Source organism: Streptomyces sp. NPDC001380 (assembly GCF_042895785.1).
GTDB lineage: Bacteria > Actinomycetota > Actinomycetes > Streptomycetales > Streptomycetaceae > Peterkaempfera.
The window spans coordinates 29,026-86,696 of sequence record NZ_JBIAWP010000014.1 but is presented as its reverse complement, the minus strand read 5'-3'; the positions used below and the strand labels follow the sequence as shown (position 1 = coordinate 86,696).

The following is a 57,671-nucleotide window of genomic DNA, read 5'->3' as shown; positions in this document are numbered from 1 at the left end:
GGGCGGTGCGCGGACGGGTCCCCGGCGTCGGCGGGGTTCTCGGCGTCCCAGCGCTCGTAGGCGTCCACGATGCGGCTCACCAGCTTGTGGCGGACCACGTCGGTGCTGGTGAGGAGGGAGAAGTGGATGTCGGGGACGTCGGAGAGGATCTCCTGGACGACCTTCAGCCCGCTCCTCGTGCCGCCGGGGAGGTCGACCTGGGTGACGTCACCGGTGATGACGATCTTGGAGTTGAACCCGAGCCGGGTGAGGAACATCTTCATCTGCTCGGGGTTCGTGTTCTGCGCCTCGTCGAGGATGATGAACGCGTCGTTGAGGGTGCGGCCGCGCATGTACGCGAGCGGCGCCACCTCGATCGTCCCGGCGGCCATGAGGCGCGGGATGGAGTCGGGGTCCATCATGTCGTGCAGCGCGTCGTAGAGCGGGCGCAGGTACGGGTCGATCTTCTCGTACAGGGTGCCGGGCAGGAAGCCGAGCCGCTCGCCGGCCTCGACGGCGGGGCGGGTCAGGATGATCCGGTTGACCTCCTTGGCCTGGAGGGCCTGGACGGCCTTGGCCATGGCCAGGTAGGTCTTGCCCGTGCCGGCGGGTCCGATGCCGAAGACCACGGTGTGCCGGTCGATGGCCTCGACGTAGCGCATCTGGTTGAGGGTCTTGGGGCGGATGGTGCGGCCGCGGCTGGAGAGGATGTTGGCCGTCAGCACCTGGGAGGGGTTGTCCGACGCCTCGGGGTGGGAGGGGTCGGCCGCCGCGCTCCGGAGCATGGCGATGGAGCGCTCCACGGAGTCCTCCGTCAGGGGCTGGCCGGTGCGCAGCACCAGCATCATCTCGTTGAACAGGCGCTGCACGAGGGCGGTCTCGGCGGCGTCGCCGGTGGCGGTCACCTCGTTGCCGCGGACGTGGATGTCGACCCCGGGGAACGCGGCCTCGATGACCCGCAGCAGGGAGTCCGCGGAGCCCAGGACGGTCACCATGGGGTGCTTCTCGGGGATCACGATGCGGGCGCGTGCCGTGCCGCCGTCGTCCACCGCGGGGCCGCTGCCGTTGCCGCGGGGCTGCGCGCCGTCGGTGCGCGGTCCGGTGGTGCGGGCCCGCCGGGCCCCGCTGTCTGGTGTCGCAGTCATGGGTCGGCCGCTGGGGCCTGCCTCATCCCCTCCGTCGTTCCGGTCCGCCGCTTCCGGCCTGGTACCCCCAAGGGTACGCCGAGGCACCGACGGCGGTACCGGGCGGCCGGGTCGGCCGCCGCCCGTCGATGCTCCGCCACGGGCGCCGCGCACGCCAGTTCTTTTCCGCTGCCCGCACGCCCCGGCCCGCGGTCCTCCGCCCGGATCCGGGCCGGGGCCGGGGCGCGCGGTCAGCGGCGGGGCGGCAGCGGCACCCGGGCGAGGTCCGCGGCGAGCACGATCTCGCCGTCGAAGTACGCGCGGGCCTCGGCAAGGTGCCCCTCCAGGTCGGGGTAGCGCTGCGAGAAGTGGGTGAGGACCAGGGTGCGCGCCCCGGCCTCGGCAGCGGTGCGGGCGGCCTGCGCGGCGGTGAGGTGGCCGTGGTCCTCCGCGAGCCGCGCGTCGGCCTCCAGGAACGTCGCCTCGATCACCAGCATGTCCACCCCGTCGGCGAGCGCGGCGACGCCCTCGCAGAGCCGGGTGTCCATGACGAACGCGAAGCTCTGGCCGGGCCGCGGCTCGCTGACCTCGGCCACGCCGACCGTGCGCCCGTCCGGCAGCACGAGGACGCCCTGCCGCTGCAGCCGGCCCACGTCGGGTCCGGCGATGCCGAGCGCCGCGAGCCGCTCGGGGAGCATCCGCCGCCCGTCGGGCTCGACCAGCCGGTAGCCGAACGACTCCACGGGGTGGCTCAGGCGCACCGCGCCGAGGGCGAACGGCATCCCCGGCGCCTCCAGCGGCCCGGCGGCGGCGATCGGCCGGGGCCGCAGCTCCACCGTCTCGTGGAAGGCGCTGGCGTGCCGCAGCCGCTCGAAGAAGTGGCCTCCGGAGGCGGGGAACCAGCAGTCCACCGGGTGCGGCACCCGGTCGAGGTTGAGCCGCTGGACGACGCCCGCCAGCCCCAGGCAGTGGTCGCCGTGGAAGTGGGTGACGCAGATCCGGGTGACGTCGGTGGCCGACACCCCGGCGTGCAGCATCTGCCGCTGGGTGCCCTCGCCCGGGTCGAAGAGCAGGCCCTCGCCGTCCCACCGCAGCAGGTAGCCGTTGTGGTTGCGGTGCCGGGTGGGCACCTGGCTGGCCGTGCCGAGCACGACGAGTTCGCGGGAGGACACGGCTGCGCCGCCCTCTCAGACGAGCATGGCGTGGAGGCTGTCCCCGCCGCCCAGGACGTGCGCGTGCGCGTGGAAGACGGTCTGCCCGGCGCCCTCGCCGGTGTTGAAGATGATCCGGTAGCCGGACCCGTCGACCTTCTCCAGGGCGGCGACCTCGCCCGCCTCGGCCAGGACCGCGGCCGCCTGCGCCGGGTCGCCGGCGGCCAGCGCCGCTGCGTTCGGATAGTGCGCCTTGGGCACCACGAGGACGTGCACGGGGGCCTGGGGGCTGATGTCGCGGAAGGCGAGGGTGGTCTCCGTCTCGCGGACCACCTCGGCGGGGACCTCCCGCGCCACGATCCTGCAGAACAGGCAGTCCGCCTGCGGCTCACCCGTCATCGGGCCTCCACTCTCCGCGCTCCGCGCCCTGGCCGGGCCGTACCCGCCGCATGCTATCGGCCCCCGGCCGGGCGGCCGCGGGGGCGGGGCCGCGGCGCACCGCGGCCCCGCCCCCGGGCGTCACAGCTCCGGCAGCGCCGGGGGCCGCTTCGCGGGCCGCTCCGCGAGGGAGGCCAGGGCGATCCGCACGCCCTCGGCCAGCTGCGGGTCCTCCCCCGCCGCCCAGTGGTGCGGCGCCATGACGACCTCGACGTCGGGGTCCGCGCCATGGTTCTCCAGGCCCCAGCCGTAGTTCTCGAACCAGGTCGCGTACTTCGGCTGGGTGACGCCGGTGCCGTCCACCAGCGAGTAGCGGCCGTCGATGCCGATGACGCCGCCCCAGGTGCGGACGCCGACCACCGGTCCGATGCCGAGCGCCTGGATGGCTGCGTTGACGATGTCGCCGTCCGAGCCGGAGAACTCGTTGGCCAGCGCCACCACCGCGCCGCGGGGCGCGTCGCTCGGGTACGGCTCGGCGGAGCGGACGCCGCGCGTCAGGCCCCAGCTGACGACGCGCCGGTTGAGCTTCTCGACCACCAGCTGCGAGGTGTGGCCGCCGCGGTTCTCCCGCAGGTCCACGACCACGCCCTCGCGCGCCATCTCCACCCGCAGGTCGCGGTGGAGCTGGGCCCAGCCGGCGCCGACCATGTCCGGCACGTGGAGGTAGCCGACCCGCCCCTGGGAGAGGCGGTGGGTCTCGGCGCGGCGGCCCGCCACCCAGTCGTGGTACCGCAGCGGCTCCTCGTCGGCGAGCGGCACCACGACGACCTGCCGGGGCGCGCCGCCGCCGGCCGGGGCGACGGTGAGCTCCACGGGGCGGCCGGCGGCCCCGGCGAGCAGCGGCATCGGGCCGGTGACCGGGTCGACGGGCCGGCCGTCGACGGCGGTCAGCGCGTCGCCGGTCCGGACCGCGACACCGGGCGCGGCCAGCGGGGAGCGGGCGCGCGGGTCGGAGGACTCGCCGGGCAGCACCCGGGCGACCCGCCACACGTCGCCGTCGCGGACCAGGTCGGCGCCGAGGAGCCCCTGCCGGCGGGCCTCATCGGCGGCGCGGCCGGGCGGGGAGACGTAGGCGTGCGAGGTGCCCAGCTCGCCCTGGACCTCCCAGAGGAGGTCGACCAGGTCGTCGTGGCTCCCCAGGCGGTCGACGAGGGGGCGGTAGCGGGCGAGCACGCCGTCCCAGTCGACGCCGTTCATGTCCTCGCGCCAGAAGTTGTCGCGGGCCAGGCGGCCGTTCTCGTCGAACATCTGCCGCCACTCGGCGCCCGGGTCGACGGTGGCGCGGACACGGGAGAGGTCGACGGTGAGGTCGTCGTCGGAGCCGTCGCCGGCCACCTTGCGGTCGGCGGGCAGGACCCGCAGCCGGCCGTGGTCGAGGACCGCGATGCGGCTGCCGTCGCCGGAGACCGCGAACGCGTCGAGGCCGTCGAGGAGCTCCTCGTCCTTGAGGGCCTTGAGGTCGTACCGCTCCAGGACGGGGCGCAGCTCGTCGGCCTCGGGGGAGGCCAGGTCGTCGCCGAGGACCCCGGCGACGGGGAGACGCGTCCACAGCACGCCGTCGCCCGCGGCGCGGAGGTCGCCGAAGCGGCCGCCGGGGACCGGGAAGGGCACGATGCGGTCGGCCAGGCCGTCGAGGTCCACGCGGGTGGCGGGCGCCCGTCCGGCGCCGCCGTCCTCGGCGTCCTCGCCGCCCTTGGGCTCCGCACCGCCGTCGCCGCCGCCGAACGGGCGGCCGTCCCGCTGCGGGCCGAACGGCGAGGGGGTGTCGGCGGCCAGGGTCAGCAGGTACGGGCGGCAGCCGGTCGGGAAGGACAGGTCGAAGACGTGGGCGTCGTAGACCGGGTCGAAGTTGCGGATGGACAGGAACGCCAGGTGGCGGCCGTCGGCGGTGAAGGACGGCGAGGTGTCGTTGAAGCGCAGCGGGGTCGCGTCGGCCACCTCCAGGCTCTCCGTGTCGGCGATCTTCAGCTGCCGCAGCGGCCAGGGGCCGGGGTGGGACCAGGCCAGCCAGCCGGAGTCGGGCGAGAAGGCCAGGTCGCAGACGTCGCCGTCCTCGCTGCGGGCGACCTCGCGGACCTCGCCGTCCTCCAGCCCGACCAGCAGCACCCGGCCGTCGTGGGAGGCGACGGCGACCCGGCGGCCGTCGGGGGCGGCGACGAGGTCCAGGACGCGGCCGAGCCTCCCGGCGGCGATCCGGCAGGGCGCGGCGCCCGGGGCGGCGCCGGTGGACGGCGCGTACTCCAGGGCGTCCTCGCCCTCGGCGTCCGTCACCCAGACGACGCCCTGCGGCTGGTCCCCTCCGGGGGCGCCGCCGGCCCGGGCCTCCTGGCCCGGGCCGGCAGCGCCGTCCTGGGCGTCCACGGCCTCGACGTCCCCGCCCCGGGCGTCCCCGGCGGGGGCGGCGGGGGCGGGGACGACGCGGGCGGGGACGACGCGGGCGAGGCGGGCCCGGACGCCGGGCTCCGCGGCCAGGGCCCGGACCGGGCCGTCGCGGTGGGTGACCCAGTGGACGGTGCCGCGCACGGTGACGGCGCTCGCGCGGCCGGTGCGGTCGGGGGAGGGCACCCCCAGGTGGTGCCCGGCGGGCACCGGGAACGGCTGGCGGCCGGTGCGGGGGCCGCCGAGCGCGACGTCCAGGCGGCGGGGCGCGCCGCCGTCGAGGGAGTCCAGCAGCCACAGCTCGCCGGCCTCGTGCCAGACGGTCCGGGTGCCGTCGGTGGTGGCGTTGCGGGCGTAGAAGCCGCCCTCGCCGTGCCGCCGCAGGTCGCCGCCGTCGGGGAGGCTGGACCAGAGGCGGGCGGTGCCGTCGTGGTCGGAGAGGAAGGCGATGCGGCCGCCCACCCACATCGGCGAGTCGATCTGGGTGTCGAGGTCCGCGTGCACGCGGTGGAACTCCCCGCCGGTGCGGCCGAGCCACAGCTTGCCCGCGGTGCCGCCGCGGTACCGCTTCCAGTGCGCGGGCTCCCGGCCCGTGCCGACCGGTCCGGCGGACAGCAGCAGGACCCGGGCGTCGCCGCCGTCGCCCTCCGCGCCGGGCTCGAAGGCGATGCCGCCGATCGGCCCGTACGGCAGCCTGCGCGGCTCCCCGCCGTCCAGCGGGACGGCGAAGGCCCAGGTGCGGCGGAGCGTGGACTGGCCGGCGGTGGTGATCGCGACCGGCTCGCCGCCGGGCGTCCAGCCGCGCAGCGCCGTTTTGGCACTGCCCCAGTGGGTCAGGCGGCGGGCGGGGCCGCCGTCGACGGGGGCGACGTGGATCTCGGGGGCGCCGTCGCGGGTGGAGGTCCAGGCGACCAGGCTGCCGTCCGGCGAGAAGCGGGGGTGGGCGACGGGGGTCCGGTCGGCGCTGAGCCGCCAGGCGCGGCCTCCGTCGAGGGGTGCGATCCAGACGTCGTCCTCGGCGACGAAGGTGACCAGGTCGCCGTGGAGGTGCGGGTGGCGCAGGTAGGTGCCGGGGTGCGCGGAGGTGCCGTGGGCTGCTGTGATCACGGCTGCCACCCTAGCCACGGGGTGTGGCGCGGGCCACGGGTTTCCCGCTAGGCGAACCGGACCGGCGGGAGGTTTCGGCGGGGCGCGGGCCCTGCCGGGCCGGTCAATCCTGCCGGACCGTCAGCCCTGCCGGCCCTGCCCGACCGTCCCCCTGCCGACCCGCCGGCCCTGTGGGACCGGCCGGCCCCGCAGGCCCCGGCGACAGCATCAGCCCCAGCGGCCGCGTCAGCCCCAGCGGCCGGTGCGGCCGAGCAGCAGGGCGCCGGCGGCGACCCCGGCGGTGGAGGTGCGGAGCACGGAGCGGCCCAGCCGGTACGGGCGGGCGCCGGCCCCGGCGAAGGCGGCCAGCTCGTCCGGGGAGACGCCGCCCTCGGGGCCGACGACGAGCACGATGGAGCCGGACTCCGGCAGCGGGGCGGCGGCGAGCGGGTCGGCGCCCTCCTCGTGCAGGACGGCGCCCAGGGCCGACGCGCCGAGCAGCTCCGCCACCTGGCGGGTCGTCATGAGGTCGTGCACCTCGGGGAAGCGCAGCCGCCGCGCCTGCTTGCCCGCCTCCCGGGCGGCGGACCGCCACTTGGCGAGCGCCTTCTGCCCGCGCTCGCCCTTCCACTGGGTGATGCACCGCGAGGCGGCCCAGGGCACCACCGCGTCCACGCCCACCTCGGTCATGGTCTCCACGGCGAGCTCGCCGCGGTCGCCCTTGGGCAGCGCCTGGACCACGGTGATGCGGGGCCGGGCCTCGGGCTCCTCGCGGACCTCGGCGACCTCGGCGTCCAGGGCGTCCTTCCCGTGCAGCGCCGCCACCGCGCCGTACGCGCCGAGGCCGCGCCCGTCGGTGAGCACCACGGGCTCGCCGACCGCGAGGCGCCTCACGGCGACGGCGTGCCGCCCCTCGGCGCCGTCCAGGCGGACCAGGGAGCCGGGGCGGGCGCCCTGCAGGCGGTCGTCGTCGACGACGAAGACGGGGGCGGTCATCGCGGCGGGTCCTCGGTGCGGTGGGGCCGCCGGGCCGGGCCCGGCGGGGGCGGTACGGGGTCCGGCCGGGGCACGCGCCCCGGCCGGGAGGCCGGGTCAGCGGCCGTTGAAGGCGTCCTTGAGCCGGGAGAACAGGCCCTGCTGGCCCGGCGCGAAGGTGCCGGACGGCCGCTCCTCGCCGCGCAGCTTGGCGAGCCGGCGGACCAGCTCCTCCTGCTCCGGGTCGAGCTTGGTCGGCGTCTGCACCTCGACGTGGACGATGAGGTCGCCGCGTCCGCCGCCGCGCAGGTGGGTGATGCCGCGGCCGTGCATGGGGATCGACTGGCCGGACTGCGTGCCGGGCCGGATGTCGACCTCCTCCAGGCCGTCCAGCGTCTCCAGCGGCACCTTGGTGCCGAGCGCCGCCGCGGTCATCGGGATGGTGACGGTGCAGTGCAGGTCGTCGCCGCGCCGCTGGAAGACCCGGTGGGCGGTCTCGGCGATCTCCACGTACAGGTCGCCGGCGGGGCCGCCGCCGGGGCCGACCTCGCCCTCGCCCGCGAGCTGGATGCGGGTGCCGTTGTCGACGCCGGCCGGGATCTTCACGGTCAGGGTGCGGCGGGCCCGGACGCGGCCGTCGCCCGCGCACTCGGGGCACGGGGTGGGCACGACGGTGCCGAAGCCCTGGCACTGCGGGCACGGCCGGGAGGTCATGACCTGGCCGAGGAAGGAGCGGGTGACCTGGGAGACCTCGCCGCGCCCGCGGCACATGTCGCAGGTCTGCGCGGAGGTGCCGGGGGCCGCGCCCTCGCCGTTGCACGTGGTGCAGGTGACGGCGGTGTCGACCTGGATCTCCTTGGTCGTGCCGAACGCCGCCTCCTCGAGGGTGATCTCGATGCGGATCATGGCGTCCTGGCCGCGACGGGTGCGCGACCGCGGCCCCCGCGACCCGGCCGACGCGCCGAAGAAGGCGTCCATGATGTCGGAGAAGCCGAAGCCCGCGCCGGTGCCGAAGCCGCCCGCGCCGCCACCGCCGCCGTTGGGCGACAGCGGGTCGCCGCCGAGGTCGTACACCTGGCGCTTGGCCGGGTCGGAGAGCACCTCGTACGCGGCGTTGATCTCCTTGAAGCGCTCCTGCGTCTTGGGGTCGGGATTGACGTCGGGGTGCAGTTCACGCGCCAGGCGCCGGAACGCCTTCTTGATCTCGTCCTGACCCGCGTCCCGTCGGACGCCCAGTACCGCGTAGTAGTCCGTGGCCACCAATGACTCCGCTTGCTCCGCCTCTAGACCTTACGACTCAGCCAGGATCTGACCGACGTACCGTGCCACCGCGCGTACCGCTCCCATCGTGCCCGGGTAGTCCATCCGCGTGGGGCCGATGACGCCCAGCTTCGCGAGGGACTCGTCGCCCGAACCGTAGCCCACCGAGACGACCGACGTGGAATTGAGCCCCTCGTAGTCGTTCTCGTGACCGATGCGGACCGTCGTCATGCCGGGCTCGGCCGTCTCCCCCAGCAGTCTCAGCAGCACCACCTGCTCCTCCAGCGCCTCCAGCACCGGCCGGATGGTGAGGGGGAAGTCGTGCCCGAAGCGGGTGAGGTTGGCGGTGCCGCCGAGCATGATCCGCTCCTCGGTCCGCTCCACCAGGGTCTCGAACAGGGTGGAGAGGACGGCCGAGACCACGGGCCGGTCGTCCGGCTCGAAGGCCTCCGGCAGGTCCTGCAGGCGGGCGGGCACCTCGGGGAAGCGCACGCCCGCGGCGGCGGCGTTGAGCCGCGCCCGCAGGTCCGCGAGGACCGTCTCGCCGACCGGGGCCGGCGCGTCCACGATCCGCTGCTCGACGCGGCCGGTGTTGGTGATCAGCACCAGCATGACCTTGGTGGGCGCCAGGCCCAGCAGCTCCACGTGCCGCACCGAGGAGCGCGACAGCGAGGGGTACTGGACCACGGCGACCTGCCGGGTCAGCTGCGCGAGCAGCCGGACGGTGCGGGCCACCACGTCGTCGAGGTCGACCGCGCTGTCCAGGAAGTGCCGGATGGCGCGGCGCTCGGGCGCCGACAGCGGCTTGACCTCGGCCAGGCGGTCGACGAAGAGCCGGTAGCCCTTGTCGGTGGGCACCCGGCCCGCGCTGGTGTGCGGCTGGTGGATGTAGCCGTCGTCCTCCAGCGCCGCCATGTCGTTGCGCACCGTCGCCGGGGAGACCCCCAGGTTGTGCCGTTCCACGAGGGCCTTGGAGCCGACCGGCTCCTCGGTCCCCACGTAGTCCTGGACGATGGCGCGCAGGACCGCGAGCTTGCGTTCGTCGAGCATGGCACGCACCTCCGGCGTCAGTCGTTCGACCAGTGAGGGTTCGGTCCCCGGCCCCTGCGGCTCTGGCACTCTGCGCGGGCGAGTGCCAGGACCGTACCTGCCAGTGTAAGGCCCGGCCCCGACGGCCGGAACGGGCCGTCGGCCGATCCCGCCCCGGCCGCCCCGGAGCCTGCCGCCCCTGCGCCCGACGTCCCTGCGTCTGCCGCACCTGCGTCTGCTGTCGCCGGGGCCCCGGCGGTGGCAGCATCGAAGCAGGGACGGTCCGGCGGCCGTGCGGCCGCGCCGGCCCCGTCCACGGAGGAGGAGCCATGGCTCTGTCAGGGCAGCGGGAGGGCGGGCGCCGGAGGGACCGCCACCGGGAGGACCGCCGCCGGACGCCGGCGCAGCGGACGCGTTTCGCTCCCGACCGCGGACTGACCCGGCGGATGGTCACCACGATGTTCCTCATCGGACTGGTCTACGTGGGCTTCACCGGCCTGCTGATCGCCCTGCTGGGCCGGGCCTGGCCGATCGTGGTGGTGGTCTCCGGCGTGCTGTTCGTCGCCCAGTTCTGGTTCAGCGACACCATCGCGGAGAAGGCCATGGGCGCCCGCGAGGCCTCCCCGGAGCAGTACCCGCAGCTGCACGGCGCGGTCGACCGGCTGTGCGCGCTCGCCGACATGCCCAAGCCCCGGGTGGCCGTCGCCGTCAACGACATGCCGAACGCCTTCGCCACCGGCCGCACCCCGCAGAAGGCCGTGGTCTGCGTCACCACCGGGCTGCTGCGCCGCCTGGAGCCCGAGGAACTGGAGGGCGTCCTCGCCCACGAGCTCTCCCACGTCGCCCACCGCGACGTCGCCGTGATGACGATCGCCGGCTTCCTCGGCGTGCTGGCCGGCGCGCTCACCCGGATCGGCCTGTGGGGCGGCCTGCGCGGCGGCCGGGACCAGAACGCGGCGATCGCGATGCTCGTCATCCCCCTGGTCAGCATGGCCGTGTACGTGCTGAGCGTGCTGCTCACCCGGCTGCTCTCCCGCTACCGCGAGCTGGCCGCCGACCGTTCGGCGGCGCTGCTCACCGGGCGGCCCTCCGAACTGGCGTCGGCGCTCACCAAGGTCACCGGGCAGATCTCCCGCATCCCCACCGAGGACCTGCGGCGGGCGCAGCCGTACAACGCCTTCTGGTTCGCGCCCGCGCTGAACGCCCGGGACGCCGCGGCGCAGCTGCTCTCGACCCACCCGAGCCTGGAGAAGCGGCTGGAGCAGCTCGGCCGGATCTCCACCGAGCTGGGCCGCTGAGGTGGGCCTCTGGGACGCGCTGCTCGGCCGCCGCAGACCCGTGCGGCCCGACCTGGACCAGCTCTTCGGCCTGCCGTCGGCCGCGGTCACCCTGGAGGCCGCGGCCGGTTTCCGGCCGACCGGGCTGGGGTCGGTCTGCTTCGCCGCCGTCGAGGGCGGCGCCTTCGCCGAGGTCGAGCGGCAGGTGCGGGCGCTGCTGGACGCCGACGTCGCGGGCGGCGGCGCGCCGGTGGAGGCGAGCCGCGACTCCTACGGCTACTCCTGGCTGCTGGCCCGCCACTCCCCCGACGACCTGCCGGGCCTGGTCAACGACCTGCACGCGGTCAACAGCGAGCTGGAGGCGAACGGCTTCGGCCCGCAGCTGCTCTGCTCGCTCGTGGGCTTCCGCGACCCGCAGGGGCGGTCGCCGGCGCTGGTGTACCTGTACAAGCGGGGGACCTTCTACCCGTTCTGCCCGGCCGCGGGCGGCGGGGAGAGGCGGGACAGCGCGCTGGAGCTCCAGGTGCGGGCGCTCGTCGGCGACGACCTGCGGGTGGAGGAGGACCTCTCCCGCTGGTTCCCGGTGTGGGGCGCCCCGGGACTGTGAGCCGGACCGCCCCGGACCGCGGGCCGGACCGCCCCGGGGCCGCACGCCGGGGCGGCGGGCGGGGCCGTGGCGTTCCCGGGCCCCGGCCGGTCCGGCCCCTACAATCCCCGGATGCGCAGCAGGCAGTACGGCCCCGACCTGACCCCGCCGTGGAAGCGGCAGCGGCCCGCGCCGGAGGTGCCCGCCGACCCCGGCCTGGTGGTCGAGGAGCCGGGGACCGGCTTCTGCGGGGCGGTGGTGCGCTGCGAGAGGACGGCCGAGGGGTTCACGGTCACCCTGGAGGACCGCTTCGGCAGGCATCGGGTCTTCCCGATGGCGCCGCGCGGCTTCCTGCTGGAGGGGAGGGCCGTCACCCTGGTCCGCCCGGCCGCCGCCGCTCCCGCCGTGCCCCGGCGCCCCGGGCGCACCGCCTCCGGCTCGGTCGCCGTGCCGGGCGCGCGGGCGCGCGTCGCCCGCGGGTCGCGGATCTACGTGGAGGGCCGCCACGACGCCGAGCTGGTGGAGCGGGTCTGGGGCGACGACCTGCGCATCGAGGGCGTGGTGGTGGAGTACCTGGAGGGCGTGGACGACCTGCCCGCGATCGTCGCGGAGTTCGCCCCCGGTCCGGGCCGCCGCCTGGGCGTCCTGGTCGACCACCTGGTGCCCGGCTCGAAGGAGCAGCGGATCGCCGACCGTGTCACCGGCGCGGACGTGCTGGTGGTGGGCCACCCCTACGTCGACGTCTGGCAGGCGGTGAAGCCCTCCAGCGTGGGCATCCCCGGCTGGCCGGAGGTGCCGCGCGGGGAGTCGTGGAAGGAGGGGGTCTGCCGCGGCCTGGGCTGGCCGGTGGACACCCCGGCGGCCTGGCGCCGCATCCTCGCCTCGGTGGACTCCTACCGCGACCTCGACCCGGCCCTGCTGGGCCGGGTCGAGGAGCTCATCGACTTCGTCACGGAGCCGGACCGGCCGTGACCGGCCGGGCGCACCCGCCGCCGGCCGCCCTCAGTCGACCAGGTCGCGGACCAGCGCGTCCGCCAGGAGGCGGCCGCGCAGGGTGAGGGCGGCGCGGCCGTCGGCGTACGCGCCGGGGCGGAGCAGGCCGTCGGCGAGGGCCCGCTCGGCGGCGCGCAGGCCCGCGGGGGCGAGCAGGTCCAGGGGGCAGCCGTCGACGAGGCGCAGTTCCAGCAGGACGCGCTCGACCCGGCGGTCCTCGGCGGCGAGCACCTCGCGGCCCTGGCCGGGCGAGCGGCCCTCGGCCAGCGCGCGGGCGTAGGCGGCGGGGTGCTTGGCGTTCCACCAGCGGACGCCGCCGACGTGGCTGTGCGCGCCGGGGCCCGCGCCCCACCAGTCGGCACCGGTCCAGTACAGCTCGTTGTGGCGGCAGCGGGCGTCCTCGGAGGCCGCCCAGTTGGAGACCTCGTACCAGTGCAGGCCGGCGGCGGTGAGCATCTCCTCGGCGAGGAGGTAGCGGTCGGCGTGGACGTCGTCGTCGGTCATGGGGATCTCGCCGCGCCGGACCCGGGCGGCGAGGCGGGTGCCCTCCTCGACGATGAGGGAGTAGGCGGAGACGTGGTCGGGGCCGGCGGAGAGGGCGGCCTCCAGGGAGGCGCGCCAGTCGTCGTCGGACTCGCCGGGGGTGCCGTAGATGAGGTCGAGGTTGACGTGGTCGAAGCCGGCCGCGCGGGCCTCGGCGACGCACGCCTCGGGGCGGCCGGGGGTGTGGTGCCGGTCGAGGACGCGCAGCACGTGGGGGCGGGCGCTCTGCATGCCGAAGGAGATCCGGTTGAAGCCGCCCTCGCGCAGCTCGGCGAGGTAGGCGGGGTCGACGGACTCGGGGTTGGCCTCGGTGGTGACCTCGGCGCCGTCGGCCAGGCCGAACTCGTCGCGGACCGCGGCGAGCATCGCGACCAGGTCGGCGGCGGGCAGCAGGGTGGGGGTGCCGCCGCCGACGAAGACGGTGGAGACGGGCGCGTCGGCGGCGCCGAGGACCCGGCGGGCGAGCCGCACCTCGGCGACGAGGTTCTGCGCGTACGTCTCCTGGGAGGCGACGGCGCCGGAGGAGCGCAGCTCGGTGGCGGTGTAGGTGTTGAAGTCGCAGTAGCCGCAGCGGGTGGCGCAGTACGGCACGTGGACGTAGAAGCCGAGGGGGCGCTCCCCGACGCCGGCCAGGGCGGAGTCGGGCAGGGCGCCGTCGGCGGGGACGGGCTCGCCGTCGGGGAGGGTGGAGGGCATGGACCCATTGTCCGGCATGCGCGGCACCGCCCCGCCGGGCGGGCGGGGCGGTGCGGGTCCGCGCGGGTCCGCGGGCGGGTCAGGCCTCCCGGGCCCCGTCGTACATCGCCTCGATGGCGTCGGCGTACTCGCGCTCGACCACCGGCCGCTTGACCTTGAGGCTCGGGGTGAGCTCACCGTGCTCGATGTCGAGGTCGCGGGGCAGGACGGTGAACCGCTTGACCGTCTGCCACCGCTGCAGGCCGGCGTTGAGCGTCTCGACGAAGCCGCCGACCAGCTCGTGCACCTCGGGCGAGGTGCAGACCTCGGCGTAGGAGCGGCCGCCGAGGCCGTGGGAGGCAGCCCACGGCATGATCGCCGTCTCGTCGAGGGTGACCAGCGCGGTGCAGTAGTTGCGGCCGTTGCCGATGACCAGGATGTTGCTGACGAAGGGGCAGACCGCCTTGAAGCGGCCCTCGACCTCGGTGGGGGCGACGTACTTGCCGCCGGAGGTCTTGAACATGTCCTTCTTGCGGTCGGTGATGCGGACGAAGCCGTCCCCGTCCACCTCGCCGATGTCGCCGGTGTGGAACCAGCCGTCGCTCTCCAGCACCTCGGCGGTCTTCTCCGGAAGGTTGTGGTACCCGCGCATCACACCGGGGCCGCGCAGCAGGATCTCGCCGTCCTCGGCGATGCGGACCTCGGTGCCCGGCAGCGGGGTGCCGACGGTGCCGACGCGGTAGTTCTCGCCGGGGTTGCAGGTGGAGCCGGCGCTGGTCTCGGTGAGGCCGTAGCCCTCCAGGATGTGGACGCCGGCGCCGGCGAAGAAGTAGCCGATGTCGGGGGCCAGGGCGGCGGAGCCGGAGATGCAGGCCCGCATGCGGCCGCCGAAGGCGTCGCGGATCTTCGTGTAGACCAGCCGGTCGGCCACCGCGTGCTGCGCGGCGAGGGCGAACGGCACGGAGCGGGTGCCGGTCCGCACCATGGCCTCCTCCGACGCCTTCGCGTAGGCGCGCGCGACGCCGGACGCCCAGCGGAAGATCCGGTACTTGGCGCCCCCCTCGGCCCGGGCCTTGGCGGCGATGCCGTTGTAGACCTTCTCGAAGATGCGGGGGGCCGCGGCCATGTAGGTGGGGCGCACCAGCGGCAGGTTGTGGATGATGCGGTCCACCCGCCCGTCCACCGCGGTGACGATGCCGAGCTGCACGGCGCCGGAGGTGAGGGTCTTGCCGAAGACGTGGGAGAGCGGCAGCCACAGGAACTGCACGTCGTCCTCGGTGAGCAGCCCGGAGGCGATCTGGGCGGCGGCCTGGTACGCCCAGCAGTCGTGGACCAGGCGGACGCCCTTGGGGCGGCCGGTGGTGCCCGAGGTGTAGATGAGGGTGGCCAGCTGCTCCCGGTCGATGGCCTGGACGGCCTTGTCGACGGCGTCCGGGTGGTCCTTGAGGTACACCTCGCCGCGCCGCTCCAGCTCGGCGAGGGAGAGGACCTCCACGCCCTCCGCCTCGGGCAGCTCGGAGGGGGCGTCGAAGACGACGACGAGGCCCAGCTCGGGCAGGTGGTCGCGCTGTCCGAGGACCTTGGCGAGCTGCGCGCCGTCCTCGGCGAAGAGGGCGCGGCTGCCGGAGTCGGAGAGGATGTAGGCGGTCTCGTCGCCGTTGGTGGAGGGGTACACCGCGGTGGTGGCGGCGCCCGCGCACATCACGCCCATGTCGGCGAGGACCCACTCCAGGCGGGTGGAGGAGGAGATCGCCACCCGCTCCTCGGGCAGGATCCCGGCCGCCATGAGTCCGGCGGCGATCGCCTTCACCCGGACGGCTGCGCCGCCCCAGGTCATGGTGCGCCACTGCTCGGCGCCCGGTGCGCTGTCGGCGGCCTGCTCGTCCACCGGCACGGGATAGCGGTAGGCGGGGCGGTCCGGGGTGGCCTCGACCCGCGAGAGGAAGAGGTGGGCCACGGAGGCGGGCCGGTTCTCGATCAGGGACTGCGTGGGATCCACGGATACCTCCGGGGGACCGGCGACCGGCCGCAACGACACTGTTAACTGGCGGGTAACTCGCAAGCAACGGTCAGCGTAGGGGGAAGACCGGCCCTCACGTAAGGGGGCACAGGACCCGGGAAGCCGCCGGTGGAAGGCGGTGCACACGGTGCGGCGCGGAGTGCCGCGGAGTGCCGCGGAGGCCGCGGGGCCGATATCCGGTACCCGGGTGCACCCGGATGGCCGATGATGGAGCGGCCCGCAGGGGGACGGGACCCCCTCCCCCCACGGTCCGCGACCGACCGTCCGCCGTCGTCCGCCACCGCCCGCCACCGCCCGAGAGACCTCCGTGCTCATCAGACTCCTACGGGCCCACCTCAGGCCCTACACCCAGCCGATCGCCCTCCTGGTCCTGCTCCAGCTGGTGCAGACGCTCGCCACCCTCTACCTGCCGACCCTCAACGCCGACATCATCGACCAGGGCGTCGTGCAGGGGGACACCGGCTACATCCTCCGCACCGGCGGGGTGATGGCCGCCGTCACCCTGGTCCAGATCGTCTGCGCGGTCGGGGCCGTCTACTTCGGCGCCCGCACCGCGATGGCGCTCGGCCGCGACGTGCGCGCCGGCGTCTTCGACCGGGTGCAGTCCTTCTCCGCCCGCGAGGTCGGGCGGTTCGGCGCCCCCTCGCTCATCACCCGCACCACCAACGACGTCCAGCAGGTCCAGATGCTGGTGCTGATGAGCTTCACGCTCATGGTGTCGGCGCCGATCATGTGCGTCGGCGGCATCGTGATGGCGCTCAACCAGGACGTGCCGCTCTCCGCCCTGCTGGTCGTGATCGTGCCCGTGCTGGGCGTCCTGGTCAGCCTGATCGTCCGCCGCATGCGGCCGCTGTTCCGCACCATGCAGGTGCGGATCGACACCGTCAACCGGGTGCTGCGCGAGCAGATCGGCGGCCTGCGGGTGATCCGGGCGTTCGTCCGCGACCGCCACGAGCAGGAGCGCTTCGCCGGGGCCAACGGCGAGCTGATGGACGTCTCGCTGCGGGTCGGCCGCCTGATGGCGCTGATGTTCCCCGTCGTGATGACGGTGGTCAACGTCTCCGGTGTCGCCGTGCTCTGGTTCGGCGGGAAACGGATCGACTCCGGCGGCATGGAGATCGGCGCCCTCACGGCCTTCCTCAGCTACCTCATGCAGATCCTCATGTCGGTCATGATGGCCACCTTCATGTTCATGATGGTGCCGCGCGCCGAGGTCTGCGCCGAGCGCATCCGGGAGGTGCTGGACACCGACTCCAGTGTCGTCCCGCCGCTCGCCCCCGTCCGGACCCTGGCCCGCAGCGGCCACCTGGAGCTGCGCGGCGCGGACTTCCGCTACCCCGGCGCCGAGGAGTCCGTGCTGCGCGGCGTCGACCTGGTGGCGCGGCCCGGCGAGACCACCGCCGTGATCGGCTCCACCGGCAGCGGCAAGTCCACCCTGCTGGGCCTGGTGCCCCGGCTCTTCGACGCCACCGGCGGCTCCGTGCTCGTCGACGGCGTCGACGTGCGGGAGCTGGACCCGGCGCTGCTGGCCCGCACCGTCGGCCTGGTGCCGCAGCGGCCGTACCTCTTCTCCGGCACCGTCGCCTCCAACCTGCGCTACGGCAACCCGGACGCCACCGACAAGGAGCTGTGGCACGCCCTCGAGGTCGCGCAGGCCCGCGACTTCGTCGAGGGGCTGGCCGAGGGGCTGGAGGCGCCCGTCGCCCAGGGCGGCACCAACCTCTCCGGCGGGCAGCGGCAGCGCCTGGCCATCGCCCGGACCCTGGTGCGCCGTCCGGAGATCTACCTCTTCGACGACTCCTTCTCCGCCCTGGACTACGCCACCGACGCCGCCCTGCGGGCCGCCCTCGCCCGGGAGACCGCCGACGCCACCGTCGTGATCGTCGCCCAGCGGGTCAGCACCATCCGCGACGCGGACCGGATCGTCGTCCTGGACGAGGGCCGTGTGGTCGCCACCGGCACCCACGCCGAGCTGATGGCCGGCGACCCGACCTACCGGGAGATCGTGCTCTCCCAGCTCACCGAGGAGGAGGCCGCGTGAGTACGCCGAAGTCCGTACCGCGCCGGGGCCCGGCGCCCATGGCGGGCCCCGCCCGCTTCATGGGCGGCGGGCCGGTGGAGAAGTCCATGGACTTCAAGGGCTCGGGGAAGCGGCTGCTGGGCACGCTGCGCCCGCAGCGCGCCCTGGTGGCCGCCGTGCTCGCCTGCGGCGTGCTCAGCGTGGGCCTGTCGGTGGCCGGTCCGCGCATCCTCGGGCACGCCACCGACCTCATCTTCTCCGGCGTGGTGGGCCGCCGCCTGCCCGCCGGGACCACCCAGGCCGAGGCCGTGGCACAGCTGCGGCTGCGGGGCCAGGGCACCCTCGCCGACATGCTCGCCTCCATGCACCTCACCCCGGGGCGGGGCATCGAGTTCGGTGCGGTCGGCCACGTGCTGCTCTGGGCGCTGGTGGTGTACCTCGCCGCGGGCGCCCTCGGCGTCCTGCAGGGCCGACTGGCGGCACTCGTCATCCAGCGCGCCGTCTTCCGCCTGCGCGAGCAGGTCGAGGCCAAGCTGTCCCGGCTGCCGCTCGGCTACTTCGACCGGCAGCCGCGCGGCGAGGTGCTGAGCCGGGCCACCAACGACATCGACAACATCGCCCAGACCTTCCAGCAGACCATGGGCCAGATCGTCAACTCGCTGCTGACCATCGTCGGCGTCCTCGCGATGATGTTCTGGATCTCGCCGCTGCTGGCCCTGATCGCCCTGGTCACCGTGCCGGTCTCGGTGGTGGTGGCGACCGCGGTCGGCAAGCGGGCGCAGCCGCAGTTCGTCGCCCAGTGGCGGACCACCGGCGTGCTCAACGGCCACATCGAGGAGATGTACACCGGGCACGCGCTGGTCAAGGTCTTCGGCCGGCAGCGGGAGGCCGCGGAGACCTTCCGGCGGCACAACGAGGAGCTGTACGCGTCGAGCTTCCGGGCGCAGTTCATCTCCGGGATCATCCAGCCCGCGATGATGTTCATCGGCAACCTCAACTACGTGCTGGTGGCCGTCGTCGGCGGCCTGCGGGTCGCCTCCGGCGCGCTGTCCATCGGCGAGGTGCAGGCGTTCATCCAGTACTCGCGGCAGTTCAGCCAGCCGCTCACCCAGGTGGCGAGCATGGCCAACCTGGTGCAGTCCGGCGTCGCCTCCGCCGAGCGGGTCTTCGACCTCCTCGACGCCGCGGAGCAGTCGCCGGAGCCCGCCGCGCCGCTGCGCCCCGCCGAGCTGCGCGGCCGGGTGGCCTTCGAGGACGTCTCCTTCCGGTACGAGGCCGACAAGCCGCTGATCGAGAACCTCTCGCTGAAGGTCGAGCCGGGCCAGACCGTCGCCATCGTGGGGCCCACCGGCGCCGGCAAGACCACCCTGGTCAACCTGCTGATGCGGTTCTACGAGACCACCGGCGGCCGGATCACCCTGGACGGGACGGACATCGCCGCCATGTCCCGGGAGGAGCTGCGGTCCGGCATCGGCATGGTGCTGCAGGACACCTGGCTCTTCGGCGGCACCATCGCGGAGAACATCGCCTACGGGGCCGAGGGCGCCGACCGCGACGCGGTGGTGGCGGCGGCGAGGGCGGCGCACGTCGACCGGTTCGTGCGCACACTGCCCGACGGCTACGACACGGTGCTCGACGAGGAGGGCTCCGGCGTCAGCGCCGGCGAGAAGCAGCTGGTCACCATCGCCCGCGCCTTCCTGGCGGAGCCGGTGATCCTGGTGCTGGACGAGGCGACCAGCTCGGTGGACACCCGCACCGAGGTGCTGATCCAGCGGGCCATGGCCACCCTGCGGACCGGGCGGACCAGCTTCGTCATCGCCCACCGGCTCTCCACCATCCGGGACGCGGACGTGATCCTGGTGATGGAGTCCGGCGCGATCGTCGAGCAGGGCACCCACGAGGAGCTGCTGGCGGCGGGCGGCGCGTACGCCCGGCTGTACGCGGCGCAGTTCTCCGAGGCGGTCGCCGAGGTCGACTGACGGCGGCGCGGCGGCGCGGCGGCGCGGCGCCACGGGCTGCACCGCGCCGCAGGCGGCGGACGGCCCGGGCGGCGGGCCGCCCGGGGGAACGGCGAAGGGGGCGCACCGGCTCGGCCGGTGCGCCCCCTTCGCGTGCGGTGGGACCGCGCCGCTCCCGGCCGCTACTTCTTGCTCTTGTCGGCGGGGCCGTCGGAGTCGGTGGAGAGCGCGGCGATGAAGGCCTCCTGCGGGACCTCCACGCGGCCCACCATCTTCATCCGCTTCTTGCCCTCCTTCTGCTTCTCCAGCAGCTTGCGCTTGCGGGAGATGTCGCCGCCGTAGCACTTGGAGAGGACGTCCTTGCGGATCGCGCGCACGGTCTCGCGGGCGATCACCCGGGAGCCGATGGCGGCCTGGATCGGCACCTCGAACTGCTGGCGCGGGATGAGCTCGCGCAGCTTGCCGGCCATCTGCACACCGTAGTTGTAGGCCTTGTCCTTGTGGACGATCGCGGAGAAGGCGTCGACCTTGTCGCCGTGCAGCAGGATGTCGACCTTCACCAGCTGGGCCTGCTGCTCGCCGATGGGCTCGTAGTCGAGCGAGGCGTAACCGCGGGTCTTGGACTTCAGCTGGTCGAAGAAGTCGAAGACGATCTCGGCGAGGGGCAGGGTGTAGCGCAGCTCCACGCGGTCCTCGGAGAGGTAGTCCATGCCCTGGAGGTTGCCGCGGCGGGCCTGGCAGAGCTCCATGATCGCGCCGACGAACTCGTTGGGCGCCAGGATCGTGCCGCGCACCACCGGCTCGTGCACCTCGGCGATCTTGCCGGTGGGGAACTCGCTGGGGTTGGTGACGATGTGCTCGACACCGTCCTCCATCACCACGCGGTAGACCACGTTGGGCGCGGTGGCGATGAGGTCGAGGTTGAACTCGCGCTCCAGCCGCTCCCGGATGATCTCCAGGTGCAGCAGGCCGAGGAAGCCGCAGCGGTAGCCGAAGCCCAGCGCCACCGAGGTCTCCGGCTCGTACACCAGGGCAGCGTCGTTGAGGCGCAGCTTGTCCAGGGCGTCGCGCAGCAGCGGGTAGTCCGAGCCGTCCAGCGGGTACAGCCCCGAGAACACCATCGGCTTGGGGTCCTTGTAGCCGCCCAGCGCCTCGGTGGCGCCCTTGTGCATCGAGGTGATGGTGTCGCCGACCTTGGACTGCCGGACGTCCTTCACGCCGGTGATCAGGTAGCCCACCTCGCCGACGCCCAGGCCGTCGGAGGCCTTCGGCTCGGGCGAGATGACGCCGATCTCCAGCAGTTCGTGGGTCGCGCCGGTCGACATCATGGCGATGCGCTCGCGCTTGGTGAGGTTGCCGTCGACCACCCGGACGTAGGTGACCACGCCGCGGTAGGCGTCGTACACCGAGTCGAAGATCATGGCGCGGGCGGGGGCGTCGGCGTTGCCCACCGGGGCGGGGATCTTGGCGACGACCTCGTCCAGCAGCGCCTCGACGCCCATGCCGGTCTTGGCACTGACCTTGAGCACGTCGGAGGGGTCGCAGCCGATGATGTGCGCCAGCTCGGCGGCGTACTTCTCGGGCTGCGCGGCCGGCAGGTCGATCTTGTTGAGGACCGGGATGATCGTGAGGTCGTTCTCCAGCGCCAGGTACAGGTTGGCGAGGGTCTGCGCCTCGATGCCCTGGGCCGCGTCCACCAGCAGGACGGTGCCCTCGCAGGCCGCCAGGGACCGGGACACCTCGTAGGTGAAGTCGACGTGGCCGGGGGTGTCGATCATGTTGAGGACGTGGGTGCGTCCCGCACCCTCGCCGCTCCCCGGCGCCCACGGCAGGCGAACCGCCTGCGACTTGATGGTGATGCCGCGCTCACGCTCGATGTCCATCCGGTCGAGGTACTGGGCGCGCATCTGCCGCTGGTCGACGACACCGGTGAGCTGCAGCATCCGGTCGGCGAGCGTCGACTTGCCGTGGTCGATGTGGGCGATGATGCAGAAGTTCCGGATCAGCGCAGGGTCGGTGCGGCTGGGCTCCGGCACGGTGTTCGGCGTCGCGGGCAACTGGGGGTCCAGATTCTCAGGGGATCGATACGTCGCTCCCATAGTCCCACGAGCGGAGGCGGGCCCGCTCAGCGCGCCGCCGCTCCTCCGCGCCGCACCGCGAGCGCCCAGCCGACCAGCGGCGCCTGCAGCGGCAGCCGCCCGTACGCCACGGCGCGCCTGGCCGGGGAGGCCCGGCGCCAGTCGTACGCCATCTTCACGTTGGCCGGGTAGACCACGGCGAACAGTCCGGCCGCGGCGAGGCCGCCCAGGCGGCGGGTGCGGGGCAGCGCCACGGCGGCGGCACAGGCCAGCTCGGCAGCGCCGCTGAGCTGCGTGTACAGGCGCGGGCCGCCCGGCAGCACCCTCGGCACGAGGGCGTCGAACGGCTCGGGCCGCACGAAGTGCAGCGTCCCCGCAGCCGCGAGCAGGCCGGACAGCAGGAGGGCGGAGCGGCGGCCGGAGGCGGCCCCGCGCAGACGGCGGACGGTGCCGGGGATCACGGGGACCATGGGGCCACCCTGGCACAGGGGGTGGCGCGGCGGGGGCCGGTCCGGCGAGGATCACACCCCGTGATCCTCGAATCGGCCCTGCTCGACGTCCTGCCCGGCGAGGGGGAGGCGTTCCTCGCCGCCTTCCGCGAGGCCCGCCCCCTCATCGCGGCGCAGCCCGGCTTCCTGCACCTGGAGCTGCGGCGCTGCCTGGACGAGGGGCGCGGCTCCCGCTTCCTCCTCCAGGTGGGGTGGGAGCGGCTGGAGGACCACACCGAGGGGTTCCGGCGGTCCGCGGAGTACGCACGCTGGCGGGAGCTGCTGCACCGCTTCTACGACCCGTTCCCCGAGGTGGAGCACTACGGCGAGCCGCTGGCCGACGCGTGAGGCGGTCCGGCCCGGACGGGTTTGGGCGGCCGCTGCACCCCTGGTAACGTGGCCTGCTGCGCCTGCACTCCGTGCGGGCGCGCCGTCAAGACCGACCAACTCAGACTGAGGCTCCTTCGTGGCGAACATCAAGTCCCAGATCAAGCGGAACAAGACCAACGAGAAGGCGCGCCTGCGCAACAAGGCCGTCAAGTCCTCGCTGAAGACCGCTGTCCGCAAGGCCCGCGAGGCCGCCGAGGCCGGCGACTTCGAGAAGGCCACCGTGCTGGCCCGCGAGGCCTCCCAGAAGCTCGACAAGGCCGTGAGCAAGGGCGTCATCCACAAGAACCAGGCCGCCAACAAGAAGTCGGCCCTGGCCCAGCGCGTCCACTCCGCCCAGAACGCCTGATCACGGCCGACGCCTGATCGGCGCCCCTGCGGCGCTCCGGCCGGACGGACCCGGCGGTCCCTCTCAACCGCCCCCGTCGACGGCCACCCGCCCGGCACGGACCGGCCCTCTACCCGGTCCCCCCGCGGCAGCACGACCTCGCACCGCACGCGGCCTGCGTTCGCCACGCGGGTGCGGTGCACACCGCTTGACGGCAAGGCGCCGCGGCAGTCCCTCCCCAGGGCGGCCGCGGCGCCTTTCCGCTGTCCCGGGCCCTCCCGGGTCCCCTCGCGGCCGCCGCCGGCCGTTGCCGGCCGCCGCGGGCCCGTCGCCGGTCGGGGGTGCGGGCGGGACCGGCCCTGGCACGCTCCGCGACGGGGCGGCGACGGCGGAGGGCCGCGGCGGCGACGCTGCGGCGATCGACCGGTCGGGCCGTCAGCCGGTCGTCCGCCAGCCGGTCATGCCGTCAGTCCGTCGGGCAGCGCAAGGGAACCGCCGGGCGGGGCCGGCGGGCCGTCAGTGGTTCCGGCCGGAGCGCGCCGCACGGGAGACGGTGACGACCGCCCGCTCCAGCGCGTAGGCCGGATCGTCCGACCCGCCCTTGACCGCCTCGTCCGCCGCGGCGATCGCGGTCAGCGCCGTCGCGACGCCGTCACCGGTCCAGCCGCGCATCTGCTGGCGCACCCGGTCGACCTTCCACGGGGGCATGCCCAGCTCCCGGGCCAGGTCGGCGGGCCGCATGCCGCGCCCGGCGGTCGCCAGCCGGCCGATGCTGCGCACACCGGACGCCAGCGCATAGGTGATGCCGGTGGGGGGCTGGCCCACCGCAAGCGCCCAGCGCAGCCGCTCCAGCGCCTCGGCCGTGCGGCCGGTCACGGCCAGGTCGGCCACCTCGAAGCCGGTGGCCTCCGCCCGGCCGCTGTAGTAGCGGGCGATCACGGCCTCGTCGATCGGTCCGTCGGTGTCGGCGGCGAGCTGGCCGACGGCGGCGGCCAGCTCGCGCAGATCGCTGCCGATCGAGTCCAGCAGGGCCCGGCACGCCTCCTCGGAGGCCGAGCGCCCGGCGGTGCGGAACTCCCCCTTGACGAACGCCAGCCGCTCCCCCGCCTTGGCCATCTTCGGGCAGGCGACCTCGCGGGCGCCCGCCTTGCGCGCGGCGTCCAGCAGGCCCTTGCCCTTGGCGCCGCCCGCGTGGACCAGCACCAGGACGACCTCGTCGGCCGGGGCGGCGATGTACGCCTTGACGTCCTTCACGGTGTCGGCGGCGAGGTCCTGGGCGGCGCGGACCACGACCACCTTGCGCTCGGCGAAGAGCGACGGGGTGGTGAGCTCCGCCAGGGTGCCCGGCTGGAGCGCGCCGGGGGCGAGGTCGCGCACGTCGGTGTCCGGGTCGGCGGCCCTCGCGGCCGCCACCACCTGGGCGACGGCGCGGTCCAGCAGCAGCTCCTCCTGGCCGACCGCGAGGGTCAGCGGGGCGAGCAGGTCGTCGGGTGCGCTCTTCCTGGCCATCGCGCCCAGCATCCCATGCGGCGCCGACAGCGCCGAAGCGGCGGAGCCCGGCTCCGGAGGGCCGGAGGCGGGGCGGGGGCAGGGGCAGGGGCAGGGGCAGCGGCGGCAGGGCGGCCCGCGACGGCGGAGAGGGGAACGGGACCAACGGGCACGAGCGGCGGTCGACAGCGGAGGGCCGGGGCGGCCGTGCGGTCCGGCGGCGGGCGGGCACCGCCCCCGCCGCCGTGGAGCGCACAGGCCTGCCGCCGGGGCCCCGCGTCCGGGTCGGGGAGAATGGCCGGGTGACCGAACACGCCGACCTCGCAGGACCCGCCCACCCGGGCGGCGCCGTCCGCCGACTGCTCGTGCTCCCCGACCGCGACACCGCCGAGGAGGCCGCGGCCGAGGCGGTGGAGCGGTGGCCCGAGCTGGGCGAGCCGGAGCTGGTGCGCGAGGCGCTCGCCGGGGAGGACGACGCCGAGGACGCCCAGTGGCTGGTCGTCCTGGAGCAGCCCGGCGCCGCGTGGGCGGAGGCGCGGCGTGACGACCTGGAGCGGCTCGCCGCCGGCCACGGGGGCTGGTGCGAGGACGCCTGACGCGCGCGCCCGGCGTCCGCCGGCACGCTGCCGGACGGCCGGGCCGCCCGCCCCGGGGCTGCTCCCGTCGGCCCCGGGGCGGTCGGACGCGGGAGCGGGCGGACGCGGGAGCGGGCGGACGCGGGAGCAGGCGGATGCGGGAGCGGCCGGACACGGGGACGGCCGGGGTCAGGCCGCGGCGCCGTCCCAGGCGTAGGGCGCCAGCTCCTCGTCGAGCGGCGCCCGGGTCATCCGGTTGGCCAGCGTGGACAGGGTGTACGCGCCGATGCCGAGGACGACCTCCAGGGCGTTGCGGACGGTGTGGCCGTGCGCGAGGAAGGCCCGCAGCTCCTCGGGGTCCGTCTCCCCGGCGGTGGCGAGGACGTGGAGCGCGAAGGCCCGGACCGCCTCCAGCCGGGCGTCGTCCAGGACGCGTCCTTCGCGGAGTGCCGCGACGAGGTCCGGTCCGGCGCCCATCGCGTCGAGCCTGGCCGTGTGCATGGCCACGCAGACGTGGCAGGCGTTGCGGGTGGCGACGGTGAGGATGACGACCTCGCGGGCGAGCGGGTCGAGGGTGGACGCCTCGAACAGTCCGCTGAGCCGCTGGAAGCCCTCCAGCAGCTGCGGCGACTCGGCGAGGCGCGCGACCGCGGCCGGGAGGCGGCCCAGGTGGCGCTCGGTCGCCTCCATCAGCCTGCGGGAACCGTCGGGCGCGGAGTCGGGCGTGTGGTCGGTGAAGGGGTTCGGGGTCATGGCGGATCGATCCTCCCCAGGGTGCGGCCGGAGGGGCCGCGCCCTAAGATGGACAACATGGTTGACGAAAAGGTAAACCAGGTTGTCGGATTGCGCAATGGCTGACGCTCCACGGGACCGCCGGGCCACCCACGGGTTCGAACTTCCCCTGCTGCTGTTCGCGGGGTTCCGCTCCCTCATCGACCAGCTCCACGCCGAACTGGCCGTGCAGGGCCACCCCGACCTGCGGCCGGCCCACGGGTTCGCCCTGCAGGCCGTCGGGACGGCCGGCACGACCGCCGGCGAGCTGGGGCGGCGCCTCGGCGTCTCCAAGCAGGCGGCGGGGAAGACGGCGGACCGGCTGGAGGCGCTGGGCTACGCCGAGCGGACCGGCGACCCGGCGGACGCCAGGCGCAGGATCATCCGGCTCACCCCGCGCGGCGTCGACGCGCTCGTCCGCTCGGCGGCCGTGTTCGAGGAACTGCGGGCCCGCTGGGCCGAGTCCCTGGGCGCGGAACGCCTGGGCGACCTGGAGGACGCCCTGCGGGCGGTCGTCCCGGGACCGGCCTTCCGGCTCGACGCGGCAGGGTGGTTCGGCGGCTGACCCGGTGTGCGCGGCGCACGGTCCGGTCAGCCGCCGTCGGCGGTCGCCCGCGCGACCGGGTCGCGGCGGTCCGGGCGGTCTTGGCGATCCGGGCGATCCGGTGCAGTCCGGGCGGTCGGCCCGGAAGGGACGGCCGCACGGCGCGGCGGGGCCGAGGGCCGGAGGCCGTCGGGACGCGCGGCCCGGAGCGCCGTCGTGCCCCGACCGGGCCCGTGCCGCGCCCGGCCCGGCCGGCGAGGACGGGGGCGCGGACCGTGCGGACCGTCCGGGCCGTGCGGGCCGTGCGGCGGGCGCTCACCCGCCGGGCCGGTGGGGGTGGACGACGGCGCGGAGGGCCGCCCGGCCGCCGCCGAGGACGGCGATGTCGCCGGAGGTGTCGGTGCGCAGCACCGTGGCGCCCAGGGCGCGGAGCCGGGCGACGGTGCCGGGGGCCGGATGCCCGTAGGGGTTGTCCTTCCCGCAGGAGACCAGGGCGAGGCGGGGGTGCAGGAGCGCGGCGAGGGACCAGTCCTGGCGGGCCGAGCCGTGGTGGGCGACCTTCAGGACGTCCACCTCGTGGAGCGCGGCCGGGTCGGCGGCGAGCAGCCGTGCCTGGGCGGCCGGTTCGAGGTCGCCGAGGAGGGCGATCCGCAGGCCGCCGACGGTCGCCACCGCGACGACGCTGGCGTTGTTCGGCCCGGGGGTGTCCGGGGTGGGCGGACCGGCGGGCCAGAGGACGTCCCAGGCCACGCCGGGTGCGGCGGTCCGGTGCTCACCGGGCAGGGCGCGGACGACGGGCACTCCGGCGCGGGCGGTCCAGCGCAGCACTCTGGCCTCCTCCCCCGGCGGGTCGTCCAGCACGGTGGTCTGGACGGCGCCGACGGAACGGCCGCGCAGCACCCCGGGGAGCCCCTCGACGTGGTCGGCGTGGAAGTGGGTGAGGATCACCAGGGCGATCCGGGTGACGCCGAGTGAGCGGAGGCAGGCGTCGGCGGCGTGCGGGTCCGGGCCGGTGTCGACGACGACGGCGGTGCCGGGGGCCGTGCCCGGTCCGGCGGGCAGGACGGCCATGTCGCCCTGGCCGACGTCGCACATGACGAGCCGCCAGCCGGGGGGCGGCCAGCCGGTGGTGATCCGGGTGAGGGCGGGCGGCCGGAGCAGGAGGGCGAGCACGGCGGAGGCAAGCAGCGCGGCCAGGGCGGGGTGGCGGCGCAGCCGGGGCAGGACGGCGGGGAGCGCGCAGGCCGCGGCGGCGGTGGCCGCGACGAGCAGGGCCGCCCCCGGCACGCCCGCGGGCCAGGAGGCCTCCGCGCCGGGCAGGGCCGCGCCGTGCCGGGCCACGGTGGCCAGCCAGCCGGCGGGCACGCCCGCCAGGCGGGCGAGGAGGGCGGCCGCGGTGCCGGAGACGGGGGCGGCCGCGAGGGCGGCGAAGCCGAGCAGGGTGGCCGGGGCCACGGCCGGTTCGGCGAGCAGGTTGCAGGGGACGGCGACGAGGCTGACCCGGGCGGTCAGGACGACGATGACCGGACCGCAGAACGCCTGCGCGGCGCAGGCGGCGCCGGTCGCCTCGGCGAGGCGGGCCGGCCAGCCGCGGCGGAGCAGGCCCGCGGACCAGCGCGGCCCCAGGGTGAGCAGCCCCGTCGTGGCGAGCACGGAGAGCAGGAAGCCGTAGTCCCGGGCGAGCCACGGGTCGGAGAGGACGAGCAGCAGGACGGCTGCGGCGAGTGCGGTCAGGGCGTGGCTGCGGCGTCCGGTGGCGACGGCCAGCAGGCCGACCAGCCCGGTGGCGGCGGCCCGCAGCACGCTGGGCTCGGGGCGGCAGAGGACGACGAAGGAGGCGGTGAGGGCGGCGCCCAGGGCGGCCGTGGTGCGCAGCGGCAGGCCGAGCCGGGCGGCCAGTCCGCCGCGCTCGGGGGTGGCGGCGCGGGTGGGGGCGCCGAGGAGGACGGCGAGCAGGATCGAGAGGTTCGCACCGCTGACGGCGAGGACGTGCGCCAGGTCGGTGGCGCGGAAGGCGTCGTGGAGGTCGTCGGGGATGCGGGAGGTGTCGCCCGTGACGAGGCCCGGCAGCAGGGCTCGGGCGTCGGGCGGGAGGGGGTCCGCAGCGCGGCGCAGCCCGGCGCGCAGGCCTGCGGCCGCCCGCTGCACGGCCGTGGGCGGGGCGAGCAGCCGGGGCGGTCCCCGGGTCAGCAGGACGGCGGCGACCGGTTCGGACGGGTCGTCGGACGGGAGCACGGTGACGTCCGCGGCGAGGCGGGTGGAGGGGGCCAGGGTGAGCCACCGGGCCGCCTCCCGGCCCTGGGCGGTCAGGACCACGGGGGTGCGGGTGGCGGTCGCGGCGCCTCCCGAGGTGACCAGGTCGGCCCGGGCGTGGACGGTGACGGTGCCCTGACCGCGCCCGGAGCCGCGGACGCGGGGGCCGTGGGCGACCGGGTCCCCGGTGAGGGTGAGGTCGACGGCGGCGTGGGCCCGGGTCCGGGCGAGGGCGGGGATCGGGCCGCGGTGGAGGTCGGCGGTGTGGAGGGTGGTGGTCACGGCGGCGGCCGCGGCGGTCAGCAGCAGGGCGGGGACGGCATGGCGGCGGCCGCGGACCAGGAGCACGGCGGCGGTGAGGACGGCCGCCGCGGCGCCGGCGAGGACGGCCGGGGCGCGGCCGGGGCCGGAGGTGAGCAGCACCGCGGTGGTGGCCCAGGCAGCGGCCGCGGGCGGCAGCAGCCGCAGGTCGGGGCGGAGCGCCGGATCCGGGTACGGGTCCGGGCGGGGATCCCGGACGGGGCCGGGGTTCGGGGACGGAGGCCGGCTCGTGCGCCGCGTGGGGGCGGGAGGAGGGCTGTTCATGCGGGACCGGGTCCGGGTCGCCCCGTCATCAGAGGGTGACCAGCGGACGGAGGTCGGCGTACTTGCGGGCTCCGATGCCCGCGACCTGCTGCAGCTGGTCCAGGGCGGTGAAGCCTCCGTGGGCCTCGCGGTACTCGACGATGTGGCCGGCGAGGACGGGTCCCACGCCCGGCAGGGAGTCGAGCTGCTCGGCGCTGGCGGTGTTGAGGCTGACCGGGACGGTGGGACGGCCGCCCGCCGCACCAGGGGGCGGCGGCGCAGCCGGTGAACCCGGTGCGGCGGACGCGCCGACGAGGATCTGCTCGCCGTCGACGAGGACGCGGGCGAGGTTGAGGCCGGTGGTGTCGGCACCGCGTCGCGGACCGCCGGCGGCCCGGAGGGCGTCCGCCACCCGCGAACCGCGCGGCAGGGTCCGCAGCCCCGGACGGCGGACCTTGCCGGAGACGTCCACCACCACCTGGGCGGCGGGCCCGGGCGAGGGGCGGGGAAGGGCGCCGACCGGACCCGGGCCGGACGGGGCGAGCGCGGCAGCCGCGGGGATGGGTCCGGGAGCGCCGCCGGGCACCGCGACCGACGGGACCGGGACGGAGCGGGGCCGGGCGGACCGGAAGTGCTGCACGCCGTAGCCGACGGCCAGCAGGAGGAGCACCACCAGTCCGGCGACGGCGCGGCGGTCGAGGTCCGGCAGGTCGGACAGGGCGCGGGCGAGTCGCGCGGCCCACCGGTCGGGAGGGGTTCCGGCCCGGGCCCGGGTGCGTACGGCGGCACGGGCCGCGTCCGTGCCGCCGTCGCAGGTGACGTCGTAGGTGACCTCGTAGCCGTCGTCGCAGGTGTCGTCGGTGCCGCCGGTGTCGTCGATGCCGTGGGTCTGCGGGGAGGAGGGGGGCGTGCGGCCGGTGTCCGCTGCGGGAGGGAGCACGTCCGGGCCGGGACGGCGGCCGGTGGGGCGGTGCCGCGCGCGGCGGCGCCCTGGAGCCCTCCCGGGCAGGGAGCCCGACGGCTCCCGCGCACCAGCGGTGTCCGCCATCGGGAACGGGAGGGGAAACGGTGGCGGACCGGACGCCTCCTGCGGGGACCCGCCGACTGCGGCGGCACGGGTCGGCCGGTGCGGGTCGGCGGCCTCCGGCCACGGGAACGGGGGCGGGGATTCGGGCGGAGGCGGGGGCAGGGTCACGGGAGGGGCCGGGGGCGGACCCGGGCGGAAGGAAAGACCGGGACCGGGACCGGGACCGGGACCGGGACCGGGACCGGGATCGTGGAGGGCGTACAGCTGCCCGGTCCCCGCGGCGGAGACGGGGTCGGCCGCGTGCAGCGGCGCGGAGCCCCTGGACGCGAGCGGGGCCGACTGCTGCTGGGACTGCGGTCGGAGTTGCGGCTGCGGCAGGACGGCCTCCAGGCGGTGGCGGACGAGCGCGCTCACCTCCCGGCGGCGGGTGCCGGACGGGGTCGTGGGACTCATGCCCCGGGACGCTAGGCGAGGCCGGCGACCCGTGGGCGGAACGGCCAGCAGGCTGTGGACAACCCCGGGGTGTGGACGACTCCGTTCACCCGTGGGGGTGAAAAGGAGCCCGCCCGGCCCGGTCCCGCCGGCCTTACCACCGTCACCGCTGCCACCGCCACCGTCACCGCTGCCACCGCCACCGCCCCGGCCACCGTCAGCGGGGCGACACCACCACCGCCAGCAGGCCCGGCCCCACGTGGGCGCCGATGACGGCGCCGACCTCGCCGACGTACAGGTCGCGCAGGCCGGGGATGCGGCCGCGCAGCCGCTCGGCGAGGGGCTCGGCGCGGTCCTCCGCGGCGAGGTGGTGGACGGCGACGTCGACCTCGGCCTCGCCGGCCCGCTCCACGGCGAGCTCCTCCAGCCGGGCGATGGCCCGGGAGGCCGTGCGGACCTTCTCCAGCGGCTCGATGCGGCCGCCCGCCAGGTGGAGCAGCGGTTTGACGGCCAGCGCGGAGCCCAGCAGCGCGCGGGCCGCACCGATGCGCCCGCCGCGCCGCAGGTACTCGAGGGTGTCGACGTAGAAGTAGCCCGCGGCCCCGGCCGCACGGCGCCCGGCGGCCTCCGCGACCTCCTCCGGCCCGCAGCCCCGCTCCGCGGCCTCGGCCGCGGCGAGCACGCAGTACCCCAGCGCCATGCCCACCAGGCGGGTGTCGACGACCTCGACGGGCAGCCCGGCGGAGGCCGCGGCGAGCTGCGCGGCCTCATGGGTGCCGGAGAGCTCGGCGGAGAGGTGGACCGACACCACGGCGTCCGCACCGGCCTCGGCGGCGGCGCGGTAGGCGGCGGCGAACGCCTCCGGGCCCGGCCGGGAGGTGGTCACCGTCCGGCGTGCCCGCAGGGCCTGGGCGACGTCCTTGGGCGACGCCTCGATCCCCTCGGCCAGGACCTCGTCGCCGACCACCACGCTGAGCGGCACCACGCCGATCCGGTGGCGGTCCACGGCGTCCTGCGGCAGGTAGGCCGTGGAATCGGTGACGAGGGCGACGTGGGCGGGCATGTGCGGGAGGTTACCCGCAGGGGGGCGGCGCGGGACAGGGGCCCGGGGGGACGGAGGGCGCTCCCCCGCAGGTGGCGGCGGGTCCCCGGTCAGCCGGCGGTGGGAGCGCCGGGCTCGGGGCGGGGCTTGCGGAGGCGGTCCGCGAGCCCCAGGGCGTCGGCCGCGCTCGGCGTGCGCCCGGCGGAGATCCCGCGCCGCGGGCGGGGACCGGCCGCATCGGCGGGCGCGGGGGCCGGGGCGGAGGCGGGCTCGGGGGACCCCGGGGCCGGCGGCGCGGCCGGGGCCCAGTGGCGGAGCGCCCCGGCCTCCGTCTCGCACTCCCGGCCCAGCCGCGCCAGGTCGCTGTCGGAGAAGTGGTGGGCGCGGTCCTGGGCCGCCCAGCGCAGCGACTCGGCCGCGTGGGTGAGGCGTCCGGCCCGTTCGCGCAGCCCGGGCAGCCGTGCGTCGACCCGCGGGGCTCCGGGCTCCCGCTCCAGCAGGCGCAGCTCCCCGTCGAGGGCGCGGGCGTGCTCGTCGAGGCGGGCGAGGAGCTGGAGGGCGTCGCCGAGCTGGGGGTCCGCACCGACGCCGGACTCCAGCACGCGGCGGGTGGCGGTGAGCGACTCGCGGACCTCCAGACGGAGGGCGGCGATCCGGCCCTGCGGACCGGCCTGGGTGTACTTGCGGGCCTTGAGCGCCGCGTCCTCGACCGCGCGGCGGGCCCGGTCGCCGTGCTCCTCGACCTTGCGGCCCACCGCCCTGCCGGCCTTGACCGCGGCCACCGCCAGGAGGGCGAGCAGGCCGAGGACGAGCAGCGCGATGACGCCGACCACGATGCCGACCGCCTCCATGGGTGCCACCTCCGTGCGGGCTGCCCCGGTCCGGTCGTCCGGGGCGGTCCCCCCACGGTAGCCCGAGGCCCGCCCCGGGGGACCCGGCAATCCGGGCGGAGCGGAGGAGTTCAGGGACGAGTGGGGGTTGTCCCTGACGCGAGGCACCCCTGACGTGCGGCAGAACCCGCACGGAGCGGGCCGGGGCCGGACATGCGGCGGGACCGGGGCGGACCGCCACGGGCCGGGGCCGGACATGCGGCGGGACCGGGGCGGACCGCCACGGGCCGGGGCCGGACATGCGGCGGGGCCGGCCGCAGGGGCAGAACCCCTGCGGCCGGCCCCGCCGCCGATCCGGCCGGTCCGGCCGGTCCCCGGCCGTCAGCCGGTGACGATGTTGACCAGCTTCGGCGCCCGCACGACGACCTTGCGCACCGGCGCGCCGCCCACGGCCCGGACCACGGCCTCGTCGGCCAGGGCCAGCGCCTCCAGCTCGGCGTCGGCGATGCCGGGCGGCACCTCCAGCCGGGCCTTGACCTTGCCCTTGATCTGGACGACGCAGGTGACGGTCTCGTCGACCAGGTACGCCGGGTCGGCGACCGGGTAGTCGGCGAAGGCCAGCGACTCGCCGTGGCCCAGGCGGCGCCACAGCTCCTCGGTGATGTGCGGCGCCAGCGGGGCCACCAGCAGCACCAGCCGCTCGGCGACGGAGCGGGGGGTGGAACCGCGCTTGACCAGGTGGTTGTTGAGCTCCGTGGCCTTGGCGACCGCGGTGTTGAAGCGCAGCCCCTCCATGTCGCCGCGGATGCCGTCGACCGCGCGGTGCAGGGCGCGCAGGGTGGCGTCGTCCGGCTCCTCGTCGGTGACGACCGTCTCGCCGGTCTCCTCGTCGACGATGTTGCGCCACAGCCGCTGCAGGAAGCGGTAGGAGCCGACGACGGCCCGCTCCTCCCAGGGGCGGGAGACGTCCAGGGGGCCCATCGCCATCTCGTACAGGCGCAGCGTGTCGGCGCCGTACTGCTCGGCGATCTGGTCGGGGGCGACGGTGTTCTTCAGGGACTTGCCCATCTTGCCCGCCTCGCGGCGGACCTCCCGGCCCTCCCAGTAGTACCGGCCGTCGCGCTCCTCGACCTCGGCGGCGGGGACGGGGAAGCCGCGCTCGTCCCGGAAGACGTAGGCGGTGATCATGCCCTGGTTGTACAGCTTGTGGAACGGCTCGAAGGACGAGACGTGCCCCAGGTCGAACAGGACCTTGTGCCAGAAGCGGGCGTACAGCAGGTGCAGCACGGCGTGCTCGGCGCCGCCGACGTACAGGTCGGCGCCGCCGGCGGGCTTGCCGTGGCGCGGGCCCATCCAGTATTGCTCGGCGGCGGGGTCGACGACGCGGTCGGCGGAGACCGGGTCGACGTAGCGCAGCTCGTACCAGCAGGAGCCGGCCCAGTTGGGCATGGTGTTGGTCTCGCGGCGGTAGCGCTTCGGGCCGTCGCCCAGGTCCAGCTCGACGTTCACCCACTCCTCGGCCCGGGACAGCGGGGTCTCGGGGGAGGTGTCGGCGTCGTCGGGGTCGAAGGTGCGCGGCGAGTAGTCGTCGATCTCGGGCAGCTCGACCGGCAGCATCGACTCGGGCAGCGCGTGGGCGACGCCGTCCTCGTCGTAGACGATCGGGAAGGGCTCGCCCCAGTAGCGCTGGCGGCTGAACAGCCAGTCGCGCAGGCGGTAGTTGACGGTGCCCTCGCCCAGGCCGCGCTCGGACAGCCAGGCGGTGATCCGCTTCTTGGCCTCGACGACGCCCAGGCCGTCCAGGGTCACGGAGTCGTTGGCGGAGTGGACGATCGCCGCGTCGTAGGAGGTGAAGGCGTCGTCCCACGTCGAGGGGTCGGTGCCGCGGCCGTCGTCGGGCTGCACGACGCAGCGCATCGGCAGGCCGAAGGCGCGGGCGAAGGCGAAGTCGCGGTGGTCGTGGGCGGGCACGGCCATGATGGCGCCGGTGCCGTAGCCCATCAGCACGTAGTCGGCGACGAAGACGGGGACCCGCTCGCCGCTGACGGGGTTGACGGCGTAGGCGCCGGTGAAGACGCCGGTCTTGACCTTGGCGTCGGCCTGCCGCTCGACGTCGGACTTGGCGGCGGCCTCGGCGCGGTAGGCGGCGACGGCCTCGGCGGGGGTGGCGGCGCCGCCGGTCCAGTCCTCGCGGACGCCCTCGGGCCAGGCGGCGGGGACGATGCGGTCGACCAGGTCGTGCTCGGGCGCCAGCACCATGTAGGTGGCGCCGAACAGGGTGTCGGGGCGCGTGGTGAAGACGGTGACCGCGGCCCCGCCGTCGGCGTCCACGGCGAAGTCGACGCGGGCGCCCTCGGAGCGGCCGATCCAGTTGCGCTGCTGCAGCTTGATGGCCTCGGGCCAGTCCAGCAGGTCCAGGTCGGAGATCAGGCGGTCCGCATAGGCGGTGATCCGCATCATCCACTGGCGCAGCTTGGCCTTGAAGACGGGGAAGTTGCCGCGCTCGGAGCGGCCGTCGGCGGTGACCTCCTCGTTGGCCAGCACGGTGCCCAGGCCGGGGCACCAGTTGACCGGCACCTCCTTGGCGTAGGCCAGGCGGTGGTCGCCCAGGACCTCGTCGCGCTCGGCGGGGCTCAGCTCGGCCCAGGGGCGGCCGTCGGGGGTGGGGCGCTCGCCGGAGGCGAACTGCGCGACCAGCTCGGCGATGGGGCGGGCGCGGCCGGCGGACCCGTCGTACCAGGAGTCGAAGATCTGCAGGAAGATCCACTGCGTCCAGCGGTAGTAGTCCGGGTCGATGGTGGTGACCGACCGGCGGCTGTCGTGGCCCAGGCCCAGGCGGCGCAGCTGGGCGCGGAAGACCTCGATGTTCGCCTCGGTGGAGACCCGGGGGTGGGTGCCGGTCTGCACCGCGTACTGCTCAGCGGGCAGGCCGAAGGCGTCGTAGCCCAGGGTGTGCAGGACGTTGTGCCCGGTCATCCGCTTGTAGCGGGCGTAGACGTCGGTGGCGATGTACCCCAGGGGGTGGCCGACGTGCAGGCCCGACCCGGACGGGTACGGGAACATGTCCATGATGAAGGCGTGCGGCTTCGCGGAGACGTCGCCGGCCGCCGGGTCGGCCAGCGGACCGGCCGGGTTGGGGGCGTGGAACGTCCCCTCCTTCTCCCAGAGGTCCTGCCAGCGCGCCTCGATGTCGGCAGCCAGCGCGGCTGTGTACCGGAAGGGCTCGCCGGCGGCGGTCTCGGCCGCGCCCGCAGCAGCAGGGGTCGTCTCGCTCATCGTCCTCAGGACTCCATCGGTGTCAGGTTGCGGACCGTCACGTCAGCCGGAAATGAAAAAACCCCTCTGCATGAGGGGTCGCCGCGCCGACTCCGGCCTGTCCGCCAGGCGTCGGCCGGTACTGGTCAGCGCGGCCGGCTAAGGAGCAGGCGCACGGTTCGCACGGGGTCAGGGTACCGCAGGGGCGCCACGGCCCGCTCGGACCGCCGGCGGGGCGCCGGGGCCGCACCGGGGAGGGGTGCGCCGCACCGCGCGGACGGGGCGCGCGGGAGGCGGCCGCGCGCCGGGCCGGACCGGCCGCGCCCGGCGACGGTGCGGGGCCGGGGCGGGGCAGCGGGCGAGGCGTCGGGGGAGCGGGCCGCGCTCCCCGGGCGGAAGCGCACCGGAGGCCCCCGGGAAAGCCCCCGACAATACCCCGGGAATCCTCAGGAAAGGCAGCCGGGGAATTCCCCGGAGGATTCCCCTTTCCCGGGACTCCTTACGGAGGAATGACGGCTGGAGGCCCCGGACGGCAACGGAAGGCGCGCAACATGCCCGCAAAACGGTCATAAGCACCGGCTGCGGCCCCTACCCTAAGTGAGTCCTAAGAGGCCCCTAACGGTGGCGGTGGAGAATTCCCGGTAATGCCTCCGGGGCCGTTCCGGCCACTGCCGCGGCTATAGCATCGCCGTGTCATCGGCTTTCGGGCCAAGACCCTGGAGGGCCCCTCGTGAACACCAAGAGCACCCAGCCGCGCCGGCGCGCCGCACTGCGGGGCGCGGCCCGCCTCCGCGACGCAGCCACCGGAGGGGGCGGCGGCCTCAAACGCCTGCCGTTCCCGCTGTTCCTGGTGCTCGTCACCGTCTCGGTGACCATCACGTCGACGGCCGTGCGGGCCTTCTCCAGCCCGGCCGGCAAGTCGTGGATGGACAACGCGTCGCTCGGGGTCCTCAACTTCCTCGACTTCTTCATCGGCGTGGTCACCCTCGTCTCGCTCACCGGCTCGGTGGTGTGGGGGCTGATCTCGACCAACCAGTCGGTCCTCAAGCCGCACCAGCGGGTCTTCTCGCAGGCCGTGCACCGCGGCATCTCCACCGCGGCCCTGGCTGCGCTCCTCCTCCACGTCCTGGTGAAGATCTCGTTCGGCGAGGCCGCGCCGGTCGACGGCGTCATCCCGCTGGGCGGGGTCGGCACACCGGTGGCCGTGGGGCTGGGCACCGTCGCCGCGTACCTGATGGTCGGCGTCGCCGTCACCGGCATCCTGCGCAGCAGGTTCGCCCACGGCCGGTACCCGTGGATCTGGCGGCCGGTCCACGTCATGGGCTACGCGTCCTGGCTCATCGGCCTCACGCACGGGCTCACCGCCGGACGGCCCGGCAAGTGGTACGTCCTGTGGGGCTACGGGCTCTGCGTGGCGGCCGTCGCGCTCGCCGTGCTGGTCCGCGCCCTCGGCAACACGGGCAGGAGCGCAGCGGAGCTGGAGTCGACCCGCAGGCTGATGGCCCGCGACCTGGTGGTCGGCCCCGGCGGGGCCGACCGCCGCCCGGCCGCGGCGCGGGGCGGGGCGGCCGCCGGCACCGCCCGGGACATCCCGCTCACCCGCGACCTCCCGATCCCCGGGTCGACCGCGGCGGAGCCCGCGGCCGCCTCCGCACCGGAGCCGACCGCCGTCATGCAGGCCGCGCCGTCGTACGCGGCGGAGCCCGGGGCGGTCCCGGCCGCCGGACCGGTCCGGCCGGCCGTGCAGCAGCCGGAGCCCGTGCAGCCGCAGCAGCCGCTGTACGCACAGCCCGTCGCGGCGCAGCAGCAGCCCGTCCTCCAGCCGACCGGGTCGGTGGTCGACACGGGCGAGTTCTCCGCGCGCTTCGCCGCCGAGTGGGACACCGGCGAGCTCAACGCGCTGCTCGACGCCGGGCAGCGGCAGTACGCGGCGGCGCAGGCCGCGGGCGTCCCGTACACCGGCGACCCCTACGCCGCCGCCCAGCAGGCGGTGGCGGCGCAGCAGGCGGCCGCGCAGTACCAGGCCCCCCAGCCCCTGACGGCGCAGCCCGTGATGCCCCAGCCCGCGATGGCGCAGCCCGTGCCCGCGCCGGCCCCCCAGCCGACGGCGCCCGAGGCCGCACCGCAGGCGTACGCCGCACCGCAGGCGTACGCCGCCGGCGAATACCCGGCGGCCGGGCAGCAGCCCTATGCGGGCTACGCCGCCGACCCGTTCTCCACGGGCGCCGTGCCGCAGGTGCAGGCCCCGGGCGTCACCCTCGGCGCGGCGGCGGCCCCGCTGCAGTACCTCCCGCCGACCGCCCCGGCGGACCCCTTCGCCACCGGCTCCTTCCCCCAGGTGCCGGCCACCGGGTACGGCCACCCCGCGGCCCCCCAGCCGCAGCCGGCCCCGATGCCCGGCCCCGCTCCCGCCGCCCCCGGCGCCGGACCGGCCTACGGCCAGGTCCCGGCCGCCTACTCCGCCGACCCCTGGCAGGCCCGCTGATGACCACCCCCGCCGTGACCGACGTCCCGGAGGTCCTCCGGATCGGCCCCGCCCGGCTGACCGCCGGCCTGGACGCCGACCTCCGGCTCGACCACGCCGCGCACCAGCGCGCCCACGGCCCCCTCCCCCGCTACGACCTCGACGGGCTGATCGCGCTCGCCGAGAAGATCAAGCTGAAGGGCAAGGGCGGCGCGGGCTTCCCCTTCGCCCGCAAGCTCCAGGCCGTCGTCCGGACGGTGGAGCGCCAGCGGATCGCCCCCGCCGTCGTGGTCAACGCCACGGAGGGCGAGCCGGGCAGCGCCAAGGACCGCATGCTGCTGGCCCGCGCCCCGCACATCATCCTCGACGGGGCGGGCCTGGTCGCGGACGCCCTGGGCGCGGCCTCCCTCGCGATCGGCGTCGACGAGGGGAGCCCCGGCGTCACCTCGATGCCGCCCGCCGTGGCCGAGCGCAGCTGGGACATCCCGGTGCGGGTGGTCTGCCAGCCCGACCGGTTCACCTCCGGCGAGGGCGGCTCCCTGGTCCGCGGCGTCAACGGCCTGCCCGCCATCCCCCCGAGCCGCAAGATCCGCACCTCGGACGGCGGCAACGGCGGCGTCGACGGGCGCCCCACCCTGCTGTCCAACGCGGAGACCTTCGCGCAGCTGGGCATCGCGGCCCGCCTCGGCCCCGACGCCTACGCGGTGATCGGCACCGCGGCCGAGCCCGGCACCGTCCTGCTCACGGTCAACCGCCCCGACGCCGGCCGGCCGCTGGTCGTGGAGGCCCCCGCGGGCACCCTCCTCGGCGACGTGCTCGACGCCGCCGGGGTCTCCCCCGGACAGGGCGTGCTGGTCGGCGGGTACCACGGCATGTTCCTGGACGCCGACGCCGCCGTGAGGGCGCCCTGCTCCCGCGCCGGCATGTCCGCCGCGGGCGGCTCCTTCGGCGCGGGCATCGTCATCCCCGTCCCCGAGGACACCTGCCCGCTGGGCGAGGCCGCGCGGATCGCCGAGTGGCTGGCCGTCCAGTCCGCCGGCCAGTGCGGGCCGTGCCGGATGGGCCTGCCCGACCTGGCCCGGGTCCTCACCGACCTCGCCAACGGCGGCGGCGGCACCCGCGCCCTGGAGGAGGCCCGCCGGATCGCGGGCGGCGTGATCGGGCAGGGCGCCTGCTCGCACCCGGACGGCTCGTCCCGCTTCATCCTCTCCGCGCTCACCGCCTTCACCGACGACCTGGCCAACCACAGCCTGCGCGGCAGCTGCGGGCGCCGGGTGCGGGGGGTGATGCCGCTCTCCCCGTGGGGGCCGGGACAGGACCAGGACCACCTCGGCGGCCCCACCCTGGTGGTCGACTGGCAGCGGTGCCGGGCGCACGGGCTGTGCGCCGCCCTGGCACCCGAGCTGTTCAGCCTGGACGCCCACGGCTTCCCCGTGGTCAGCAACGCCCCCATCCCGGTCTGGCTGGAGAGCGAGGCCAAGCGGGCCGTCAACCAGTGCCCGGCGCTGGCGCTCCGCTTCGGCAGGGACCGCTGACCCCGGGGTCAGCGGTCCCGGGGTGCCGGCACCCCGGGGAAGCAGGAAGGCCGCCTCCCCGACGGGGAGGCGGCCTTCGCTAATCCTGTGGAGCTTAGGGGATTTGAACCCCTGACCTCTTGCATGCCATGCAAGCGCTCTACCAACTGAGCTAAAGCCCCTCGACCTGCTGCGCCGCCGGTCCGGAGGCCTTTCGGACCTCCCCGGCGACACCGCTCACTCTACACGGTCGCGGGGCCGGTCCACGAATCCCTCACCGGCGCGGCCCCGCGCCTTCCGCGCCCCCGTCCCGGGGGTGCGGGGGCGCGGGGGTGAACGCGGAACGGGCCGCCTCCCGGTGTGGGAGGCGGCCCGTCTCGCGGTCGCTGTGGAGCTTAGGGGATTCGAACCCCTGACCTCTTGCATGCCATGCAAGCGCTCTACCAACTGAGCTAAAGCCCCGTGGAGCCTAGGGGATTCGAACCCCTGACCTCTTGCATGCCATGCAAGCGCTCTACCAACTGAGCTAAGGCCCCGTGTTCCCCCGCGCCTTCCGGCCTTCCGGTCGGCGCTGCGAACGAGGAAGACTTTAACGGGTGGCCTCGGCATTTGGCCAATTGGCCTCTCGCCCCTCCCCGCCGGGGCGGGCAGGGAGGGAGGACGGGGCGCGGCGCCGGGGTGCGGCGTGCTCCGCGGCCCGGCCCGCCCCTCGCGCGGCACCGCCGGACGGCGCCGTCGTGCGTCACCCCGGGCGCCGCCCAGGGTGCCGCCTCAGGCACCGCCTCAGGTGTCGTCGCCGATGACCGGCTCGGGCAGGGTGCCCGCGTTGTGCTCCAGCAGCCGCCAGCCGCGGGCGCCGCGGCCCAGGACCGACCAGCAGCAGTTGGAGAGGCCGCCCAGCGACTCCCAGTGGAAGGGCTCCAGCCCCAGCAGTCGGCCGAGGCTGGTGCGGATGGTGCCGCCGTGGCTGACCACCACCAGGGTGCCGTCCACCGGCAGCTTCTCCACCGCCTCCAGGATCACCGGCACGGCCCGGTCGGCGACCTCGGTCTCCAGCTCGCCGCCGCCGCGCCGCACCGGCTCGCCGCGCTTCCACGCGGCGTAGTCCTCGCCGTACTTCTGGCGGATCTCGGCGTTGGTGAGCCCCTGCCAGACGCCGGCGTAGGTCTCCCGCAGGGCCTGGTGGCGGGCGACCGGCAGGCCGGTGACCGCGGAGAGCTCCGCCGCGGTGTCCGCGGCGCGCCGCAGGTCCGAGGCGATGACGGCGTCCGGACCGAGGGCCGCCAGCAGGCGGGCGGCGCGGCGCGCCTGCGCCACGCCGGTCTCGGTCAGGGCGATGTCGGTGGTGCCCTGGAAGCGGCCCTCGAGGTTCCACGAGGTCTGCCCGTGCCGCCAGAAGACGACGCGCGGACCGCGCCCCGGGCCGTTCAGCTGAGACTCCCGTCCGCGGCCTCGACGGCGTTGCCCGCGGCGTCGGTACGGGCGTCGGGGCGGTTGCGGGTGGCCTTGGCGTCCTCGGGCAGGTCCAGCTCGGGGCAGTCCTTCCAGAGGCGCTCGAGGGCGTAGAAGGAGCGCTCCTCGGAGTGCTGCACGTGGACGACGACGTCGATGTAGTCGAGCAGGATCCAGCGGCCGTCGCGCTCGCCCTCGCGGCGCACCGGCTTGACACCGCACTCCTTCAGCAGCCGCTCCTCGATCTCGTCCGAGATGGACTTGACCTGGCGGTCGTTGGGGGCGGACGCCAGCAGGAAGGCGTCGGTGATGGCGAGCACCTCGCTGACGTCGTAGGCGACGACGTCGTGGGCGAGCTTGTCGGCAGCCGCCTGCGCGGCGGTGGTGATGAGCTCGGTGGCCCGGTCGGTAGCGGTCACGATCTGCTTTCGGTAGGAGGTGAATGCGCCTCCCAGGATCTCACGGCGCGGGGAGGGGCCGGTGTCCGTACCGGCCCCTCCCCGCCGCCGGGCTACTGCGGGGCCTTCGGCCTGCCCTTGTAGTCCTGGCCGAGCACCACCAGGATGTCCGCCGTCTGGCCGCCGGGGGCCTTCTTCACCGAGGTGGCGGGCACGTCCAGGGTGAGCGCCAGCTGCCTGGCGTCCCCGGCACGGGCGTCGTCGGTGTAGCGGATCTCGGTGCGGGCGGCGGTGGCGGCGGCCCTGCCGACCGGCGGCACGAAGGTGTAGCCGCCGTTGACCACCTGGACCTGCGCGTCGGCCGCGCGGCCGCGGACGCCGGTGGCGTCCTGGACGGCCACCCTGGCCGGTCCGGAGCCGCGGTCGGCGTTGTGGACGGTGCCGCCCAGGACCTCCTTGACCAGCGCCCCGGCGGTGGCCTCGTCGACGGTCCCGTCGGCCTTGACCGGGAGGGTGCGGACGGCGAACCGGTCCTTCGCGGCGTGCGCGGAGAGCGCGGCGAGGGACGCGCCGAGCTGCTTCTCGGAGAGGGACGGGTCCATCACCGCGTTCATCCGCTTGACCACGTCGGTGGCGGCGGAGGAGTCGGCGGGCATGGCCTTGACGACGGCGGCCAGCACCTTGCCGAAGCGGGCGAGCTGCGCGGCGGGCCGCTCCCCGGGGGCGAGGAGGGTGGCGTAGGCGACGGCGGCCTGGCCGTTGAGGCTGCGGGACGGGCCGGCCTGCACCAGGGTCTTCCCGTTCTGGGTGACGGGGGCGTCGACGTCGGCCGTGATGCCGCCGAGCTGGTCCACCAGGATCTGCAGGTAGGGGGTGTCCAGCCGCCAGGTGCCGGCCACGGGGGCGCCGAGGGTGGTGGCGAGGGCGTCCTGGGTGCCGCCGGCGCCCTGGGCGGCCAGGGAGGCGCCGAGGGTGGTGGAGCCGGAGCCGCCGCCGTCGTCGGGGAGCAGCAGGGCGCCGGGGAGGAGGAGGGCGGTGCCCTTGTCCCCGGCCGGGTCGTCGACCAGGAGGGCGGTGGTGGTCCGCCCCTTGAGGTCGTGCAGGTGGAGGGCGATCACCTCGCGCTTGCCGGCCGGCCCGCCGTCGGCGGCCTGCCCCCCGAGCACGCCGGACTTCCAGAGGTAGCCGGCGGCGCCCAGCGCGACCAGGGCGAGCGCGACGACCAGGGCGACGACGCGGTTGCGGCCGCGGCGCTTGCGCTCGTCGCGGCGCTCGGTGCGGGTCTCGGCGAACTTCAGCCAGTCGATGACGTCCTCGGACTCCTCCTCGTCGTCGACGAAGGTGAACTCCTCGCCGTCGTAGGAGGAGCCGGGGGCGGCACCGGGGCCGGGCGCGGTGCCCGGCCGGGCGCCGGGCCGCCGGGGGGCCTGGGCGGTGCGCTGCCGCGGCGGGGCGGCGGCGGTGGCGGCCTGCCGGGCGTCCTGGGGGGCCTGCGCCGCCGCGGGGCCGACGACCGGGTACTGGCCGGTGCCGTACCCGTCGCCGTGGCGGCCGTCGTGACCGGGCTGCTGCGGGGGCTGCTGCGGGGCGTAGCCGCCCTGCCCGCCGTAGGGGTCCACGGCCGGGTACCGGCCGGTGCCGTACCCGTCGCCGTACCCGCCCCCCTGGCCGGGCTGCTGCGGGGGCTGCTGCGGGGCGTAGCCGCCCTGCCCGCCGTAGGGGTCCACGGCCGGGTACCGGCCGGTGCCGTACCCGTCGCCGTACCCGCCCCCCTGGCCGGGCTGCTGCGGGGGCTGCTGCGGGGCGTAGCCGCCCTGCCCGCCGTACGGGTCCGCGCCGTACGGACCGCCGCCCTGCCCGCCGTAGGGGTCGGCGGCGTACGGACCGGCGCCCCGGCCGTCCTGCCGGTACGGCGCCGGGCCGCCGGGGGCGCCGGGCGGCGACCAGTCGCCGGGGTCGTCCCAGCCCTCCCGGTCCTGCCGGTCCGCGGGCACGTAGCGCCCCCCGGACCAGTCGTCGCCCCCCGGTCCCCTGCGGTCTGCCGATCCGGTCACGCCGCCCCTCAAGGTCTTCCGATTGCCTCTGTGCCGGCCGTCAGCCGCCGCTGGCGGTCTGGCCGCCCCTGCGGTGGTAGAGCCTGCGCTTGTCGATGTACCGGACAACGCCGTCGGGGACCAGGTACCAGACCGGCTCCCCGCGGGCGACCCGCGAGCGGCAGTCCGAGGAGGAGATGGCCAGTGCCGGCACCTCGACCAGGGACACCCCGCCCTCGGGCAGTCCGGGGTTCGTCAAAGTGTGCCCCGGACGGGTGACTCCGATGAAATGTGCGAGGCCGAACATCTCCTCGGCGTTCCGCCAGGACAGGATCTGGTCCAGGGCGTCCGCGCCGGTGATGAAGAAGAGGTCGGCGTCCGGGTGCTCGGCCCGCAGGTCGCGCAGGGTGTCCACGGTGTAGGTGGGGCCCTCGCGGTCGATGTCGATCCGGCTGACCGAGAACTGCGGGTTGGAGGCGGTGGCGATGACCGTCATCAGGTAGCGGTCCTCGGCCGGGGAGACCGCCCGGTCGCTCTTCTGCCAGGGCTGGCCGGTGGGCACGAAGACCACCTCGTCCAGTGCGAACAGGCTGGCCACCTCGCTGGCGGCCACCAGGTGCCCGTGGTGGATCGGGTCGAAGGTTCCGCCCATCACGCCGATGCGCCGCTTCACCGGCGCACCGCCGTCCTCGGCCTGCTGTTCCATGCCGCCTCACCTTACGGGATGCGCCCGGATGCGGAACCGGCCCTCCGCCCGTCGGGCGGAGGGCCGGTCGGCCGGGGTCGGCGTCCGGCGTCGGACGGCCGGACCGCGGCTCAGCGGTCGCGGTTGAAGCGGGTGGTGATGAAGAGCAGGACCAGGAGGGCCAGCAGGGCGCCGCCCCCGGTGAGCGCGGGGTTGAGGCTGTCGTGGTTGCCGCCCTCGGCGAGCAGGCTCAGGGCGTGGGCTGCGGCAGTGGTCATCGTCTGCTGGACCTTCTCGGCTCGGAGGGCGGATGCGTGCTCATGGTACGGGTGGGGCCCGCGCAACCGCGCGGCGGCTCCGCGCGTCTCAGCCGGTGTGCGGGGCACCGGTCCCGGCCGGTGGGCCGGGCCGCGGCCGACGGCGGCGGCGGCAGGTCAGCGGCCGTCAGGCGGCCGACCGGCAGCCGCTCACCGGTCGTTGTCGCGGCCGGCCTTGGCGATGGCCCAGGCCAGCAGGACGACGCCGACCACGGCGGCGATCAGCACGATGCGCAGGAAGAGGCCCGGTCCACCCTCCCCGGAGATGGGGCTGGCGAGTACGGTCAGGCTCTCGGACGGCACGGGCGGCATGGTCAGGGCTCCTCGGTCGGGGTGCACTGCCCAGCGTAGACCGGGGCGTACCGGACAGCGGCCCCGCCCCGCCCCGCCGACAGGGGCGACGGGGCGACCCCCGGCGCCGTAGGGTGGCCGGCGGGGACGAGTACGAGCAGGCGACGGACGAGGCGGACGGCGGGGGGCCCGTACCTCACGGGGAACCGCGCCGCGCAGGAGGTACTCACGACATGACCGACCCCACCCGCGGCAGCGGCGTGCCCGACCGGGCGCGCAAGAGGTTCCCCGGCATCTCGACCCGGGCCTGGGAGCACCCGGCCGACCGCTCGGCCCTGGTGGCCCTGCGGAAGCTCTCCGGGTTCGACGACGTGCTGAAGAAGCTCGCCGGGCTGGTGTCCGAGCGCAGCGTGCGGCTGATGTTCCTGGCGACGGCGGTCAGGGCCTCGGAGCGGCAGTTCCCGCACATCCACGACATGGTGCGCGACGCCGCGTACATCCTGGACCTGGAGAAGGTCCCGGAGCTCTACGTCACCCAGGACCCCCGGCCCAACGCCATGTGCATCGGCATGGAGACGCCGGTCCTCGTGGTGACCACCGGCCTGGTGGAGATGCTCGACGAGGAGGAGCTGCGGGCGGTCGTCGGCCACGAGGTGGGGCACGCGATGTCCGGCCACGCCGTCTACCGGACGATGCTGCTGATCCTGACCGGCATCGCCGCCCGGATCGCCTGGCTGCCGCTCGGCAACATCGCGATCACGGCGCTCATCACGGCGCTCAAGGAGTGGTTCCGCAAGTCGGAGATCTCCTGCGACCGGGCCGGGCTGCTGGTCGGCCAGGACCTCCAGGCGTCCATGCGCGGGCTGATGAAGCTGGCGGGCGGCCACCACCTGGCGGAGATGAACGTGGACGCGTTCATCGAGCAGGCGGAGGAGTACGAGCGCGCCGGGGACCTGCGCGACGGCGTACTCAAGCTGCTCCAGCTGCTGCCGCAGAGCCACCCCTTCGCGACGGTCCGGGTGGCCCGGCTGAAGAAGTGGGCGGAGAGCGAGGAGTACCGGTCGATCATGGCCGGGGCCTACCCGCGGCGCGCCGACGACCCGGACACCTCCGTGGGCGAGCAGTGGCGGGCGACCGCCGAGTCGTACGCCCGGTCGGTCAAGGAGAGCAAGGACCCGCTGATGGGCCTGATCCGCGACATCACCGGGGGCGCGGGGGACGTGGGCGGCAGGATCCGCGACGTCTTCAGCGGCTCCGGGGCGCGCGGCGCGGGGACGGACGGCTCCGGGGCGGACGGCGCCGCGGAGGGCAGGGGCTCCGGCTCCGGCTCCGGCGGCAGCTGAGCGCCGGCCGCGGGGGCGCGCCCGCCCGTTCCCGGGCCGGGCGCCCCCGCGGCCGGAGTGGAGTGGCTCAGCCGGCGGCGGCCAGATCGGCCATGGGCCCGCCGAGGACCCCGCACACCTGCCAGGCGGGGCGGTGCAGGCGGTCCAGCGGGTCGATCCCGGCGGCCGGGCCGGCGGCGGCGCCCGCGGCGGGCTGCCCGGCCAGGACGGGGCGCAGGTAGCGGCTGGTGTCCGCGTCGCACGCCATCGGCCCGGCCTGGACCACGGAGTCGACCAGCCGCACCTGGGAGGCCGCGATGTCGTCGCGGTCGAAGCGGAAGCGCAGCTCGCGGCGGACGGTGAAGAGGGTCACCGGCGCACCGGGCACGGAGAGCTGGTCGGGGTCGAACACCGTCGTGGGGGTGGCCGACGGCGACCCGGAGACGGGGGAACCGGAGACGGGGGAACCGGAGACGGGGGAACCGGAGACGGGGGAACCGGAAGCCGGCGACCCCGCGGCCGACGGCCCCTGACCCGGTGCCGTACCGCCCGGGAGGGCGGTGGCGGTGCCGCCCGGGGCGGCGGGAGCCGCGGTCGGCCCCGAGGCGGGCGACCCGGAGGCGGTCGGCCCGGAGGCGGTCGGCCCGAGGACGGTCGGCCCCGCAGGACCGGGCACGGATGCGGCGGTGCCGTCCGCCGGGGAGGACGGACCGGTGCGCGGCGCCGCCTGCAGGGCGTAGACGAAGGTGTGGTCGGTGAGCACCTCGAGGGTGTCGTCGTCGGCGTCGCGGAAGGACATGGTCCCGGTGACCTTCACCTTGGAGACCGCGAGCGTGACCTGCGCGGGGTCGAAGCGCACCATCCAGCCGGTCGCCGCGTGGTGCAGGTCGTCCCTCGGGTTGCCGACGCTGTCGTCGAACTGGGCGCGCTGCGCCGGCACCAGCAGGTCGCGGACGGCGCCCGTCCCGCCCTCCACCAGGACCTTGGAGTCCAGCGAGGAGGCGAAGAGGAACTGCTGCACGGCCGCCAGGGCGCGGGTGACCTGCTCCTCCGGGAACCGCTTGGTCGCCGTGGGGGCCGGCAGGGTGAGGCCGACCATGCCGTCGGCGAAGCCCGCGCCGTCCGTGCGCCGGTCGAAGCGGGCGAAGGGGCCGTCGGTCGTGCTGCCGCCCGCCGCCCGGGGCGCCGAGCGCGGCGCCAGCGGGACCACCGTCGTCGTCAGGAGGGTCCGGCTCCGCTCGGGCTGGCGGTAGGGGTGGCGGACGCCCATGTAGACGGCGGCCGCGAACGCGACCGCTATCAGCAGCATCAGCGCGAACGCCTGCCGGGGCAGCAGCGCGGCCGACCGGGGGCCGCGGCCGGACGGCCTGCGGTCGGCGAAGCCCAGGCGCTCCCGGGCCGACAGCTCGCGGATCCGGGCAGCGCGGACGAACGACTCGTCGAACACGACGGATCGGAACTCGTCATCCCCGCCGGGAGCGCCCTCGGGCGCGCCCTCCGGAGGCTCCTCCCGGCCACCCATGCCCCCAAGGGTAAGTCTCCCGGGCGTCTGCGAACGATGCCGGTCCGGTCACGTTCTGACACGGAATCACCGAAGTCCCTTGCGGGACACGGCAGTCGGGGTGCAGGGCGGCGTTCCCGGGCCGTTGTCCGGCCGTACGCCGGGCGGCTCCCGGACGGCCGACGGGACGGCGGGACGACGAGGAGAGAGAGGACGGCAGGAGGACGGCGGAAGGACGGGGCCGCGGGCCGGAGCACCGGGCCGCGCACGCAGCCGGGCGTGCCGGCGGTCAGCCGCCGGAGGCGGCCGAGGGGGCGCTGACCACGGGGGGACGGGGCACGTCGGCGGCCGGGCTGCCGAAGCTGCCGCTGTCGGGGCGCGACGGTGCGGGCGTGGCGGGCCCGGTGGTGCCCCGGTAGACGGCCGCGACGGCGACGGCGACCACCCCGAGTCCCATGACCACGGCGAGGAACCAGGCCACCGGCCGGTGCCAGCGGGCGTGGGCGGAGGCGCGGCGCCCGCGCGGGCCGGGGGCGCGGCGGCCGGAGAGGCGGCTGCGGTGCACCGCGGGGCCGGGCCAGTCGAGGTCGTCCTCGTCGCCCCGGTACGGGCGCAGTTCCTCCGGCAGGCCGTCGTCGGCCGGGTCGCGGGGGTCGTCGGCGCCGCCGTACGCGCGGCCGGCGCCGGTGGCCTCCAGCTCCAGCCGGGCCTCGACGGCGGCGAGCATCCGCTCGTGGGCGGAGGGCTCGTGCACGGTGGCGGCCCGGACGAAGGCCTCGTCGAAGACCACGGCTGCGAACGCGTCGTCCGCACCGCCGTGGTCGGCGCCGTCCGGGTACGGCGAATCCCCCACATCCTCGGGCACGGACTCAGCGTATTACCGCCGGGGCCGTTTGTCTGTGGCTCGTCCCAAAGCCCCTCCGACCCGGCCGGATCCCGCAGCGGTGCGCCCGCGCGGACCGGCGCACGGGCACCGCGTCCGCCCCCGGACCCGCCTCCGCGCCGCCCCCGTACGGCCGCGGGCCGCCCCCGTGCGCCGCCCCGGGCGGTCCCTCCGGCTGCCGGAAGGGACCGCCCGGGGGGGGGAACCGGCCGGAAGACCGCCGGAGGGGCGGCCCGGGGTGCGGGTGCCCCGCCGCCCGTCAGGGACGGACGTGGCCGTCGCCGGTGAGGATGTACTTCGTCGACGTCAGCTCCGGCAGGCCCATCGGGCCGCGGGCGTGGAGCTTCTGCGTGGAGATGCCGATCTCCGCGCCGAAGCCGAACTGGCCGCCGTCGGTGAAGCGGGTGGAGGCGTTGACGGCGACCGTGGTGGAGTCGACCAGACGGGTGAAGCGCCGGGCCGCGGCCTGCGAGCCGGTCACGATCGCCTCGGTGTGGCCGGAGGACCAGCGGCGGATGTGGGCCACCGCGTCGTCGAGCGAGTCGACCACGGCGGCGGCGATGTCGTACGACAGGTACTCGGTCTCCCAGTCCTCGTCCGTGGCCGGGACGACCACCGCCGGACCGCCGTGCGCCCGCGCGGCCTCGACCACCGCCGGGTCGCCGTGCACGGTCACCCCGGCCTCGGCGAGGGCGTCCAGCGCGAGCGGCAGGAAGGCGGGGGCGGCGTCCCGGTGCACCAGCAGCGTCTCCGCGCTGTTGCAGACGCTGACCCGCTGCGCCTTGGAGTTGAGCAGGACGTCCACGGCCATGGAGAGGTCGGCGCCGGCGTCCACGTAGACGTGGCAGTTGCCGGTCCCGGTCTCGATGACGGGGACGGTGGACTCCTCCACCACGGTGCGGATCAGCGAGGCGCCGCCGCGCGGGATCAGCACGTCGACCAGGCCGCGGGCCCGCATCAGCTCCTTGACCGAGTCGCGGCCCTCCCCCGGCACCAGCTGCACGGCGTCGGCGGGCAGGCCGGCCGAGGCCACCGCGTCGCGCAGCACCTCCACCAGCTTCGTGTTGGAGCGGTAGGCGGAGGAGGAGCCGCGCAGCAGCACGGCGTTGCCGGACTTCAGGCAGAGGGCGGCAGCGTCGGCCGTCACGTTGGGACGGGCCTCGTAGATGATGCCGACCACACCGAGCGGCACCCGCACCTGGCGGACGTCCAGGCCGTTGGGGAGCGTGTAGCCGCGGACGACCTCGCCGACCGGGTCGGTCAGGCCCGCCACGTCGCGGACGTCGGAGGCGATGGCGGCCACCCGCTCGGCGGTGAGGGTGAGCCGGTCGACCATGGAGTCGGGGGTGCCCGCCTCCCGGGCGCGGGCGACGTCCTCGGCGTTGGCGGCGGTGATCTCCGGGGTGCGGGCCTCCAGCGCGTCCGCGATCGCGAGCAGCGCGGCGTCCTTGGCCGCGCGCGGGACCGGGGCGAGCGCGGCGGCCGCCTCCCGGGCGCGGCGCGCGGCGGCGAGGACGGGCGACTCTGCGGCGTGGGCGTCAGTGCTGGTCATGACCGAAGGGTACTGAGCCGGGCGGCGCGGTCCACGGTTCTTTCCACCCGCTGAGACGGCGGGTCGCCCTGCGGACGGGGCGGGCGGGGAGCGGCGGGCCGGGCGAACGGACGGCCGGGCCTGCCGGGCCGGACGGACCGGGCCCGTCGGGCGCCCGGGACGGGCGTCCGCTCAGTACGGGTGGACGCCGCCCACGGGGGCCGGGGGGCCGCCGTGCCCCTGTGCGGCGCGCGTGAGGTACGTCTCGCGGTCCACGACCTCCAGGCCCACGATCTCCCAGGCCGGCAGCCCGGCGGTGGCCCGGTGCTCGCCCCAGAGCCGCAGCGCGATCGCCGCCGCGTCGTGGAGGTCGCGGGCCTGCTCCCAGTAGCGGACCTCGGCGTGGTCGGCCGCGTAGCGGGCGGTGAGCAGGAAGGGGTGGTCCTGGACGAGCCGCTCCAGGCCGCTGCGCAGCTCGGGCAGCGGCGTGCTGCGGCCGGCGACGCTGAGGACGACGTGCCAGAGCCGCCCCTGCTCGGAGGCGGCCGCGGCGGCCCCCTGCCCCTGCGCGGGCACGGTCCCGGGGGCGGGCGCGGGGCCCCGCCCGGGTGCGGGTCTCAGGGCACGGCCTCCGTCGATGCCGGTCAGGGGCCGCTCCACCGGTCCTCCGGACAGCGCTTCCTGACGCCTGCGTCCCACCGGGGGCCTCCTGTCCGGCGCTGTCGTCGCCGGGCCCGACCGCCTCCGGGCCCGCTCACACCCCTGCTCCCGCCGCGCCTCAGCCGCGCAGCACCACCAGGTCGTCGCGGTGGACGACCTCGCGCTCGTACGCGGGACCCAGCTCCCGGGCCAGGTCGTGGGTGGACCGGCCCAGCAGGTGGGGCAACTCCCTCGCATCAAAGTTGACCAGTCCGCGGGCGACGATGTGGCCGTTTTCGTCAAGAAGGTCCACGGGGTCGCCCGCGCTGAAGTCCCCGCGGACGCCCGTCAGGCCCGCGGGCAGCAGCGACTTGCGGCGCTGGACCACCGCGTCGACGGCGCCCGGGTCCAGGCTGAGCGCCCCCCGCGGGCTGCTGGCGTGCGCCAGCCACAGGAGGCGGTCGGCGGCACGGCGGCCGGTGCGGTGGAAGAGGGTGCCGGTGGGGCGCCCGGCGAGGGCGTCGGCGGCCCGGCTGGCCGCGGTGAGGACCACGGGGATGCCCGCGCCGGTGGCGATCCGGGCGGCCTCCACCTTGGTGACCATGCCGCCGGTGCCCACGCCCGCCCTGCCGGCGCTGCCGATCTCGACGCCCTCCAGGTCGTGGGGGCCGCGCACCTCGGCGATGCGGCGGGTGCCGGGCCGGGCCGGGTCGCCGTCGTACAGGCCGTCCACGTCGGAGAGGAGGACGAGCAGGTCGGCGCGGACCAGGTGGGCGACCAGGGCCGCCAGCCGATCGTTGTCGCCGAACCGGATCTCGGCGGTGGCGACGGTGTCGTTCTCGTTGACGACCGGGACCGCGCCCATCGCCAGCAGCTGCTCCAGGGTGCGGTAGGCGTTGCGGTAGTGGGCGCGCCGGCCGGCGTCCTCGGCGGTGAGGAGCACCTGGCCCACCCGGATCCCGTAGCGGGCGAAGGAGGCGGTGTAGCGGGCCACCAGCAGGCCCTGGCCGACGCTGGCGGCGGCCTGCTGCCGGGCCAGGTCGCCCGGACGGGCCCCGAGGCCGAGCGGGGCGAGGCCGGCGGCGATGGCGCCGGAGGAGACGAGGACGACCTCGGTGGGCGGCTCGTCGCCGCTGCGGGGGGCGCGCACCCGGGCGAGCACGTCGACGAGGGCGTCGACCCGGTCGGCGTCCAGGCCGCCGGAGGCGGTGGTGAGCGAGGACGACCCCACCTTCACCACGATCCGCCGCGCCCGCAGGACGTCCTCCCGCAGTCCCCCGCCGTCGTTCCCGCCGGTGTTCCCGTCCCCGGCTCCCGCTGCGGCCACCGCCACGCCCTCATCTCCCGTGCAGATCGCGCCCGTCCGTGCCGGACGTGCGGCGGTGCGCCCCGCCGCCCGGTGTCCGGCCGCCCGGCTCCGTGCCGCCGGGGTCCGGCCGCCGGGCGTCCGGTCGCGCCGCACCCGGCCGCGGACGCACCGTGCGGCGCCCGCCTCCCGCAATCTACGCGATGCGCCCCCGGCGCCCGTCCGGCATTTCACGCCTCGGACGGGCGCCGGGGGCGCACGGTGGTGCAGGTCAGACGTCCTCGTCGTCCTCGGCGGCGCGGCCGCTGGACAGCGGGTCGAAGGCCGCGTACTCGGCATCGACCTCGTCGCGGGCGCGGTTGCGGCGCCGGTCCACGGCGGGACGCTGGGTCTGGAGGCGGTGGTCCTCGCCGCGGCGGCCGAGCATCTCCGCGCCGGCGGCCATGGTGGGCTCCCAGTCGAAGACGACGGCGTTCTCGTCGGGGCCGATGACGACCTCGGCGCCCTCCTTGGCGCCGGCCTTCCACAGCTGCTCCTCGACGCCGAGGCGGGCCAGGCGGTCGGCGAGGTAGCCGACGGCCTCGTCGTTGGCGAAGTCGGTCTGGCGGACCCAGCGCTCGGGCTTGGCGCCGCGCACCCGGAAGAAGCCGTCCTCGACGGTGACGGTGAACCCGGCGTCGTCCACGGCCTTGGGCCGCAGCACGATGCGGGTGGCCTCCTGGACCGGCTTGGCGGCCCGGGCCTCGGCGACAAGGCCGGCCATGGCGAAGGAGAGCTCGCGCAGGCCCTTGCGGGAGGCGGCGGAGACCTCGAAGACGCGCAGGCCGCGGGCCTCCAGGTCGGCACGGACGATGTCGGCGAGGTCCTGGCCGTCGGGCACGTCGGTCTTGTTGAGGGCGACCAGCCGGGGCCGGTCCTCCAGGCCGCCGTACGCGGCGAGCTCGGCCTCGATGGTCTCCAGGTCGGAGAGCGGGTCGCGGCCGGGCTCCAGGGTGGCGCAGTCCAGGACGTGCACCAGGGCGGAGCAGCGCTCGACGTGGCGCAGGAACTCCAGGCCGAGGCCGCGGCCCTCGCTGGCACCGGGGATCAGGCCGGGGACGTCGGCGACGGTGTAGACGACCTCGCCGGCGGTGACCACGCCCAGGTTGGGGACCAGGGTGGTGAAAGGGTAGTCGGCGATCTTCGGCTTGGCGGCGGAGAGCACCGAGATCAGCGACGACTTGCCGGCGCTGGGGTAGCCGACGAGGGCCACGTCGGCGACGGTCTTGAGCTCCAGGACGATGTCGAGGACGTCGCCGGGCTCGCCGAGCAGCGCGAAGCCGGGGGCCTTGCGGCGGGCGGAGGCGAGGGCGGCGTTGCCGAGGCCGCCGCGGCCGCCGGCGGCCGCGACGTAGCTGGTGCCGGCGCCGACCAGGTCGGCCAGCACCTCGCCGTGGGCGTCCATCACCACGGTGCCGTCCGGCACGGGCAGGACCAGGTCCTGGCCGTCGGCGCCGGAGCGGTTGGCGCCGGCGCCGGGCCTGCCGTTGGTGGCCTTGCGGTGCGGCGAGTGGTGGTAGTCGAGCAGCGTGGTGACGTCGGGGTCGACCACGAGGACGACGTCGCCGCCGCGGCCGCCGTTGCCGCCGTCGGGGCCGCCCAGCGGCTTGAACTTCTCCCGGTGGACGGAGGCGCAGCCGTGGCCTCCGTTACCCGCGGCGACGTGCAGCTCGACGCGGTCCACGAAGGTGGTCATGGGATGTGCCTCCAGGGATGGGTCATTGCGGGGTGAAACAGAAGGGGTGGACCGGGCATTCCGGTCCACCCCTCGTGATGTCGCTGGTGCTGCGTCAGGCTGTCGCCAGGGTCACTCGGCGACGGCGACGATGTTGACGACGCGGCGGCCGCGGCGGTTGCCGAACTCGACGGCGCCGGCGGTCAGTGCGAACAGCGTGTCGTCGCCGCCGCGGCCGACGTTGGCACCCGGGTGGAAGTGGGTGCCGCGCTGGCGGACGATGATCTCGCCGGCGTTGACGACCTGGCCGCCGAAGCGCTTCACGCCGAGGCGCTGGGCGTTGGAGTCGCGGCCGTTGCGGGTGGAGCTTGCGCCCTTCTTGTGTGCCATGTCTCCCTGCCCCTTACTTCGCGGAGTCGATGCCGGTGACGCGCACGGCCGTGTGCTGCTGGCGGTGGCCCATGCGCTTGCGGTAACCGGTCTTGTTCTTGTACTTCAGGATGGTGATCTTGTCACCCTTGGTGTGGTCGACGACCTCGGCGTGGACCTTGACGCCGCCCAGGACCGACGGGTCGCTGGTCACGGTGTCGCCGTCGACGACCAGAATGGTCGAGAGCTCGACCGAGTCACCGGGCTTGACATCGACACGGTCGATCTCCAGCACGTCGCCGACGGCGACCTTGTGCTGGCGGCCGCCGGCGCGAACGATCGCGTACACGCGGTACCTGCTTTCTGCTACTCGGTCGGAACTCCCGACGCCAGCCTTCCTGGCGAGTACACAGGAGGCCTCCCCCGGGGGGACCCCGGGAGGTGGGTTGCTCGGGAGCATGGCGCAGACACGCCGAGGGTCAAGAATACGGACCGGCCCACCAGGGAGCAAACCGGGCCTCCCCGCGAGTGTCGCGGGGAGGCCCGGTGCCGTCCGGCGCGGCCGCCGGAGGGCCGCTACTCGGCCGCCGGGGCGGTCGCCTCGGCCGGGGCGGGGGACCCGCCCTCCGCCGGGGCGGCGGCCTTCTTGGCGGCCGTGGTCCGCTTGGCGGCGGTCTTGCGGGTGGCGGTGGTCTTCTTGGCCGCCGCCGTCTTCTTGGCCGCCGTGGTCTTCTTCGCGGCCGTCTTGCGGGCGGCCCGCTTGCGCGGCGCCTCCGCCTCGGCCTCCGCCTCGGCCGGGGCCTCCGCCTCGGCGGGGGCGCCGGAGACCGCGGGGGCCTCGGCGGCGGTGACCTCGGCGGTCGGGACCTCGGCGGCGGGGGCCGGGACGGCCCCGTCCGGCCCGGCCTCCGCAGGACGCGCCGGCAGCACCAGCACCGCGGCCTCCGCCTCCACCGGCGGACCGGCGGGCGCGGTGGCCTTGCGGACCGCCCGGCGCCGGGTGCGGCCGCCGGGGGCCGCCGCGGCGGGCAGCTCCACCAGGCTGACGGGCGCCGCCTCCGGCTCCGCCGCGGCGGGCTCGGGCGCGGCCTCGGCGGCGGGGGCCTCGGCGGGCGCCGCGACCGCCGGCTCGGCCACGGGCTCGGCGACGGCGACGGGCTCGGCCACCTCGACCTCGGCGGCGGGCGCCTCGGGGGCCTCCTCCTCCGCCTCCAGCTCCTCCTCGTGCTCGTGCTCGTGCTCGTGCTCGTGGAGCTGCTCGGCGGCGACGCCGCCCTTGCCGCGCCGGCGGCGCTTGCTGCCGGCCGCACCGCCGGAGCCGTTGCCGGCGGTGGAGGGCTGGTCCATGTGGACGATGACGCCGCGGCCGTTGCAGTGCACGCACTGCTCCGAGAACGACTCCAGCAGGCCCTGGCCGACCCGCTTGCGGGTCATCTGCACCAGGCCCAGCGAGGTGACCTCGGCGACCTGGTGCTTGGTACGGTCGCGGCCCAGGCACTCCAGCAGGCGCCGCAGCACCAGGTCGCGGTTGGACTCCAGGACCATGTCGATGAAGTCGATGACGATGATGCCGCCGAGGTCGCGCAGCCGCAGCTGGCGGACGATCTCCTCGGCCGCCTCCAGGTTGTTCCGGGTGACGGTCTCCTCGAGGTTGCCGCCCTGGCCGGTGAACTTCCCGGTGTTGACGTCGACCACGACCATGGCCTCGGTGCGGTCGATCACCAGCGAGCCGCCGCTGGGCAGCCAGACCTTCCGGTCCAGCGCCTTCATCAGCTGCTCGTCGATCCGGTACGTGGCGAAGACGTCCACGTCCGAGGTCCATCGCTGGAGGCGGTCGGCCAGGTCGGGGGCGACGTGGCTGACGTACTCGTGGATGGTGGACCAGGCGTCGCCGCCCTGGACGATGACCTTCGTGAAGTCCTCGTTGAAGATGTCGCGGACCACCCGGACGGTCATGTCCGGCTCGCCGTAGAGCAGCGACGGGGCGTTGCCGGAGGAGGACTTCTTCTGGATCTCCTCCCACTGCGCCTGGAGCCGCTGCACGTCTCGGGTCAGCTCCTCCTCGCTGGCGCCCTCGGCGGCGGTGCGCACGATGACGCCCGCGTCGTCGGGGACGATCCTCTTGAGGATCTGCTTCAGCCGGGTGCGCTCGGTGTCGGGCAGCTTGCGGCTGATGCCGGTCATCGAGCCCTCGGGCACGTACACCAGGTACCGGCCCGGGAGGGAGACCTGGCTGGTCAGCCGGGCGCCCTTGTGGCCGATCGGGTCCTTGGTGACCTGCACCAGCACCGGCTGGCCGGACTTGAGCACCGACTCGATGCGCCGCGGGCCGCCGTGGCCGAGCGCGCCGAAGTTGACCTCGCCCGCGTACAGCACGGCGTTGCGGCCCTTGCCGATGTCGACGAAGGCGGCCTCCATCGACGGCAGGACGTTCTGGACCCGGCCCAGGTAGACGTTGCCGACGTAGCTGGTGGCCTGCTCCTTGTTGACGTAGTGCTCGACGAGCACACCGTCCTCGAGCACGCCGATCTGGGTGCGCTCGCCGTTCTGCCGGACGACCATCACCCGCTCCACGGACTCGCGGCGGGCCAGGAACTCGGCCTCGGTGATGATCGGCACCCGGCGGCGGCCCAGCTCGCGGCCCTCGCGGCGGCGCTGCTTCTTGGCCTCCAGACGCGTGGAGCCCTTGATGGACTGCACCTCGTCCGGGTCGAAGGACGGCTCGTGCGAGGCCTTCTTGCGCGGCTCGCGCACCTTGACCACGGTGCGCTCCGGGGCGTCGGAGCCCACGTCCTCCAGGTCGGCGCCGGTGTCGCCGCCGCGGCGGCGGCGACGGCGGCGACGACGCGAGGACGCCAGGCCGGCGGCCAGCTCGTCCTCCTCCTCGTCGTCGCCCTCCGCGGAGGCCTCCTCGCCGGACTCCTCCTCGGACTCGTCGCGGTCCTCGTCGACGCGGTCCTCGGCGTCCCCGCGACGGCGGCGGCGTCCGCCGCGGCGGCGGCGGCGCGAGGGGCGGCCCTCGTCCTCGCCGTACTCCGCCTCGCGGTCCTCGGCCTCCTCCTCGGCGGGCTCCTCCTCGGCGGGCGGTTCGACGCGGGCCTCGGCGGGCAGCTCGGCGCGGGCCTCCTCGGCGAAGGCGGGACCGGCCGGGGCCGCGGCGCGGCGGCGGCGACGGCGGCGGCCGCCCAGCTCGGACTCCTCGGCGGTCTCCTCCTCCTCGTCCCGGCGGCGGACCGGGGCGGCGGGGGCGACGGGGGCGGCGGGCTCCTGGAAGACCGGGGGCTGGAAGACGGCCGTCGGCGGGCGGACGACGCGGCGGCGCGGCCGCGGGGCGGGCTCGGGCTCCAGCTCGACGGCGGGCTCGGGCTGCGCGGCCTCCTCCGGCTCCTCCTCGGCCTGCGGCTCGGCGGCGGCCGGCTGCGGGGCGGCGGGCGCCTCGGCCTGCGGCTCCGCGGCCGGGGCCTGCTCGGCGGCCGGCTCGGGCGCGGTCTCGGCCTTCTTGCGGGTACGGCGGACGCGCTTCGGCTTCTCCGGAGCAGCCTCCTCCGCCACCGCGGCCCCGGCCTGCGACTCGGCGGCCTGCGGCTCGGCGGCGGCCGGCTGCGGCTCCGCGGCCGGGGCCTGCTCGGCGGCCGGCTCGGGCGCGGTCTCGGCCTTCTTGCGGGTACGGCGGACGCGCTTCGGCTTCTCCGGAGCA

45 protein-coding genes and 3 tRNA genes (1 of these 48 running past the window's edge) are annotated in these 57,671 nt (G+C 75.8%); 12 read left to right on the top strand and 36 right to left on the bottom strand.

Annotation, left to right across the window (positions count from 1 at the left end; all coding sequences use genetic code 11):
- From ACFY07_RS18575 to hrcA, 7 genes are all read right to left on the bottom strand, one after another.
- Window positions 1-1,124 carry the 5' portion of a PhoH family protein gene (locus ACFY07_RS18575; protein WP_390869735.1) on the bottom strand. Its footprint begins 43 nt before the window's first position, so the window shows 1,124 of its 1,167 coding nt (coding positions 1-1,124); it begins with the start codon at window positions 1,122-1,124; its stop codon lies beyond the left edge, outside the window.
- Between the two features lie 230 nt (window positions 1,125-1,354).
- Window positions 1,355-2,275: a ribonuclease Z gene (locus ACFY07_RS18570; RefSeq protein ID WP_390869733.1), complete on the bottom strand. Its 921-nt coding sequence runs from the start codon at window positions 2,273-2,275 to the stop codon at window positions 1,355-1,357.
- 15 nt (window positions 2,276-2,290) lie between these two features.
- Entirely contained in the window at window positions 2,291-2,653 is a 363-nt protein-coding gene (locus tag ACFY07_RS18565) for a histidine triad nucleotide-binding protein (protein ID WP_230649904.1), read from the bottom strand.
- Between the two features lie 120 nt (window positions 2,654-2,773).
- Window positions 2,774-6,178 (bottom strand): PDZ domain-containing protein, encoded by a 3,405-nt coding sequence (locus ACFY07_RS18560; RefSeq protein WP_390869731.1) that lies wholly within the window; start codon window positions 6,176-6,178, stop codon window positions 2,774-2,776.
- Between the two features lie 225 nt (window positions 6,179-6,403).
- Window positions 6,404-7,153: a 16S rRNA (uracil(1498)-N(3))-methyltransferase gene (locus ACFY07_RS18555; RefSeq protein WP_390869729.1), complete on the bottom strand. Its 750-nt coding sequence runs from the start codon at window positions 7,151-7,153 to the stop codon at window positions 6,404-6,406.
- 96 nt (window positions 7,154-7,249) lie between these two features.
- On the bottom strand, window positions 7,250-8,392 hold the full coding sequence (gene dnaJ / locus ACFY07_RS18550) for a molecular chaperone DnaJ (protein ID WP_230649913.1): 1,143 nt from the start codon (window positions 8,390-8,392) through the stop codon (window positions 7,250-7,252).
- A gap of 30 nt (window positions 8,393-8,422) precedes the next feature.
- On the bottom strand, window positions 8,423-9,442 hold the full coding sequence (gene hrcA, locus ACFY07_RS18545) for a heat-inducible transcriptional repressor HrcA (protein ID WP_230649916.1): 1,020 nt from the start codon (window positions 9,440-9,442) through the stop codon (window positions 8,423-8,425).
- 308 nt (window positions 9,443-9,750) lie between these two features.
- On the opposite strand from hrcA, the gene htpX reads away from it, so the two are divergent.
- The 3 genes from htpX (at window position 9,751) to ACFY07_RS18530 (ending at window position 12,256) form a co-directional block, all read left to right on the top strand.
- On the top strand, window positions 9,751-10,719 hold the full coding sequence (gene htpX / locus ACFY07_RS18540; RefSeq protein WP_390869727.1) for a zinc metalloprotease HtpX: 969 nt from the start codon (window positions 9,751-9,753) through the stop codon (window positions 10,717-10,719).
- Window position 10,720: 1 nt separating this feature from the next.
- Entirely contained in the window at window positions 10,721-11,305 is a 585-nt protein-coding gene (locus ACFY07_RS18535) for a hypothetical protein (protein ID WP_390869725.1), read from the top strand.
- Between the two features lie 111 nt (window positions 11,306-11,416).
- Window positions 11,417-12,256, top strand: coding sequence for a DUF3097 domain-containing protein (locus tag ACFY07_RS18530; RefSeq protein ID WP_390869723.1), 840 nt, complete (start codon window positions 11,417-11,419; stop codon window positions 12,254-12,256).
- 30 nt (window positions 12,257-12,286) lie between these two features.
- Here ACFY07_RS18530 and hemW read toward each other — a convergent pair whose 3' ends face one another.
- Both hemW and ACFY07_RS18520 read right to left on the bottom strand, forming a co-directional pair.
- Window positions 12,287-13,516 (bottom strand): radical SAM family heme chaperone HemW, encoded by a 1,230-nt coding sequence (gene hemW / locus ACFY07_RS18525; protein ID WP_390869721.1) that lies wholly within the window; start codon window positions 13,514-13,516, stop codon window positions 12,287-12,289.
- 79 nt (window positions 13,517-13,595) lie between these two features.
- Complete coding sequence (locus ACFY07_RS18520) at window positions 13,596-15,494, bottom strand: AMP-dependent synthetase/ligase (RefSeq protein WP_390869719.1); 1,899 nt, start codon at window positions 15,492-15,494, stop codon at window positions 13,596-13,598.
- Window positions 15,495-15,822: 328 nt separating this feature from the next.
- On the opposite strand from ACFY07_RS18520, the gene ACFY07_RS18515 reads away from it, so the two are divergent.
- Both ACFY07_RS18515 and ACFY07_RS18510 read left to right on the top strand, forming a co-directional pair.
- Window positions 15,823-17,556: an ABC transporter ATP-binding protein gene (locus ACFY07_RS18515; protein WP_390869717.1), complete on the top strand. Its 1,734-nt coding sequence runs from the start codon at window positions 15,823-15,825 to the stop codon at window positions 17,554-17,556.
- Window positions 17,557-17,615: 59 nt separating this feature from the next.
- Window positions 17,616-19,514 (top strand): ABC transporter ATP-binding protein, encoded by a 1,899-nt coding sequence (locus tag ACFY07_RS18510; RefSeq protein ID WP_390869864.1) that lies wholly within the window; start codon window positions 17,616-17,618, stop codon window positions 19,512-19,514.
- 161 nt (window positions 19,515-19,675) lie between these two features.
- Here the strand turns inward: ACFY07_RS18510 and lepA are convergent, their stop codons facing one another.
- Window positions 19,676-21,550, bottom strand: a complete 1,875-nt coding sequence (gene lepA, locus ACFY07_RS18505) for a translation elongation factor 4 (protein WP_390869715.1) — start codon at window positions 21,548-21,550, stop codon at window positions 19,676-19,678.
- Window positions 21,551-21,618: 68 nt separating this feature from the next.
- Window positions 21,619-22,041 (bottom strand): hypothetical protein, encoded by a 423-nt coding sequence (locus ACFY07_RS18500; RefSeq protein WP_390869713.1) that lies wholly within the window; start codon window positions 22,039-22,041, stop codon window positions 21,619-21,621.
- Window positions 22,042-22,101: 60 nt separating this feature from the next.
- Between ACFY07_RS18500 and ACFY07_RS18495 the strand changes: the two genes are divergently transcribed.
- Together ACFY07_RS18495 and rpsT are read left to right on the top strand one after the other, a co-directional pair.
- The gene (locus ACFY07_RS18495) at window positions 22,102-22,407 is read left to right on the top strand and encodes an antibiotic biosynthesis monooxygenase family protein (RefSeq protein ID WP_390869711.1); all 306 of its coding nucleotides are present in this window, start codon (window positions 22,102-22,104) and stop codon (window positions 22,405-22,407) included.
- 118 nt (window positions 22,408-22,525) lie between these two features.
- Window positions 22,526-22,795: a 30S ribosomal protein S20 gene (gene rpsT, locus ACFY07_RS18490; RefSeq protein ID WP_230649940.1), complete on the top strand. Its 270-nt coding sequence runs from the start codon at window positions 22,526-22,528 to the stop codon at window positions 22,793-22,795.
- Between the two features lie 495 nt (window positions 22,796-23,290).
- On the opposite strand, the gene holA is transcribed toward rpsT, so the two are convergent.
- A complete protein-coding gene (gene holA, locus ACFY07_RS18485; protein ID WP_230649943.1) occupies window positions 23,291-24,283 on the bottom strand; it encodes a DNA polymerase III subunit delta in 993 nt (330 codons plus the stop codon).
- 281 nt (window positions 24,284-24,564) lie between these two features.
- Here holA and ACFY07_RS18480 point away from each other — a divergent pair, with 281 nt between their 5' ends.
- Window positions 24,565-24,858: a hypothetical protein gene (locus tag ACFY07_RS18480; RefSeq protein ID WP_390869708.1), complete on the top strand. Its 294-nt coding sequence runs from the start codon at window positions 24,565-24,567 to the stop codon at window positions 24,856-24,858.
- Window positions 24,859-25,026: 168 nt separating this feature from the next.
- On the opposite strand, the gene ACFY07_RS18475 is transcribed toward ACFY07_RS18480, so the two are convergent.
- Window positions 25,027-25,590, bottom strand: a complete 564-nt coding sequence (locus ACFY07_RS18475; protein ID WP_390869706.1) for a carboxymuconolactone decarboxylase family protein — start codon at window positions 25,588-25,590, stop codon at window positions 25,027-25,029.
- 97 nt (window positions 25,591-25,687) lie between these two features.
- On the opposite strand from ACFY07_RS18475, the gene ACFY07_RS18470 reads away from it, so the two are divergent.
- Window positions 25,688-26,173 carry a MarR family winged helix-turn-helix transcriptional regulator gene (locus ACFY07_RS18470; protein ID WP_390869704.1) on the top strand — a complete coding sequence of 162 codons (486 nt, stop codon included), beginning with the start codon at window positions 25,688-25,690 and terminating at the stop codon, window positions 26,171-26,173.
- 294 nt (window positions 26,174-26,467) lie between these two features.
- On the opposite strand, the gene ACFY07_RS18465 is transcribed toward ACFY07_RS18470, so the two are convergent.
- From ACFY07_RS18465 to leuS, 5 genes are all read right to left on the bottom strand, one after another.
- Window positions 26,468-28,990 carry a ComEC/Rec2 family competence protein gene (locus ACFY07_RS18465; RefSeq protein WP_390869702.1) on the bottom strand — a complete coding sequence of 841 codons (2,523 nt, stop codon included), beginning with the start codon at window positions 28,988-28,990 and terminating at the stop codon, window positions 26,468-26,470.
- 28 nt (window positions 28,991-29,018) lie between these two features.
- Complete coding sequence (locus ACFY07_RS18460; protein ID WP_390869700.1) at window positions 29,019-29,909, bottom strand: helix-hairpin-helix domain-containing protein; 891 nt, start codon at window positions 29,907-29,909, stop codon at window positions 29,019-29,021.
- 736 nt (window positions 29,910-30,645) lie between these two features.
- Window positions 30,646-31,491: a DegV family protein gene (locus tag ACFY07_RS18455; RefSeq protein ID WP_390869698.1), complete on the bottom strand. Its 846-nt coding sequence runs from the start codon at window positions 31,489-31,491 to the stop codon at window positions 30,646-30,648.
- Between the two features lie 89 nt (window positions 31,492-31,580).
- Window positions 31,581-32,321: a hypothetical protein gene (locus tag ACFY07_RS18450; RefSeq protein ID WP_390869696.1), complete on the bottom strand. Its 741-nt coding sequence runs from the start codon at window positions 32,319-32,321 to the stop codon at window positions 31,581-31,583.
- A gap of 360 nt (window positions 32,322-32,681) precedes the next feature.
- The gene (gene leuS, locus ACFY07_RS18445; protein ID WP_390869694.1) at window positions 32,682-35,576 is read right to left on the bottom strand and encodes a leucine--tRNA ligase; all 2,895 of its coding nucleotides are present in this window, start codon (window positions 35,574-35,576) and stop codon (window positions 32,682-32,684) included.
- 709 nt (window positions 35,577-36,285) lie between these two features.
- On the opposite strand from leuS, the gene ACFY07_RS18440 reads away from it, so the two are divergent.
- Window positions 36,286-38,040, top strand: coding sequence for a hypothetical protein (locus ACFY07_RS18440; RefSeq protein WP_390869692.1), 1,755 nt, complete (start codon window positions 36,286-36,288; stop codon window positions 38,038-38,040).
- Complete coding sequence (locus ACFY07_RS18435) at window positions 38,040-39,554, top strand: NADH-ubiquinone oxidoreductase-F iron-sulfur binding region domain-containing protein (protein WP_390869690.1); 1,515 nt, start codon at window positions 38,040-38,042, stop codon at window positions 39,552-39,554. Before ACFY07_RS18440 ends, ACFY07_RS18435 begins: the two co-directional genes overlap by 1 nt.
- An 88-nt stretch (window positions 39,555-39,642) precedes the next feature.
- On the opposite strand, the gene ACFY07_RS18430 is transcribed toward ACFY07_RS18435, so the two are convergent.
- From ACFY07_RS18430 to ACFY07_RS18390, 9 genes are all read right to left on the bottom strand, one after another.
- Window positions 39,643-39,715, bottom strand: a tRNA-Ala gene (locus ACFY07_RS18430).
- Between the two features lie 207 nt (window positions 39,716-39,922).
- Window positions 39,923-39,995, bottom strand: a tRNA-Ala gene (locus ACFY07_RS18425).
- A 1-nt stretch (window position 39,996) separates the two neighbouring features.
- A tRNA-Ala gene (locus ACFY07_RS18420) sits at window positions 39,997-40,069 on the bottom strand.
- Between the two features lie 247 nt (window positions 40,070-40,316).
- A complete protein-coding gene (locus ACFY07_RS18415; protein WP_390869862.1) occupies window positions 40,317-40,964 on the bottom strand; it encodes a histidine phosphatase family protein in 648 nt (215 codons plus the stop codon).
- Window positions 40,961-41,404: a ribosome silencing factor gene (rsfS, locus tag ACFY07_RS18410; protein WP_230649969.1), complete on the bottom strand. Its 444-nt coding sequence runs from the start codon at window positions 41,402-41,404 to the stop codon at window positions 40,961-40,963. The genes ACFY07_RS18415 and rsfS overlap by 4 nt, the downstream gene beginning before the upstream one ends.
- A gap of 92 nt (window positions 41,405-41,496) precedes the next feature.
- Window positions 41,497-43,437: an LCP family protein gene (locus tag ACFY07_RS18405; RefSeq protein ID WP_390869687.1), complete on the bottom strand. Its 1,941-nt coding sequence runs from the start codon at window positions 43,435-43,437 to the stop codon at window positions 41,497-41,499.
- Between the two features lie 40 nt (window positions 43,438-43,477).
- On the bottom strand, window positions 43,478-44,122 hold the full coding sequence (gene nadD / locus ACFY07_RS18400) for a nicotinate-nucleotide adenylyltransferase (protein WP_230649972.1): 645 nt from the start codon (window positions 44,120-44,122) through the stop codon (window positions 43,478-43,480).
- Window positions 44,123-44,232: 110 nt separating this feature from the next.
- The gene (locus ACFY07_RS18395; protein ID WP_230649975.1) at window positions 44,233-44,379 is read right to left on the bottom strand and encodes a hypothetical protein; all 147 of its coding nucleotides are present in this window, start codon (window positions 44,377-44,379) and stop codon (window positions 44,233-44,235) included.
- Window positions 44,380-44,568: 189 nt separating this feature from the next.
- Window positions 44,569-44,721: a hypothetical protein gene (locus tag ACFY07_RS18390; protein WP_390869685.1), complete on the bottom strand. Its 153-nt coding sequence runs from the start codon at window positions 44,719-44,721 to the stop codon at window positions 44,569-44,571.
- A 221-nt stretch (window positions 44,722-44,942) separates the two neighbouring features.
- On the opposite strand from ACFY07_RS18390, the gene ACFY07_RS18385 reads away from it, so the two are divergent.
- Window positions 44,943-46,052, top strand: coding sequence for a M48 family metallopeptidase (locus tag ACFY07_RS18385; RefSeq protein WP_390869683.1), 1,110 nt, complete (start codon window positions 44,943-44,945; stop codon window positions 46,050-46,052).
- 67 nt (window positions 46,053-46,119) lie between these two features.
- Here the strand turns inward: ACFY07_RS18385 and ACFY07_RS18380 are convergent, their stop codons facing one another.
- The 9 genes from ACFY07_RS18380 to ACFY07_RS18340 all read right to left on the bottom strand — a co-directional run.
- Window positions 46,120-47,553 (bottom strand): hypothetical protein, encoded by a 1,434-nt coding sequence (locus tag ACFY07_RS18380; protein WP_390869681.1) that lies wholly within the window; start codon window positions 47,551-47,553, stop codon window positions 46,120-46,122.
- A gap of 268 nt (window positions 47,554-47,821) precedes the next feature.
- Window positions 47,822-48,397: a hypothetical protein gene (locus tag ACFY07_RS18375; protein WP_390869678.1), complete on the bottom strand. Its 576-nt coding sequence runs from the start codon at window positions 48,395-48,397 to the stop codon at window positions 47,822-47,824.
- A gap of 277 nt (window positions 48,398-48,674) precedes the next feature.
- Entirely contained in the window at window positions 48,675-49,967 is a 1,293-nt protein-coding gene (locus ACFY07_RS18370) for a glutamate-5-semialdehyde dehydrogenase (RefSeq protein ID WP_390869676.1), read from the bottom strand.
- 171 nt (window positions 49,968-50,138) lie between these two features.
- A complete protein-coding gene (locus ACFY07_RS18365; RefSeq protein ID WP_390869674.1) occupies window positions 50,139-50,645 on the bottom strand; it encodes a hypothetical protein in 507 nt (168 codons plus the stop codon).
- 79 nt (window positions 50,646-50,724) lie between these two features.
- The gene (proB, locus tag ACFY07_RS18360) at window positions 50,725-51,858 is read right to left on the bottom strand and encodes a glutamate 5-kinase (RefSeq protein WP_390869860.1); all 1,134 of its coding nucleotides are present in this window, start codon (window positions 51,856-51,858) and stop codon (window positions 50,725-50,727) included.
- 304 nt (window positions 51,859-52,162) lie between these two features.
- Window positions 52,163-53,626 carry a GTPase ObgE gene (gene obgE / locus ACFY07_RS18355; protein ID WP_390869672.1) on the bottom strand — a complete coding sequence of 488 codons (1,464 nt, stop codon included), beginning with the start codon at window positions 53,624-53,626 and terminating at the stop codon, window positions 52,163-52,165.
- Between the two features lie 111 nt (window positions 53,627-53,737).
- Window positions 53,738-53,995: a 50S ribosomal protein L27 gene (rpmA, locus tag ACFY07_RS18350; protein ID WP_230649996.1), complete on the bottom strand. Its 258-nt coding sequence runs from the start codon at window positions 53,993-53,995 to the stop codon at window positions 53,738-53,740.
- 13 nt (window positions 53,996-54,008) lie between these two features.
- Window positions 54,009-54,323, bottom strand: coding sequence for a 50S ribosomal protein L21 (gene rplU / locus ACFY07_RS18345; protein ID WP_230649998.1), 315 nt, complete (start codon window positions 54,321-54,323; stop codon window positions 54,009-54,011).
- Between the two features lie 227 nt (window positions 54,324-54,550).
- The coding region (locus tag ACFY07_RS18340; RefSeq protein WP_390869670.1) for an Rne/Rng family ribonuclease at window positions 54,551-57,671 on the bottom strand (3,121 nt) is incomplete at its 5' end.

Coding starts and splice junctions, on each gene's coding strand:
- ACFY07_RS18555 (WP_390869729.1), bottom strand. CDS start 7,153: ATGACCGCCCCCGTCTTCGTCGTCGACGACGACCGCCTGCAGGGCGCC.
- ACFY07_RS18455 (WP_390869698.1), bottom strand. CDS start 31,491: ATGCCCGCCCACGTCGCCCTCGTCACCGATTCCACGGCCTACCTGCCG.
- ACFY07_RS18475 (WP_390869706.1), bottom strand. CDS start 25,590: ATGACCCCGAACCCCTTCACCGACCACACGCCCGACTCCGCGCCCGAC.
- ACFY07_RS18435 (WP_390869690.1), top strand. CDS start 38,040: ATGACCACCCCCGCCGTGACCGACGTCCCGGAGGTCCTCCGGATCGGC.
- ACFY07_RS18510 (WP_390869864.1), top strand. CDS start 17,616: ATGGGCGGCGGGCCGGTGGAGAAGTCCATGGACTTCAAGGGCTCGGGG.
- ACFY07_RS18385 (WP_390869683.1), top strand. CDS start 44,943: ATGACCGACCCCACCCGCGGCAGCGGCGTGCCCGACCGGGCGCGCAAG.
- htpX (WP_390869727.1), top strand. CDS start 9,751: ATGGCTCTGTCAGGGCAGCGGGAGGGCGGGCGCCGGAGGGACCGCCAC.
- ACFY07_RS18530 (WP_390869723.1), top strand. CDS start 11,417: ATGCGCAGCAGGCAGTACGGCCCCGACCTGACCCCGCCGTGGAAGCGG.
- ACFY07_RS18370 (WP_390869676.1), bottom strand. CDS start 49,967: ATGACCAGCACTGACGCCCACGCCGCAGAGTCGCCCGTCCTCGCCGCC.
- ACFY07_RS18465 (WP_390869702.1), bottom strand. CDS start 28,990: ATGAACAGCCCTCCTCCCGCCCCCACGCGGCGCACGAGCCGGCCTCCG.
- ACFY07_RS18380 (WP_390869681.1), bottom strand. CDS start 47,553: ATGGGTGGCCGGGAGGAGCCTCCGGAGGGCGCGCCCGAGGGCGCTCCC.
- ACFY07_RS18565 (WP_230649904.1), bottom strand. CDS start 2,653: ATGACGGGTGAGCCGCAGGCGGACTGCCTGTTCTGCAGGATCGTGGCG.
- ACFY07_RS18500 (WP_390869713.1), bottom strand. CDS start 22,041: ATGGTCCCCGTGATCCCCGGCACCGTCCGCCGTCTGCGCGGGGCCGCC.
- rpmA (WP_230649996.1), bottom strand. CDS start 53,995: ATGGCACACAAGAAGGGCGCAAGCTCCACCCGCAACGGCCGCGACTCC.
- ACFY07_RS18450 (WP_390869696.1), bottom strand. CDS start 32,321: ATGGAGGCGGTCGGCATCGTGGTCGGCGTCATCGCGCTGCTCGTCCTC.
- obgE (WP_390869672.1), bottom strand. CDS start 53,626: ATGACCACCTTCGTGGACCGCGTCGAGCTGCACGTCGCCGCGGGTAAC.
- ACFY07_RS18470 (WP_390869704.1), top strand. CDS start 25,688: ATGGCTGACGCTCCACGGGACCGCCGGGCCACCCACGGGTTCGAACTT.
- holA (WP_230649943.1), bottom strand. CDS start 24,283: ATGGCCAGGAAGAGCGCACCCGACGACCTGCTCGCCCCGCTGACCCTC.
- hrcA (WP_230649916.1), bottom strand. CDS start 9,442: ATGCTCGACGAACGCAAGCTCGCGGTCCTGCGCGCCATCGTCCAGGAC.
- ACFY07_RS18395 (WP_230649975.1), bottom strand. CDS start 44,379: ATGACCACTGCCGCAGCCCACGCCCTGAGCCTGCTCGCCGAGGGCGGC.
- hemW (WP_390869721.1), bottom strand. CDS start 13,516: ATGCCCTCCACCCTCCCCGACGGCGAGCCCGTCCCCGCCGACGGCGCC.
- leuS (WP_390869694.1), bottom strand. CDS start 35,576: ATGAGCGAGACGACCCCTGCTGCTGCGGGCGCGGCCGAGACCGCCGCC.
- nadD (WP_230649972.1), bottom strand. CDS start 44,122: ATGGAACAGCAGGCCGAGGACGGCGGTGCGCCGGTGAAGCGGCGCATC.